This is a genomic window from Microbacterium sp. Leaf161, assembly GCF_001423645.1.
In the GTDB taxonomy this organism is placed as follows: domain Bacteria; phylum Actinomycetota; class Actinomycetes; order Actinomycetales; family Microbacteriaceae; genus Microbacterium; species Microbacterium forte.
This window is the reverse complement of the sequence record NZ_LMOW01000002.1, coordinates 392,761-449,796: the sequence shown is the minus strand read 5'-3', so window position 1 is coordinate 449,796 and position 57,036 is coordinate 392,761. Positions and strand designations below refer to the sequence as shown.

58 protein-coding genes and 1 tRNA gene (2 of these 59 cut by a window edge) are annotated in these 57,036 nt (G+C 67.3%); 42 read left to right on the top strand and 17 right to left on the bottom strand.

Annotation, left to right across the window (positions count from 1 at the left end):
• The 23 genes from pyrF to ASF87_RS14815 form a co-directional block, all read left to right on the top strand.
• Positions 1-140, top strand: the 3' portion of a protein-coding gene (pyrF, locus tag ASF87_RS14925) for an orotidine-5'-phosphate decarboxylase (protein ID WP_056376908.1). It extends 706 nt beyond the left edge of the window; 140 of the gene's 846 nt are visible here — the last part of the coding sequence; its start codon lies beyond the left edge, outside the window; the stop codon is at positions 138-140.
• The gene (gmk, locus tag ASF87_RS14920; RefSeq protein ID WP_056376906.1) at positions 133-1,041 is read left to right on the top strand and encodes a guanylate kinase; all 909 of its coding nucleotides are present in this window, start codon (positions 133-135) and stop codon (positions 1,039-1,041) included. The genes pyrF and gmk overlap by 8 nt, the downstream gene beginning before the upstream one ends.
• Positions 1,042-1,105: 64 nt before the next feature.
• Complete coding sequence (gene rpoZ / locus ASF87_RS14915; RefSeq protein ID WP_042536631.1) at positions 1,106-1,363, top strand: DNA-directed RNA polymerase subunit omega; 258 nt, start codon at positions 1,106-1,108, stop codon at positions 1,361-1,363.
• A gap of 93 nt (positions 1,364-1,456) precedes the next feature.
• Positions 1,457-2,650, top strand: coding sequence for a methionine adenosyltransferase (gene metK / locus ASF87_RS14910; RefSeq protein WP_056376904.1), 1,194 nt, complete (start codon positions 1,457-1,459; stop codon positions 2,648-2,650).
• Between the two features lie 29 nt (positions 2,651-2,679).
• Complete coding sequence (locus tag ASF87_RS14905; RefSeq protein ID WP_056376901.1) at positions 2,680-4,638, top strand: hypothetical protein; 1,959 nt, start codon at positions 2,680-2,682, stop codon at positions 4,636-4,638.
• Positions 4,639-4,707: 69 nt separating this feature from the next.
• On the top strand, positions 4,708-5,628 hold the full coding sequence (gene fmt, locus ASF87_RS14900) for a methionyl-tRNA formyltransferase (protein WP_056376898.1): 921 nt from the start codon (positions 4,708-4,710) through the stop codon (positions 5,626-5,628).
• Positions 5,625-7,166 carry an RsmB/NOP family class I SAM-dependent RNA methyltransferase gene (locus ASF87_RS14895; protein WP_082508939.1) on the top strand — a complete coding sequence of 514 codons (1,542 nt, stop codon included), beginning with the start codon at positions 5,625-5,627 and terminating at the stop codon, positions 7,164-7,166. Before fmt ends, ASF87_RS14895 begins: the two co-directional genes overlap by 4 nt.
• Before the next feature lie 4 nt (positions 7,167-7,170).
• A complete protein-coding gene (gene rpe / locus ASF87_RS14890; RefSeq protein WP_042536636.1) occupies positions 7,171-7,851 on the top strand; it encodes a ribulose-phosphate 3-epimerase in 681 nt (226 codons plus the stop codon).
• Positions 7,848-8,111: a phosphoribosyl-ATP diphosphatase gene (locus tag ASF87_RS14885; RefSeq protein WP_042536637.1), complete on the top strand. Its 264-nt coding sequence runs from the start codon at positions 7,848-7,850 to the stop codon at positions 8,109-8,111. Before rpe ends, ASF87_RS14885 begins: the two co-directional genes overlap by 4 nt.
• Before the next feature lie 38 nt (positions 8,112-8,149).
• On the top strand, positions 8,150-8,992 hold the full coding sequence (hisG, locus tag ASF87_RS14880; protein WP_056376894.1) for an ATP phosphoribosyltransferase: 843 nt from the start codon (positions 8,150-8,152) through the stop codon (positions 8,990-8,992).
• Positions 8,992-9,753 (top strand): imidazole glycerol phosphate synthase subunit HisF, encoded by a 762-nt coding sequence (gene hisF / locus ASF87_RS14875; RefSeq protein ID WP_056376891.1) that lies wholly within the window; start codon positions 8,992-8,994, stop codon positions 9,751-9,753. The genes hisG and hisF overlap by 1 nt, the downstream gene beginning before the upstream one ends.
• The gene (gene hisI, locus ASF87_RS14870; RefSeq protein WP_042536640.1) at positions 9,750-10,109 is read left to right on the top strand and encodes a phosphoribosyl-AMP cyclohydrolase; all 360 of its coding nucleotides are present in this window, start codon (positions 9,750-9,752) and stop codon (positions 10,107-10,109) included. The genes hisF and hisI overlap by 4 nt, the downstream gene beginning before the upstream one ends.
• Entirely contained in the window at positions 10,106-10,696 is a 591-nt protein-coding gene (locus ASF87_RS14865; protein WP_056376889.1) for a Trp biosynthesis-associated membrane protein, read from the top strand. Before hisI ends, ASF87_RS14865 begins: the two co-directional genes overlap by 4 nt.
• Positions 10,697-10,744: 48 nt before the next feature.
• Positions 10,745-10,990, top strand: a complete 246-nt coding sequence (locus ASF87_RS14860) for an HGxxPAAW family protein (protein ID WP_042536642.1) — start codon at positions 10,745-10,747, stop codon at positions 10,988-10,990.
• Between the two features lie 2 nt (positions 10,991-10,992).
• Positions 10,993-11,763, top strand: coding sequence for an indole-3-glycerol phosphate synthase TrpC (gene trpC / locus ASF87_RS14855; RefSeq protein ID WP_042536776.1), 771 nt, complete (start codon positions 10,993-10,995; stop codon positions 11,761-11,763).
• Entirely contained in the window at positions 11,763-13,031 is a 1,269-nt protein-coding gene (trpB, locus tag ASF87_RS14850) for a tryptophan synthase subunit beta (protein ID WP_056376886.1), read from the top strand. The genes trpC and trpB overlap by 1 nt, the downstream gene beginning before the upstream one ends.
• A complete protein-coding gene (gene trpA, locus ASF87_RS14845; RefSeq protein ID WP_056376884.1) occupies positions 13,028-13,831 on the top strand; it encodes a tryptophan synthase subunit alpha in 804 nt (267 codons plus the stop codon). Before trpB ends, trpA begins: the two co-directional genes overlap by 4 nt.
• 10 nt (positions 13,832-13,841) lie before the next feature.
• Positions 13,842-14,870: a prolipoprotein diacylglyceryl transferase gene (gene lgt / locus ASF87_RS14840; protein WP_056376882.1), complete on the top strand. Its 1,029-nt coding sequence runs from the start codon at positions 13,842-13,844 to the stop codon at positions 14,868-14,870.
• A 135-nt stretch (positions 14,871-15,005) separates the two neighbouring features.
• Positions 15,006-19,529 carry a glutamate synthase large subunit gene (gene gltB / locus ASF87_RS14835; RefSeq protein ID WP_157550125.1) on the top strand — a complete coding sequence of 1,508 codons (4,524 nt, stop codon included), beginning with the start codon at positions 15,006-15,008 and terminating at the stop codon, positions 19,527-19,529.
• Positions 19,522-20,988, top strand: a complete 1,467-nt coding sequence (locus ASF87_RS14830) for a glutamate synthase subunit beta (RefSeq protein WP_056376878.1) — start codon at positions 19,522-19,524, stop codon at positions 20,986-20,988. Before gltB ends, ASF87_RS14830 begins: the two co-directional genes overlap by 8 nt.
• A 56-nt stretch (positions 20,989-21,044) precedes the next feature.
• On the top strand, positions 21,045-22,496 hold the full coding sequence (pyk, locus tag ASF87_RS14825) for a pyruvate kinase (protein WP_056376877.1): 1,452 nt from the start codon (positions 21,045-21,047) through the stop codon (positions 22,494-22,496).
• A 185-nt stretch (positions 22,497-22,681) separates the two neighbouring features.
• Complete coding sequence (locus ASF87_RS14820; RefSeq protein ID WP_235558972.1) at positions 22,682-23,386, top strand: esterase/lipase family protein; 705 nt, start codon at positions 22,682-22,684, stop codon at positions 23,384-23,386.
• Between the two features lie 124 nt (positions 23,387-23,510).
• Positions 23,511-23,963, top strand: a complete 453-nt coding sequence (locus tag ASF87_RS14815; protein WP_056376875.1) for a hypothetical protein — start codon at positions 23,511-23,513, stop codon at positions 23,961-23,963.
• 7 nt (positions 23,964-23,970) lie between these two features.
• Here the strand turns inward: ASF87_RS14815 and ASF87_RS14810 are convergent.
• Positions 23,971-24,053, bottom strand: a tRNA-Leu gene (locus ASF87_RS14810).
• A 101-nt stretch (positions 24,054-24,154) separates the two neighbouring features.
• On the opposite strand from ASF87_RS14810, the gene ASF87_RS14805 reads away from it, so the two are divergent.
• Positions 24,155-24,775 (top strand): ANTAR domain-containing response regulator, encoded by a 621-nt coding sequence (locus ASF87_RS14805; RefSeq protein ID WP_042536652.1) that lies wholly within the window; start codon positions 24,155-24,157, stop codon positions 24,773-24,775.
• A 3-nt stretch (positions 24,776-24,778) separates the two neighbouring features.
• Positions 24,779-25,342: a GNAT family N-acetyltransferase gene (locus ASF87_RS14800; protein WP_056376872.1), complete on the top strand. Its 564-nt coding sequence runs from the start codon at positions 24,779-24,781 to the stop codon at positions 25,340-25,342.
• Here the strand turns inward: ASF87_RS14800 and ASF87_RS14795 are convergent.
• Positions 25,317-25,745, bottom strand: a complete 429-nt coding sequence (locus ASF87_RS14795; protein ID WP_056376870.1) for a hotdog fold thioesterase — start codon at positions 25,743-25,745, stop codon at positions 25,317-25,319. The genes ASF87_RS14800 and ASF87_RS14795 overlap by 26 nt on opposite strands.
• A gap of 45 nt (positions 25,746-25,790) precedes the next feature.
• Here ASF87_RS14795 and polA point away from each other — a divergent pair, with 45 nt between their 5' ends.
• From polA to ASF87_RS14765, 6 genes are all read left to right on the top strand, one after another.
• A complete protein-coding gene (gene polA, locus ASF87_RS14790) occupies positions 25,791-28,424 on the top strand; it encodes a DNA polymerase I (RefSeq protein ID WP_056376868.1) in 2,634 nt (877 codons plus the stop codon).
• A 93-nt stretch (positions 28,425-28,517) separates the two neighbouring features.
• Entirely contained in the window at positions 28,518-30,194 is a 1,677-nt protein-coding gene (locus tag ASF87_RS14785; protein WP_056376866.1) for a DUF885 domain-containing protein, read from the top strand.
• Between the two features lie 53 nt (positions 30,195-30,247).
• Positions 30,248-31,282, top strand: a complete 1,035-nt coding sequence (locus ASF87_RS14780) for an LLM class flavin-dependent oxidoreductase (protein WP_056376864.1) — start codon at positions 30,248-30,250, stop codon at positions 31,280-31,282.
• 43 nt (positions 31,283-31,325) lie between these two features.
• Complete coding sequence (locus tag ASF87_RS14775) at positions 31,326-32,678, top strand: MFS transporter (protein WP_056376863.1); 1,353 nt, start codon at positions 31,326-31,328, stop codon at positions 32,676-32,678.
• Between the two features lie 46 nt (positions 32,679-32,724).
• Positions 32,725-33,474 (top strand): SGNH/GDSL hydrolase family protein, encoded by a 750-nt coding sequence (locus ASF87_RS14770; RefSeq protein ID WP_056376860.1) that lies wholly within the window; start codon positions 32,725-32,727, stop codon positions 33,472-33,474.
• Positions 33,475-33,485: 11 nt separating this feature from the next.
• On the top strand, positions 33,486-34,226 hold the full coding sequence (locus tag ASF87_RS14765; RefSeq protein ID WP_056377080.1) for a formylglycine-generating enzyme family protein: 741 nt from the start codon (positions 33,486-33,488) through the stop codon (positions 34,224-34,226).
• A gap of 2 nt (positions 34,227-34,228) precedes the next feature.
• Here ASF87_RS14765 and ASF87_RS14760 read toward each other — a convergent pair whose 3' ends face one another.
• Positions 34,229-34,654 carry a GNAT family N-acetyltransferase gene (locus ASF87_RS14760; protein ID WP_200933763.1) on the bottom strand — a complete coding sequence of 142 codons (426 nt, stop codon included), beginning with the start codon at positions 34,652-34,654 and terminating at the stop codon, positions 34,229-34,231.
• 20 nt (positions 34,655-34,674) lie between these two features.
• Positions 34,675-36,000, bottom strand: coding sequence for an MFS transporter (locus tag ASF87_RS14755; protein WP_056376856.1), 1,326 nt, complete (start codon positions 35,998-36,000; stop codon positions 34,675-34,677).
• A 95-nt stretch (positions 36,001-36,095) separates the two neighbouring features.
• Here ASF87_RS14755 and ASF87_RS14750 point away from each other — a divergent pair, with 95 nt between their 5' ends.
• The 5 genes from ASF87_RS14750 (at position 36,096) to ASF87_RS14730 (ending at position 39,131) form a co-directional block, all read left to right on the top strand.
• Complete coding sequence (locus ASF87_RS14750; protein ID WP_056376854.1) at positions 36,096-36,464, top strand: VOC family protein; 369 nt, start codon at positions 36,096-36,098, stop codon at positions 36,462-36,464.
• A gap of 105 nt (positions 36,465-36,569) precedes the next feature.
• Positions 36,570-37,007: a GNAT family N-acetyltransferase gene (locus ASF87_RS14745; protein ID WP_056377078.1), complete on the top strand. Its 438-nt coding sequence runs from the start codon at positions 36,570-36,572 to the stop codon at positions 37,005-37,007.
• A 39-nt stretch (positions 37,008-37,046) separates the two neighbouring features.
• The gene (locus ASF87_RS14740; RefSeq protein ID WP_056376851.1) at positions 37,047-37,379 is read left to right on the top strand and encodes an ArsR/SmtB family transcription factor; all 333 of its coding nucleotides are present in this window, start codon (positions 37,047-37,049) and stop codon (positions 37,377-37,379) included.
• Positions 37,380-37,474: 95 nt separating this feature from the next.
• Entirely contained in the window at positions 37,475-38,035 is a 561-nt protein-coding gene (locus ASF87_RS14735) for a GNAT family N-acetyltransferase (RefSeq protein WP_056376849.1), read from the top strand.
• 250 nt (positions 38,036-38,285) lie between these two features.
• A complete protein-coding gene (locus ASF87_RS14730) occupies positions 38,286-39,131 on the top strand; it encodes a class I SAM-dependent methyltransferase (protein WP_056376848.1) in 846 nt (281 codons plus the stop codon).
• Between the two features lie 12 nt (positions 39,132-39,143).
• On the opposite strand, the gene ASF87_RS14725 is transcribed toward ASF87_RS14730, so the two are convergent.
• Genes ASF87_RS14725 through ASF87_RS14715 form a run of 3 tightly spaced genes read right to left on the bottom strand, consistent with a single transcriptional unit; the run spans position 39,144 to position 42,335 of the window.
• On the bottom strand, positions 39,144-41,495 hold the full coding sequence (locus ASF87_RS14725) for an ATP-binding cassette domain-containing protein (protein WP_056376845.1): 2,352 nt from the start codon (positions 41,493-41,495) through the stop codon (positions 39,144-39,146).
• Between the two features lie 25 nt (positions 41,496-41,520).
• Entirely contained in the window at positions 41,521-41,931 is a 411-nt protein-coding gene (locus tag ASF87_RS14720; protein WP_056377077.1) for a VOC family protein, read from the bottom strand.
• A 5-nt stretch (positions 41,932-41,936) separates the two neighbouring features.
• Positions 41,937-42,335 (bottom strand): helix-turn-helix transcriptional regulator, encoded by a 399-nt coding sequence (locus ASF87_RS14715; protein ID WP_056377075.1) that lies wholly within the window; start codon positions 42,333-42,335, stop codon positions 41,937-41,939.
• A gap of 181 nt (positions 42,336-42,516) precedes the next feature.
• On the opposite strand from ASF87_RS14715, the gene ASF87_RS14710 reads away from it, so the two are divergent.
• Positions 42,517-43,116 (top strand): HdeD family acid-resistance protein, encoded by a 600-nt coding sequence (locus ASF87_RS14710; RefSeq protein ID WP_056376844.1) that lies wholly within the window; start codon positions 42,517-42,519, stop codon positions 43,114-43,116.
• A gap of 64 nt (positions 43,117-43,180) precedes the next feature.
• Here ASF87_RS14710 and ASF87_RS14705 read toward each other — a convergent pair whose 3' ends face one another.
• Positions 43,181-43,945: an SDR family oxidoreductase gene (locus ASF87_RS14705; RefSeq protein ID WP_042536668.1), complete on the bottom strand. Its 765-nt coding sequence runs from the start codon at positions 43,943-43,945 to the stop codon at positions 43,181-43,183.
• A 120-nt stretch (positions 43,946-44,065) separates the two neighbouring features.
• Between ASF87_RS14705 and ASF87_RS14700 the strand changes: the two genes are divergently transcribed.
• From ASF87_RS14700 to ASF87_RS14685, 4 genes are all read left to right on the top strand, one after another.
• Complete coding sequence (locus ASF87_RS14700; RefSeq protein ID WP_056376841.1) at positions 44,066-44,539, top strand: NfeD family protein; 474 nt, start codon at positions 44,066-44,068, stop codon at positions 44,537-44,539.
• Positions 44,540-44,548: 9 nt separating this feature from the next.
• Positions 44,549-45,475, top strand: a complete 927-nt coding sequence (locus ASF87_RS14695; protein WP_056376839.1) for an SPFH domain-containing protein — start codon at positions 44,549-44,551, stop codon at positions 45,473-45,475.
• Complete coding sequence (locus ASF87_RS14690; protein ID WP_056376837.1) at positions 45,472-46,245, top strand: glycerophosphodiester phosphodiesterase family protein; 774 nt, start codon at positions 45,472-45,474, stop codon at positions 46,243-46,245. The genes ASF87_RS14695 and ASF87_RS14690 overlap by 4 nt, the downstream gene beginning before the upstream one ends.
• 125 nt (positions 46,246-46,370) lie before the next feature.
• Positions 46,371-46,754, top strand: coding sequence for an RNA polymerase-binding protein RbpA (locus tag ASF87_RS14685; RefSeq protein WP_042536672.1), 384 nt, complete (start codon positions 46,371-46,373; stop codon positions 46,752-46,754).
• Here ASF87_RS14685 and lnt read toward each other — a convergent pair.
• Genes lnt through ASF87_RS14640 form a run of 9 tightly spaced genes read right to left on the bottom strand, consistent with a single transcriptional unit; the run spans position 46,751 to position 56,433 of the window.
• Entirely contained in the window at positions 46,751-48,274 is a 1,524-nt protein-coding gene (lnt, locus tag ASF87_RS14680) for an apolipoprotein N-acyltransferase (protein ID WP_056376835.1), read from the bottom strand. The genes ASF87_RS14685 and lnt overlap by 4 nt on opposite strands.
• Before the next feature lie 11 nt (positions 48,275-48,285).
• Entirely contained in the window at positions 48,286-50,763 is a 2,478-nt protein-coding gene (locus tag ASF87_RS14675) for a DEAD/DEAH box helicase (RefSeq protein ID WP_056376833.1), read from the bottom strand.
• The gene (tatC, locus tag ASF87_RS14670) at positions 50,760-51,518 is read right to left on the bottom strand and encodes a twin-arginine translocase subunit TatC (protein WP_042536675.1); all 759 of its coding nucleotides are present in this window, start codon (positions 51,516-51,518) and stop codon (positions 50,760-50,762) included. Before tatC ends, ASF87_RS14675 begins: the two co-directional genes overlap by 4 nt.
• 54 nt (positions 51,519-51,572) lie before the next feature.
• Positions 51,573-51,830, bottom strand: a complete 258-nt coding sequence (tatA, locus tag ASF87_RS14665; protein WP_056376831.1) for a Sec-independent protein translocase subunit TatA — start codon at positions 51,828-51,830, stop codon at positions 51,573-51,575.
• A gap of 27 nt (positions 51,831-51,857) precedes the next feature.
• Complete coding sequence (locus tag ASF87_RS14660; protein ID WP_056376830.1) at positions 51,858-52,847, bottom strand: helix-turn-helix transcriptional regulator; 990 nt, start codon at positions 52,845-52,847, stop codon at positions 51,858-51,860.
• Positions 52,844-53,839: a helix-turn-helix transcriptional regulator gene (locus ASF87_RS14655; RefSeq protein WP_056376827.1), complete on the bottom strand. Its 996-nt coding sequence runs from the start codon at positions 53,837-53,839 to the stop codon at positions 52,844-52,846. Before ASF87_RS14655 ends, ASF87_RS14660 begins: the two co-directional genes overlap by 4 nt.
• On the bottom strand, positions 53,839-54,756 hold the full coding sequence (locus tag ASF87_RS14650) for a hypothetical protein (protein ID WP_056376825.1): 918 nt from the start codon (positions 54,754-54,756) through the stop codon (positions 53,839-53,841). The genes ASF87_RS14655 and ASF87_RS14650 overlap by 1 nt, the downstream gene beginning before the upstream one ends.
• 10 nt (positions 54,757-54,766) lie before the next feature.
• On the bottom strand, positions 54,767-55,786 hold the full coding sequence (locus ASF87_RS14645) for a tRNA (adenine-N1)-methyltransferase (protein WP_056376822.1): 1,020 nt from the start codon (positions 55,784-55,786) through the stop codon (positions 54,767-54,769).
• Positions 55,783-56,433, bottom strand: coding sequence for an HAD family hydrolase (locus ASF87_RS14640; RefSeq protein ID WP_056376820.1), 651 nt, complete (start codon positions 56,431-56,433; stop codon positions 55,783-55,785). The genes ASF87_RS14645 and ASF87_RS14640 overlap by 4 nt, the downstream gene beginning before the upstream one ends.
• 124 nt (positions 56,434-56,557) lie before the next feature.
• Here ASF87_RS14640 and ASF87_RS14635 point away from each other — a divergent pair, with 124 nt between their 5' ends.
• A protein-coding gene (locus tag ASF87_RS14635) for a PAC2 family protein (protein ID WP_042536682.1) crosses the window boundary here: on the top strand, positions 56,558-57,036 show its 5' portion. 370 nt of this gene lie beyond the right edge of the window; only the first 479 of its 849 coding nucleotides appear in the window; it begins with the start codon at positions 56,558-56,560; its stop codon lies beyond the right edge, outside the window.

Below are 57,036 nucleotides of genomic sequence, written 5' to 3'. Positions count from 1 at the left end.
ACCTGCACCGGCGGTTCGGCTCGATGAGCCCCGCGGTGATCGCGAGCGAGAGCCGCAGCATCCTCTCGGCCGGACCCGCTGGTCTCGCCGCCGCCATCGACGCCCGCGTCGCAGAGTACAGGGAGGCCGGCCGTGGCTGAGTCCCGTCCCGTCCCCGAGGTCGATCGTGCCGCCGCCGCACGCAAGGCGGTCGAGCGGCGCCGCGCCCGTGCGTCGCTCAAGCGCGATCTGACGACGCGTGTCGTCACCCCGCAGTCGGTGCTCGAGCGCGCCACCGCCGACCCCGACTCGGTCGAGGGATCGATGCGCATCACGGACTTCCTGCTCGCCCTCCCTGCCATCGGGGCGGGCAAGCGCGACCGGATCCTCGCGGAACTGCACATCTCGCCGGTCAAGCGACTGGGCGGTCTCGGCGTCAGGCAGCGGCTGGCGCTCACGCAGTGGCTCGACACGCGCTTCCCGCTCCTGCAGCCGCGGGGCGCACGCAGCCGTCTGCTGGTTCTCGCCGGCCCGACCGCTGTGGGGAAGGGCACGGTCGCTGCCCACATCCGCGAGCACAATCCCGAGATCCATCTGTCGGTCTCGGCGACGACCCGCGCACCGCGCCCGGGCGAGATGGACGGCGTGCACTACTACTTCGTCGACGACGCGGAGTTCGATCGGCTGATCGCCGAGGACGAGCTTCTCGAGTACGCGGTCGTGCACAACAGGTCGCGATACGGAACTCCGCGTGCCCCGATCGATGCCGCGCTGGCCGCCGGCAAGACCGTCCTGCTCGAGATCGACCTGCAGGGTGCGCGCCAGGTGCGCAAGGCCGAGCCTGCGGCGACGCTCATCTTCCTGCTGCCGCCGACCTGGGACGAACTGGTTCAGAGACTGGTCGGTCGAGGCACCGAGGGTGCCGAGGAACGCGCTCGCAGACTGCGCACCGCGAAGGTGGAGCTCGCCGCGCAGAACGAGTTCGATCACCTCATCGTGAACGAGGACGTCGCCGCCGCGGCCGCAGAGGTCGTAGAATTATCTTCAAGCTCTGCGCGCTGAGCTTCTTCGCGCGCCGCAGCACAGTCTTCGCGACGATCCCGTCGCCTGATCAGGAGGTCCCACCATGGCCGGACACCACACCAACGGAATCATCGATCCCCCCATCGACAACCTGCTCGACCGCGTCGACTCGAAGTACGAGCTCGTGATCTACGCCGCCAAGCGCGCCCGTCAGATCAACGACTACTACTCCGACCTCCACGAGGGCAACCTGTTCGACAACGTCGGTCCGCTCGTCGACTCCTCCGTCGAGGACAAGCCGCTGACCATCGCTCTGCACGAGATCAACGAGGACAAACTCCGCCTCCGTCACGCCGAGTGACGTCCGATGACCGCACCGCCGACTGATGTCGGCGGTGCGGTCCATCATGGGAGCAACCCCCTTCCTGCTGTCCGATTCCGTCCTGGAGCCCCGATGAGCGCGCTGCGTCTGTTCACGTCCGAGTCCGTCACCGAGGGGCACCCGGACAAGATCTGCGACCAGATCTCAGACAGCATCCTCGACGGACTCATCGCGAAAGACCCCGGCTCGCGGGTCGCGGTCGAGACGCTGGTGACCACCGGTCTCGTGCACGTCGCCGGTGAGATCCGCACCGAGGCCTACGTCGACATCCCGACCATCGTCCGACAGGTCGTCAATCGCATCGGCTACACGTCGAGCGACACCGGCTTCGACGGCGACTCCTGCGGTGTGAGCATCTCGGTGGGCGAGCAGTCGACAGACATCGCTCATGGCGTCGACAGCGCTCAGGAGCACCGCGACGGCTCATCCGTCGATCCGCTCGACGGACTCGGTGCCGGAGACCAGGGCATCATGTTCGGGTTCGCCACGAACGAGACGCCGCAGTTGATGCCGATGGCCGCGTGGACCGCGCACCGCATCGCGGAGCGTCTCGCCGAGGTTCGCCGCTCCGGTGCGCTGCCGTTCCTCCGCCCCGACGGCAAGACGCAGGTCACGCTCGGGTACGACGGCTTCACGCCCAAGACCGTCGATGCCGTCGTGCTGTCGACCCAGCATCACCCCGAGATCTCGCAGGACGAGCTCAAGGAACAGGTGCGGGAGCACGTGATCGACCCGATCCTCGAGACCACAGGGCTCGACCTCGACGACATCACCTACTACATCAACCCCGCCGGTCCCTTCGTGACCGGCGGTCCCAAGGGCGACGCCGGGCTCACCGGCCGCAAGATCATCATCGACACGTACGGTGGTGCGGCGCGCCACGGCGGCGGTGCCTTCAGCGGCAAGGACCCGTCCAAGGTCGACCGCTCGGGCGCCTACGCGACGCGCTGGGTCGCCAAGAACGCTGTGGCGGCGGGTCTCGCCGACCGGCTCGAAGTCCAGGTCGCGTACGCGATCGGCGTCGCGCGCCCCGTCGGCCTCTACGTCGAGACGTTCGGCACCGGCAAGGTCTCAGACGAGGTCATCACGCGGGCCATCAGCGAGGTCTTCGATCTCCGTCCGCAGGCGATCATCGAGGAGCTCGATCTGCTGCGCCCGATCTATGCGCAGACAGCCGCCTATGGGCATTTCGGTCGCGAGCTGCCGGAGTTCACCTGGGAGCGCACCGACCGCGCTGAGGAGCTGCGGCGCGCTGCAGGCCTCTGACGGAGCGCGAGCCTGATGGCGATCCGCTCATGACGGCCGAGAGCCGTCGTATCGCGCGCGTGCTGCTCGACTCGCCGCTTCCGCAGCTCGACCGGCTCTTCGACTACGCCCTGCCGGCAGAACTCGGAGACGTGCCCATCGGGGTGCGCGTGCGCGTGCCGCTCCGCACCGCCGGTCGGGTCATCGACGGGTACGTGGTCGAGATCGACACCGAGGACGACGCCGATAGGCCCCTCTCCGAGGTCGAAAGCGTCGTCTCACAGGTTCCTGTGCTCCCCGAACGCACCTACCGGCTGGCTCGTCGTGCAGCCGACCGTGCGGCGGGTTCGGCGTCGGATGTGCTGCGTCTCGTCATCCCCAAGCGGCAGGTGCGGGTCGAGAAGGCGTGGACCTCAGACGCGCCGGTGCCGGTGCCGACTGATGACGCCGTCGCCTCCGCATCTTCGCTCATCGCCGCGTACGACCACCTCGACGAGGTGCTCGAAGGCGCAGGCAGGGCCGCGGTTGAGGCCATCCCGGTGCTGCACCGAGGCGAGCCGGGCTGGACGGCTCTGCTCGCGTCGACGGCGACGCGGATGCTCGCTGCCGGACGCTCCAGCATCCTGATCGTGCCGGACCATCGCGACCTCGATCTGCTGCTCGCAGCGCTCGGTTCGCTGGTTCCGCCCGAGGCTGTCGTGCGATACGACTCACGGCAGACGAACCCCGATCGATACCGCTCGTTCCTCAGATCGCTCGAGGATGCTCCGTGCATCGTCGTCGGCAACCGCTCCGCCGTGTACGCGCCGGTGCGCGCAGGGCTCGTCGCCGTCTGGGACGACGGCGATCCACTGCTCGGCGAACCTCTCGCGCCCTACATCAACGCGCGCGATGCGGCCCTGCTCCGGCAGGAGCAGGAGGACTCCGCCCTGCTCTTCGTCGGCCACACCCGTACGACGGACGTGGAGCGCCTCGTCGCGCACGGCTACCTGCAGGACGTGCGAGCCGCGCGGCGGGTGATGCCGAGGGTGATCCTGAGCACCCCGCAGGAGATGGATGCGCCGACAGCCCAGCGGATGCCGTCGTCGGCGTTCCTGTCGGCGCGCAACGCCGCGTCCGAGGGGCCGGTGCTCGTGCAGGTCTCGCGCCCGGGATTCGCACCGTCCCTCGTATGCGCGGAGTGCCGGGCCCCCGCCCGATGCGCGCACTGCGGCGGACCGCTGGGCGCCAAGCATCGCGGCGCCGTGCCGGTGTGCGCGTGGTGCGGCCGGGGCGCGCGAGCCTGGACCTGCCCGACGTGTTCGTCGACCAAGCTGCGTCTGGCGTCGTCGGGAAGCGAGAGGACCGCCGATGAGCTGGGCAAGGCGTTCCCCGGCGTCCGCGTGATCGTGGCCGACAGCGCGCACCCGGTCGAGCACGTCGCGGACAAGCCCGCACTGGTGGTCGCGACGCGCGGCGCCGAGCCGCTTGCCGAGGGCGGTTATCGCGCAGTGGTGCTGCTCGACGGTCCGCGGATGCTCCAGGCCCCGGATCTGCGGATCGGCGAGGCCTGCCTGCGGTGGTGGTCGAACGCGGCAGCGCTCGCGGCCCCGGGGGCGCCGATCCACCTCGTCGGAGTCGACGGCACGATCGCGCGAGCGCTCGCGACGTGGAACCAATCGGGTTACGCACGCGCTGAACTCTCAGAGCGCGCGCCGCTCCACATGCCGCCGGCCGCGCGCGTCGCCGTGGTCGAGGGGTCAGCCGCGGCCGTCGGCCGTGCGCTGGCGGCGCTGCAGGAGCTCGCCCTCCCGTCCGACGCGGTCCTGGGTCCTGTGCCCATCGAGTCCGACGACTACCCGCCGCGCGTCCGCGCCCTCGTCCGGTTCGAGTACGGCGCCGGAGTCAAGGTCGCGGCGACACTGCGAGCCGCCGTCGTCGCCGAAGCCGTCAGCAATCGCCGGGGCAAGGGCAAGTCGACTCGGAGCACGCTCTCGGTTCGGCTCGATATCCTCGACCCAGAGCTCTGATCAGCCCGCACCGATCAGATCCCCCCGATCCTCCCGGATCCTCACCCCGCATCCCTCCGGAGCACCTTCATGCGTCTCGTCTTCGCCGGCACACCATCGGCAGCCGTCCCCACCCTCCTCCGCCTCGCGGACGAGCACGACATCGCGGCTGTGGTCACGCGTCCTGATGCGCCGCTGGGGCGCAAGAGGGTGCTGACACCGTCACCCGTCGCTCAGGCAGCCGCCGACCTCGGTCTGCCGATCATCAAGGCTGCGCGACTCGGTGACGAGGCGACAGAGGCCATCGCGGCCCTGCAGGTCGAGCTCGGCGTGATCGTCGCGTATGGCGGCCTCGTGCGAGAGCCGCTGCTCTCCACTCCGGCGAAGGGATGGATCAACCTCCACTTCTCGCTTCTGCCCCAGTGGCGAGGTGCTGCTCCCGTGCAGCGCGCGTTGATCGCCGGCGACGCCCAGCTAGGAGCAAGCGTCTTCCAGCTCGTGCCCGCCCTCGACGCAGGAGATGTCTTCGCGACCCGCGTCGTGGATGTGGCAGCAGGGGCGACGGCCGACGCGGCGCTCGCGACCCTTGCCGTCGACGGGGCGCAGCTGACGGCCGAGGTCGTGCAGGCCATCGCCGACGGCACTGCCCGAGCCGTGCCGCAGCACGGTGAGCCGACGCTGGCACCGAAGCTGACGCTCGACGATGGACTGCTCGATTGGAGCCAGCCCCTCGCTCAGGTGTTCGCGCGCTTCCGCGGAGTCACTCCCGAGCCCGGGGCGCACACCACCGTCGACGGGCTCCGTCTGAAGATCCTCGAGGCGGCGCCGTCGAGCGACGTCGTCACCCTGGAACCGGGAGAGATCATCGCCACGAAGTCGGCCCTCCTCATCGGCACGGGCTCGACGCCCCTCTCGGTCGCTCGTGTGCAGCCGGCGGGCAAGGGAGCCATGAACGCGGTCGACTGGTGGCGGGGCCAACGCGACACCGACGGTCTGCGAGCCGGAGCATGAGCGGCCAGGGAGACGCGAGGCGTCGCGACGGCCGTCCGGGCGGTCCGCAGAACCGGCCGCAGGGGCGATCGCACGGGCAGCGTGGCAGTCAGCAGGCCGGTGGTCAGCCACGGGGCCATCGTGGCGACGAGCCTCGCGGGCCGCAGCGCACGGTGCAGCCCGCGCGTCGGGTGGCGTACGACGTGTTGCGAGCGGTCTCCGAGTCGGATGCCTACGCCAACCTCGTCCTGCCTCCGGCCATCGCCGAGGCGGGCCTCGGCCCGCAGGATGCGGCCTTGGCCACTGAACTCGCATACGGAACGCTGCGTCGACGCGGCACCTACGACGCGATCATCGCCACCGCAGCCGATCGTCCGGCGGAGGAGATCGACCCGGCTGTGCTCGACGCGCTGCGCCTGGCGACGCACCAGCTGCTCGCCACACGGGTCGCCTCGCACGCGGCCGTCAACGAATCCGTGAATCTGGTCGCCTCGACGCAGGGGCGAGGCGCTTCGAGCTTCGCGAACGCCGTGCTGCGCCGGATCGCCCGAGAGACACCGGGGGAGTGGGAAGACCGCATCGAGAGCTCGGCACGGTCCGATGACGAGCGTCTCGCACTGCGCTCCGCGCATCCTGTATGGGTCATCAGGGCATTGCGACGTGCGCTGGCGGCCGAGGGCCGGGCAGACGAGCTCGAAGATCTCCTCGACGCCGACAACGCCTCGCCGGAGGTGACGCTGGTCGCGCTCCCCGGTCTCGCAGACCCGGGTGAGCCACGGCGTCCGTACGCGCCGACCGCTTTCGGCTCGCCCGGGGGAGACCCGCATCGCGTGATCGCCGCGACAGGCGGCACCGTCCGCGTGCAGGACGAGGGTTCGCAGCTCGTCGCTCTCGCCCTGGCGGCTGCCGCGCCTATCACGTCGGGCGAGCGCTGGCTCGACCTGTGCGCCGGCCCGGGCGGCAAGACCGCGCTGCTCGCCGCCATCGCCCGCGAGCACGACGTCGCGCTCGAGGCGAACGAGGTCATCCCGACACGCGCACGTCTCGTGCGCAACGCCCTGCGTGCGGTGCCGGGCGAGGTCGTGGTGCACGAGGAGGACGGTCGCTCGTTCGGCGCGTCCCACCCCGGCGCGTTCGATCGCATCCTCGTCGATGCGCCCTGCACGGGCCTCGGCGCACTCAGACGGCGGCCGGAAGCGCGCTGGCGCAAGACCCCCGCCGACGTGGCAGAGCTCGTGCCGCTGCAGGTCGAACTCCTCAGCTCCGCCCTCGACGCCCTCGCGCCGGGTGGGATCGTCGCGTACGTCACCTGCTCGCCGCATCTCGCCGAGACGACGGGCGTCGTCCAGGAGGTGCTCCGAGGCCGCACAGACATCACCGAGCTCGATGCGCGTGGCGTGCTCCAGGGTGTCTCTGCGTCACCGATCGACCTCGCCGGCGACGGCTCCGGTCGCGTGCAGCTGTGGCCGCACCGCCACGGCACCGATGCCATGTTCCTCGCCCTGCTCCAGCGCACCGCCACCGAGCAGGGCGACGCGAACTCCGAAGAGAGAGACTAGAGACGTGGAACTCCCCAGCGCACCGCGCATCAACCCCAGCATCCTCGCTGCCGACTTCGTGAACATGCAGCGCGATCTCGCCAAGATCGCGACCGCGGATTTCGCTCACGTCGATGTGATGGACAACCACTTCGTGCCGAACCTCACGTTCGGGCCGCAGATGGTCGAACGGATCCAGGCGACCAGCCCCATACCGCTCGACGTGCACCTGATGATCACCGAGCCCGAGCGCTGGGCACCCGCCTATGCAGAGCTGGGCGCCGCCAGCGTCACGTTCCACCTCGAAGCGGCGGCGGATCCGATCTCGCTCGCTCGCACCCTGCGCAGCATCGGGGCGAGGGCCGGCGTCGCGATCAAGCCGGACACCCCTGCTGAGGGGCTCTACAGCGTGCTCGAGGAGTTCGACCAGATCCTCGTGATGACGGTCGAACCCGGGTTCGGCGGGCAGGGGTTCATGCACGAGACCATGCCCAAGCTGCGCGCTCTCGCCGACGAGGCCAAGCGTCGCGGATCGAACGTCTGGTTGCAGGTCGACGGCGGCATCTCGGACGCGACCATCGAGGCGGCAGCCGCCGCGGGCGCCGACACATTCGTCGCCGGGTCGGCGGTCTACGGCGCCGACGACGTCGAGGCGGCCGTCACCCGGCTCAGAGACCGCGCCAGAGCCGCTAGCCTGGAATCGTGAAGACTTTCGACGAGCTGTTCGCCGAGCTCAGCGTCAAGGCCGAGACCCGTCCAGAGGGATCGGGGACGGTCGCGGAGCTCGATGGCGGCGTGCACACGATCGGCAAGAAGATCGTCGAGGAGGCCGCCGAAGTCTGGATGGCCTCCGAGTACGAATCCGATGAAGCCGCTGCGGAGGAGATCTCGCAGCTGCTCTACCACGTCCAGGTGATGATGATCGCGAAGGGCCTGAGCCTTCAGGACGTCTACCGACATCTGTGAAGCGCTCCGCCCCACTCGCTTCGATCTGAAGGCTTCCCATGCTGCGCATTGCTGTTCCCAACAAGGGCTCTCTCTCCGAGACGGCCGCCGACATGCTCGCGGAGGCCGGCTACGCCGGCCGTCGTGACCCCAAGACGCTTCACGTCGTCGATGCCGACAACGACGTCGAGTTCTTCTATCTCCGCCCGAAGGACATCGCGACCTACGTCGGGTCCGGCGCCATCGACGTCGGCATCACAGGACGCGATCTGCTCCTCGACGCCCGCATGCCGGGCGCGCGCGAGATCGAGGCGCTCGGCTTCGCCGGGTCGACGTTCCGCTTCGCCGCGCCATCGGGGCGCTACACCGACGTCTCAGAGCTCGACGGGCTGCGCATCGCGACGTCGTACCCCGGCCTCGTCGACGCGTTCCTCGACGAGCGGGGCATCGCCGTCGACCTCGTGCCGCTCGACGGCGCGGTGGAGTCCGCCGTGCGCCTCGGAGTCGCCGACGCCGTCGCCGATGTCGTCGAGACCGGAACGACGCTGCGTCAGGCGGGGCTCGACGTCTTCGGCCCTGTGATCCTGCAGTCCGAGGCCGTGCTGATCGCCGGCCCGCATGATGCCGAGGGGGCCGAGACGCTTCTTCGCCGCCTGCGCGGCGTCATGGTCGCTCGGCGGTTCGTGATGATCGATTACGACCTGCCGCTGGCTCTGCTCGACGACGCCGTCAAGATCGCGGGTGGCATCGAGTCGCCCACGGTCTCACCGCTCCGCGATCCCGAGTGGGTCGCCGTCCGCGTCATGGTGGCGCGTGCGCGGGTCAACCCCGTGATGGACGCGCTGTACGCGCTCGGCGCTCGCGCGATCCTCGTCACGGCGATCCACAACGCGAGGCTCTGATGGCGCTCGCGAGTCGCGTCATCCCGTGCCTCGACGTCGCCGCGGGTCGCGTCGTCAAAGGCGTCAACTTCGAGAACCTGCGCGATATGGGCGACCCCGTCGAGCTCGCGCGCCACTACGCGGCGCAGGGCGCAGACGAGATCACGTTCCTCGACGTCACGGCGACCGTCGATGCTCGCGCGACGACGTACGACGTGGTGCAGCGCACGGCTGAGCAGGTGTTCGTGCCGCTGACGGTCGGCGGGGGAGTGCGCAGCGTCGACGACGTGGCGCGGCTCCTCTCGGTCGGCGCCGACAAGGTCGGGGTCAACTCGGCGGCCATCGCTCGCCCTGAACTGATCGGCGAGATCGCGGACCGCTTCGGCGCACAGGTGCTGGTGCTGTCGCTCGACGTCAAGCGGGCACCCGGCACTCCCTCGGGTTTCGTTGTCACCACCCATGGCGGACGCACCCAGACGACGCTCGATGCGCTCGACTGGGCGCGTGAGGCGGCGGAGCGCGGGGCAGGCGAGTTGCTGGTCAACTCGATCGACGCCGACGGCACGCGAGACGGCTTCGACCTCGAACTGGTGAAGCTCATGCGTGAGGCCGCCTCAGTGCCGGTGATCGCCTCAGGTGGCGCAGGCAAGGCATCCGACTTCGCTCCCGCGATCAAGGCCGGAGCGGATGCGGTGCTGGCAGCCAGCGTGTTCCACACGGGCGCGCTCACGGTCGGCGACGTCAAGGACGCGCTGCGCGCGGAGGGAGTGCTCGTCCGATGAACGATATCGAGGAACGCATCGCTCAGGTCGCCTTCAACGACGACGGCCTCGCGCCGGTGATCGTCCAGCAGTGGGACACGGCAGAGGTCCTCATGCTCGCGTGGGTCGATGCCGAGGCCCTGCGCCGCACCCTCACCACCGGCCGCGCGGTGTACTGGTCGCGCTCGCGTCAGGAGTACTGGCGCAAGGGAGACACCTCCGGGCACATCCAGGTGGTGCACGAGGCGAGACTCGACTGCGACGGCGACGCCATCCTGCTGCGGGTCGACCAGACCGGCCCCGCCTGTCACACCGGCACCCGCACCTGCTTCGACACGACGGACCTGCACGCCGTCGAGGGGAGTTCGGCCGAGTGACTCTCGCGCGCAGAGGTCGCTCGATCGCCGTCTCCGGCTTCCTCCTTGCGGGAGCGGTCGGGATCATCTCGTCGACCCAGACGTGGCTCACCGTCGAACGCGCGGATGCCGGGGAGGCCATCCTCGTGCCCGGCGCGTCCGCGCTGCCGCTGCTCGCTCCTCTGAGCCTCGCGGTCCTGGCGCTCGGCATCGCCCTTTCGATCGTCGGCCCGGTGATGCGACTCGTGTTCGGCGTTCTCGCCACCGCAGCAGCACTGTTCCTCGGCTGGACCACCCTGCAGCTGCTGCTGACCGAGCCGCTGAGCGCTGTCGGTCCCACCGTCACCGAGACGACCGGGCTCGCAGGCAGCACGGCGATCGCCGACGTCGTCGCCGGCATCGAACTGTCGGCCTGGCCCGTGATGACGCTCGTCGGCTGGGTGATCCTGCTGGCGGCATCCCTCGTCGTGCTCCTCACGTGGCGGCGATGGAAGCGCGGAGGACGCCGCTACCGCACCGATGCCGCACATGTCGACTCGACCGCCGGGCCCGTGGACGCGATCGATTCGTGGGACGACCTCTCGCGCGGAACCGACCCGACACGATGACCCCGATAGACTTGATCCGAACCAGCACGTCGTCCCCCGGAGGAGACCATGACCAACCCGATCGCTGACCCCGGCCACGGACACTCGCCTGCCGCTTGGACGGGCGTCATCATCATGCTCGCCGGCTTCACGATCGGCACGCTGGCGTTCTGCCTCGCCGAGTTCAGCCCCGTCTGGGTCGCCCTGATCTGGGTGGGTGCCGCGATCATCCCGATCGGTGCGCTCGTGGGCTGGCTGCTGTCGAGGGCCGGGTACGGCGTGAAGGGCCCCAAGTACTCGCCGAAGGCGCACTAATGGTGCTCGCCGACCTCACGGCCGGCGCAGTCGCAGACGCTGAACGTCGTGCTCTGACCCGGCCTCTGGCCGACGTCGAGCGCGACGCTCTCGCACGCCCCGCCGCCAAGGACGCGCTCGCGTTCCTCGCTCCCGCCGAGCGCGTGAAGATCATCGCCGAGGTGAAGCGCGCGAGTCCGTCGCGGGGTGCTCTCGCCGAGATCCCCGACCCGGCACTGCAGGCTTCTCTGTATGAGACGGGCGGTGCGTCAGCGATCAGCGTCCTGACCGAGGAGCGTCGATTCGGCGGCAGTCTCGCCGATCTCGAGGCCGTCACGGCCCGTGTGTCGCTGCCTGTGCTGCGCAAGGACTTCATCGCGAACCGATATCAGGTGCTCGAAGCCCGAGCAGCCGGTGCCGACCTCGTGCTGCTCATCGTCGCCGGACTCGATCCCCACGTGCTCCGTGATCTGTTCGGCTTCATCACGGAGCTCGGCATGACTCCGCTCGTCGAGACCCATTCGGCCGACGAGCTCGAGGTGGCGATCGATCTCGGAGCTCCGCTGATCGGTGTCAACGCTCGCGATCTGACGACGCTCGAGCTCGACCGCGACCTCTTCGGCCGACTCGTAGACCGCATCCCGGATTCCGCCGTCAAGATCGCCGAGTCCGCGGTCCTCACACCTGCAGACGTCACGCACTACCGCTCCGCGGGTGCTGACGTCGTCCTGATCGGGGAGGCGCTCGTCACGGGCGACCCGGTCGCCACACTCAAGAGCTTCCTGGAGGCGTGATGAGCCTGCGAGATCAGCATGGTCCCCTGTTCGGCGTATACGGCGGGCGATACATGCCCGAGTCGCTGATCGCCGCGATCGACGAGCTCTCAGCGGCGTACGCCGATGCGATCGTCGACCCGGCGTTCCGCGCCGAGCTGGCGTCTCTGCTCAGCTCGTACGCCGGCCGTCCGTCTCCGCTGACCGAGGTCGCCCGGTTCGCCGAACACGCCGGTGGTGCGCGCGTCTTCCTCAAGCGCGAGGATCTCAACCACACCGGCTCGCACAAGATCAACAACGTGCTCGGTCAGGCGCTGCTGACGAAACGTCTCGGCAAGAAGCGCGTGATCGCCGAGACGGGCGCGGGTCAGCACGGCGTCGCCACGGCGACGGCTGCCGCCCTCTTCGGTCTCGAGTGCACGATCTACATGGGTGAGGTCGACACGGAGCGCCAGGCGCTGAACGTCGCTCGGATGCGACTGCTCGGCGCAGAGGTCGTCGCCGTCACCTCGGGTTCGCGCACCCTGAAGGATGCGATCAACGACGCCTACCGCGACTGGGTCGCGTCGGTCGAGACCACCAACTACATCTTCGGCACCGCTGCAGGCCCGCATCCTTTCCCCGCGATGGTCCGGGACTTCCAGAAGATCATCGGCGAGGAGGCGCGACAGCAGCTCCTCGACGAGGTCGGACGTCTGCCCGACGCGGTCATCGCCTGCGTCGGAGGCGGCTCGAACGCGATCGGCATGTTCGATGCCTTCCTCGACGACGAGGGCGTGAAGCTCTACGGCGTCGAGGCCGCCGGAGACGGCGTCGACACTCCGCGGCATGCCGCATCGATCGAGCGTGGTCGCCCCGGCATCCTGCACGGCGCCAAGACCTATGTGCTGCAGGACGAAGACGGCCAGACGGTCGAGTCCCACTCGATCTCCGCCGGCCTCGACTACCCGGGCGTCGGTCCTGAGCACTCCTGGCTCGCCGACATCGGCCGCGCCGAGTACATCCCTGCGACTGACGACGAGGCCATGCAGGCACTGCGCCTGCTGAGCCGCACCGAGGGCATCATCCCGGCGATCGAGTCGGCGCACGCCCTTGCGGGGGCTCTGCGCCTGGGCCGTGAGCTGGGACCTGACGCCGTGCTCGCCATCTGCCTCTCCGGCCGCGGCGACAAGGACATGGACACGGCTGCTCGGTACTTCGACCTCTACGACGCCGAGGCGCTCGCGCACGACGTCGAGGACGAGAGCGACGCCGAGGCAGCCGCGTCGAAGGGGGAGCCGGAACTGTGAGCCGCGTGGAACAGGCGATAGCCGCAGCACACGAGGCCGGCCGCAGCGCGTTCGTCGGATACCTCCCGGTCGGGTTCCCCGACCTCGAGACCAGCATCCAGGCGGCCATCGCACTCGCTGAGAACGGTGTCGACATCATCGAGCTCGGCCCGCCCTACAGCGACCCGGTGATGGACGGCGCGGTGATCCAGGAGGCGACCACCGCGGCGCTCGCGAACGGGTTCAAGATGAAGGACCTCTTCACCGCTGTGCGCGCGATCACCGCCGCGACAGACGTGCCGGTGCTGGTCATGACGTACTGGAACCCCGTGTTCCAGTACGGCGTCGATCGGTACGCTGACGACCTGCTCGCAGCCGGCGGCGCCGGGCTCATCACCCCCGACATCACCCCGGAGGTCGCGGGGGAGTGGATAGCAGCGAGTGAGCGCACCGGTCTCGACCGTGTCTTCCTCGCAGCTCCCACCTCGTCGGACGAACGCCTCGGGCTGGTCGTGAAGTCCTCGACCGGCTTCGTCTACACCGTCTCGACCATGGGCATCACCGGTGAGCGCACCGAGCTCGACCGGGCGGCGCGCACCCTGGTCGGTCGCCTGCGCGAGCACGGCGATGTCCGCGCCTGCGTCGGCATCGGCATCTCGACCGCCGAGCAGATCGCGGGGGTCTCCGAATACGCGGACGGCGCGATCGTCGGCACCGCGCTGGTCCGCGCTCTCCGCGACGGCGGAATCCCCGCGCTCGCAGAGGTCACCCGAAACCTGGCAGTCGGCACGTCGTCGGCACGCCCCGCACACGAGAACTAGAATCGCACTCATGTCCCTCGCGCTTCACAGCACCTTCGGCGGCGTGCTCGCCAGCATCCCGAGCCCCCCGGTCTCCTACATCGACCTCGGGCCGCTACGGATCCACTTCTACGCGCTCTGCATCATCGCCGGCATCATCGCCGCGGTGCTGCTGACCAACCACCGCCTCACGAGGCGCGGGGCAGAGCCGTGGGTCGTGATCGACATCTCGATCCTCGCCGTTCCGCTGGCGATCATTGGCGCGCGCATCTTCCACGTGCTCACCCACCCGAACTTCTACTTCGGCGAGGGCAGGAACACCTGGAACCCGTTCGAGCCCGGCTCCGTCTGGGCGATCTGGGAGGGTGGCATCGCCATCTTCGGCGCCCTCATCGGTGGAGCCGTCGGTGCATACCTCGGCTGCCGCTGGACCGGCATCCGCTTCTGGACCTTCGCCGACGCGCTGGCGCCCGGGCTCCTGCTCGCGCAGGCAATGGGCCGCTTCGGCAACTGGTTCAACAAGGAGCTCTATGGACTCCCCACCGACCTGCCGTGGGGTCTCGAGATCCCCGCTGACAACTCCGCATTCCCTCCTGGGCTTCCCGAGGGGACGCTCTTCCACCCGACCTTCCTCTACGAGGTGCTCTGGAACGGTCTCGGCGTCATCGTTCTGCTGTGGCTGAGCCGCAAGGCGACCGCGTTCCAGTGGGGCAGGCTCTTCGCGATCTACCTCATCTGGTACAGCGCCGGCCGTGTGGTCTGGGAGTCGATCCGCATCGATCCGAGCGAGATCATCCTGGGCCTGCGCAGCAACGTCTGGGCTGCGATCATCGGCATCGTCGTCGGTCTTGCGATCCTCATCGTGCAGTCCCGCCGTCACCCCGGACTCGAGCCATCGCCGTACCAGCCCGGTCGCGGCCGGACCGACCTGGACGCTGATGTAGAATCGCAGAACAATCCCTCCGACTTCGTGGACCTGAGTGAGCCTCCGTCCGAAGAAGTCGCCGCAGGAGCCAGCGCCACAAGCACCGCTCCCACGGACGCCGAAGGCGCTCGATAGCCGACCGGTCCGTGCGGACCCCATCACATCCACCCGGCCAATGACGTCCCCGGGTCAGCTGCAGATCTGAGGACGGTACTGGTGTATTTTCAGCCTCCCTACGGCGCTTCCGGCGCTTACCCCCCGAAGCAGGGCATGTACAACCCGGCGTTCGAGAAGGACGCCTGCGGCCTCGCCATGGTCGCGACCCTGCGTGGCGAAGCCGGCCACGACATCATCGCGCTGGCGCTCGAGGCGCTGCGCAACCTCGAGCACCGCGGTGCGATCGGCTCGGATGCCGGCACCGGTGACGGTGCGGGCATCCTGACCCAGATGCCGGACGCGTTCCTGCGCGCGGTCACAGATTTCGAGCTGCCCCCGGTCGGCGAGTACGCCGCGGGTCTGGCGTTCCTCCCGCGCGATTCCAGCGAGCGCCGTCAGCAGAAGGCCGGTATCGAGAAGATCGCCCGCGCCGAGGGCCTGCGCGTCCTCGGCTGGCGTGAGGTGCCGACGGTCAACGACAACCTCGGCAAGCTCGCAGACGAAGCCCGACCCGCCTTCGAGCAGCTCTTCGTGAGCGCCGGGGGAGCGACCCACTCCGACGCGCCGCTCACCGGGATCGCGCTCGACCGCGTCGCCTACCGCCTGCGCAAGCGCGCCGGCCACGAGCTGGGGGCGTACTTCGTCTCGCTGTCCGCGCGCACGCTCGGCTACAAGGGCATGGTCACGACGCTCCAGCTCGAGCCCTTCTACCCCGACCTGCAGGACGAGCGCTTCATGTCGGAGCTCGCCGTCGTGCACTCGCGCTACTCGACAAACACGTTCCCGTCCTGGCCGCTGGCTCAACCGCTGCGCATGCTCGCGCACAACGGTGAGATCAACACGGTCGGCGGCAACCGCAACTGGATGCGTGCGCGTCAGTCGCAGCTCGAGTCCGAGCTGCTCGGAGACATGGCACCTCTGCTGCCGATCTGCACCGACGGCGCCAGCGACTCCGCGTCGTTCGACGAAGTGCTCGAGCTGCTCACGCTCACGGGGCGCAGCCTGCCGCACGCCATCATGATGATGGTGCCGGAGGCCTACGAGAAGCAGTCGGACATCTCACCCGAGCTGCGCTCGTTCTACGAGTACCACTCGAACCAGATGGAGCCGTGGGACGGCCCGGCCGCCCTCATCTTCACCGACGGCACCGTGGTCGGAGCGACCCTCGACCGCAACGGTCTGCGCCCAGGGCGCTGGACCGAGACGACCGACGGCCTGATCGTCATCGGTTCGGAGACCGGCGTGCTCACCTTCGAGCCCGAGCGGATCAAGCGTCGAGGACGCCTGCAGCCGGGCAAGATGTTCCTCGTCGACACCTCGCAGCAGCGCATCATCGAGGACGAGGAGATCAAGCGCGACCTCGCGACCCTGCACCCGTGGCAGGAATGGCTGGATGCCGGATCCGTCCGTCTCGCCGACCTTCCCGAGCGTGAGCACATCGTGCACCCGCCGGCGTCCATCACCCGGCGTCAGCGCACCTTCGGCTACACCGAAGAGGAGGTGCGTCTGCTGCTGACCCCGATGGGTCAGACCGGCGTCGAGCCCCTCGGTGCCATGGGATCGGATACTCCGATCGCGGTGCTCAGCAAGCGCCCGCGTCTGCTCTTCGACTACTTCACGCAGCAGTTCGCGCAGGTCACCAACCCGCCGCTCGACTCGATCCGCGAAGAGGTCGTGACGAGCCTCAAGCTGGGTCTCGGCCCCGAGAGCAACCTGCTCACGTGGGGCCCGGACCACACGCGCACCGTGTCGCTCGACTTCCCCGTCATCGACAACGACGAGCTCGCGAAGATCCGCCACATCGACAAGGCGCTTCCGGATCGCTCGAGCGTGACGATCAAGGGTCTCTACCACTTCGACGCCGGGTCGAACACGCTCGAGAAGCGTCTCACCGAGATGTGCGACGAGGTCGACGAGGCCATCGAACAGGGTGCCGAGTTCGTCATCCTGTCGGACCGCGACTCGAACAAGGATCTGACCCCGATCCCGTCGCTGCTCATGGTCTCGGCGATCCATCACCACCTGATCCGCCGCGAGAACCGCATGAAGGTCGGACTGATCGTCGAAGCGGGCGATGTGCGCGAGGTGCACCACGTCGCGACTCTGATCGGCTACGGCGCCTCGGCGGTCAACCCGTATCTCGCGATGGAGACGGTCGAGCATCTCGTGCGCACCGGCTACATCACGGGCATCAGCCCCGAGAAGGCCGTCCGCAACCTGATCTACGCGCTCGGCAAGGGAGTCCTGAAGATCATGTCGAAGATGGGCATCTCGACTGTGTCGTCGTACGCCGGGGCCCAGGTCTTCGAGGCCGTAGGCCTGAGCGAGGAGTTCATCGACAAGTACTTCACGCGCACCGAGTCGAAGCTCGGCGGAATCGGCATCCAAGAGATCTTCATCGAGAATCAGGCTCGCCACGACTACGCCTATCCCGAGGACGAAGCTGCTCGTGCGCACGAGCGACTGTGGACCGGTGGTGAATACCAGTGGCGCCGCGACGGCTCACCGCATCTCTTCAACCCCGAGACTGTGTTCAAGCTGCAGCACGCGACGCGCGAGCGCCGCTACGACATCTTCCGCGAGTACACGAAGATGGTCGACGACCAGGCGGCGGAGCTCAAGACGCTCCGCGGGATGTTCACGCTGCGCACCGGCACCCGCAAGCCTGTGCCGCTCGATGAGGTCGAGCCGGTCTCCGCGATCGTGAAGCGTTTCTCGACGGGCGCCATGAGCTACGGCTCGATCTCGAAAGAGGCGCACGAGACGCTCGCGATCGCGATGAACCGGCTCGGCGGCAAGTCGAACACCGGCGAGGGTGGCGAGGACACCGACCGTCTGCTCGACCCCGAACGCCGCAGCGCGATCAAGCAGGTCGCGTCCGGACGCTTCGGAGTCACGAGCCTGTACCTCACCGAAGCCGACGACATCCAGATCAAGCTCGCCCAGGGCGCCAAGCCCGGCGAGGGCGGTCAACTGCCTCCGCAGAAGGTCTACCCCTGGGTCGCGCGCACACGCGGCGGCACGCCCGGCGTCGGCCTCATCTCGCCGCCGCCGCATCACGACATCTACTCGATCGAAGATCTGAAGCAGCTCATCTTCGACCTGAAGCGGGCCAACCCCGAGGCGCGGATCCACACGAAACTGGTCAGCCAGTCGGGTATCGGCGCAGTGTCCGCGGGTGTCGCGAAGGCGCTCAGCGACGTCATCCTGGTGTCCGGCCATGACGGCGGCACGGGCGCTAGCCCGATGAACTCCCTCAAGCACGCGGGAACGCCTTGGGAACTCGGCCTCGCCGAGACGCAGCAGACGCTCATGCTGAACGGCATGCGCGACCGCGTGGTGGTGCAGGTCGACGGCCAGCTGAAGACCGGACGCGATGTCATCATCGGCGCCCTGCTCGGCGCAGAGGAGTTCGGCTTCGCCACCGCCCCGCTGGTCGTCAGCGGGTGCATCATGATGCGAGTCTGCCACCTGGACACCTGCCCGGTGGGCGTCGCGACGCAGAACCCGGTGCTGCGCGAGCGCTTCACGGGCAAGCCGGAGTTCGTCGTGAACTTCATGGAGTTCATCGCCGAGGAGGTCCGCGAGATCCTGGCGGAGCTCGGGTTCCGCTCGATCGACGAGATCGTGGGGCGTGCAGAGCTCATCGAGGCGAACGCGGCCCTGCAGCACTGGAAGGCGGAGGGTCTCGACCTGAGCCCTGTGCTCGAGGGCCCCGCGTTCCCCGCGAGCGAGCCGCGTCGCAGCCGCCGCACCCAGGATCACGAGCTCGAGAAGCACTTCGACGTGCAACTCATCGACATCGCGAAGCCCGCTCTCCTCAACGGAGAGCCGGTCGTGGTCGAGCTGCCCATCGCCAACACCGAGCGGGCCGTCGGCACGATGCTGGGTCACCAGGTCACGTCGCGTCACGGTGCTGCGGGGCTTCCCAGCGGCACCATCGACGTCACGTTGCACGGCACCGCCGGTCAGTCGCTGGGAGCGTTCCTTCCCTCGGGCATCGTGCTGCGCCTCGAAGGCGACGCGAACGACTACGTCGGCAAGGGGCTCTCGGGCGGCGACATCTCGATCCGTCCGGCGCGTGGTTCCACCATCAAGCCTCACGAGAACGTGATCGCCGGCAACGTCATCGGTTACGGTGCGACGGCGGGAACGATGTTCCTGTCCGGCGTCGTGGGCGAGAGATTCCTCGTCCGCAACTCCGGGGCGACCGCGGTCGTCGAGGGAGTGGGCGACCACGCGCTCGAGTACATGACCGGTGGGGTCGCGGTGATCCTCGGCTCGACGGGTCGCAACCTCGGCGCCGGAATGTCCGGGGGAGTGGCCTACATCCACTCGCTCGACAGCGGCAAGATCAACGCCCAGTCGCTCGGCAGCGGAGAGCTCAGGCTCGAACCGCTCGACCGTGCCGACCTCGAAGTGCTGCGCAGCCTGATCGTCGCACACGTGGAGCGCACGGCCTCGCCGCTCGGCTCCGACATCCTGGCGCGGTTCGATGAGACCGCCGGCCAGTTCACGAAGGTGCTTCCGCGGGACTACGCCGCAGTGCGCAGCATGCGCGAAGAAGCAGTCGCCGAGGGCATCGACCCCGACGGCGACATCGTCTGGAACCGCATCCTGGAGGTGACCGGTGGCTGATCCCAAAGGTTTTCTGAAGGTCACTGAGCGTGAGCTTCCGAAGCGTCGTCCTGTGCCGGTGCGCATCATGGACTGGAAAGAGGTCTACGAGGCCGGCGATCAGGCGGTCCTGAAGCGTCAGGCCGGGCGCTGCATGGATTGCGGTGTGCCGTTCTGCCATCAGGGCTGCCCGCTGGGAAACCTGATCCCCGAGTGGAACGACCTGACCTGGCGCGGAGAAGGGCGTGCGGCGATCGATCGCCTGCATGCGACCAACAACTTCCCGGAGTTCACGGGTCGTCTGTGCCCGGCCCCGTGCGAGAGCTCGTGCGTGCTCGGCATCAACCAGCCCGCGGTCACGATAAAGCAGATCGAGGTCTCGATCATCGACGAGGCCTTCGCCAAGGGCTGGGTCGAGCCGCAGCCTCCCGCTCGTCTGACCGGCAAGACGGTCGCGGTCGTGGGGTCCGGCCCAGCTGGGCTCGCCGCCGCGCAGCAGCTCACCCGTGCGGGTCACACCGTCGCGGTCTTCGAGCGCGACGACCGCATCGGCGGCCTGCTGCGCTACGGCATCCCCGACTTCAAGATGGAGAAGGGGCAGCTCGAGTCGCGCCTTCGCCAGATGCAGGAGGAGGGCACCAGGTTCCGTGCCGGAGTGGAGATCGGCAAGGACATCTCGTGGTCCGACCTCCGCGCCCGCTACGACGCCGTCGTGATCGCCACCGGATCCACGATTCCCCGCGACCTCTCTATCCCCGGTCGTGACCTCGACGGAGTGCACTTCGCGATGGAGTACCTCGTCGAATCCAACCACGCGGTCGCCGGAGACAAGGTTCCTGAGCAGATCACCGCCGAGGGCAAGCACGTCATCGTCATCGGCGGCGGCGACACCGGTGCGGACTGCATCGGAACCGCGCACCGTCAGGGCGCGCTCAGCGTCACGAACCTCGCGATCGGCAAGCAGCCGGGCACCGAGCGTCCGGGACACCAGCCGTGGCCGATGATGCCGACGCTCTTCGAGGTCTCCTCCGCTCATGAAGAGGGCGGTGAGCGCGTCTTTCTCGCCTCCACCGTCGAGTTCCTCTCCAACGACGTCGGCGAGGTTCGCGCTCTGCGCGTTGCCGAGACCGAGTACATCGACGGCCGCCGCGTGCCCAAGAGCGGCACCGAGCGCGAGATCCCCGCAGACCTCGTGCTGATCGCCATGGGCTTCACCGGCCCGGAGCAGGACGGCTACACCGAGGACACACTTCCGCAGGTCACCGACCGCGGTGCCTTCCGGCGCGATGACAGCTACGAGTCGACCGTCCCCGGTGTGTTCGTCGCCGGCGATGCCGGGCGGGGGCAGTCCCTCATCGTGTGGGCGATCGCGGAGGGCCGTGCAGCCGCGGCCAACGTCGATCGCTTCCTCATGGGGACGACCGTTCTGCCCGAGCCTGTGCGACCGCATGAAGTCGCTATCGGTCTCCAGCCCGCGTAGGCTGAGCCGCGGCACCGTCGCCTGATTTCCATCCCCCACTACCCTGGAGCAATCTGTTGAGACGCGCGAAAATCGTCGCCACCCTGGGCCCCGCCACCTCCACCTATGAAACCGTGCGTGCACTGATCGACGCCGGCGTGGACGTCGCGCGCCTGAACCTCAGCCACGGTGACTACTCCGTGCACGAGAACAACTACGCCAACGTCCGCAAGGCCGCCGAGGACGCTGGTCGTGCCGTCGCCATCCTCGTCGACCTGCAGGGACCGAAGATCCGCCTCGGCAAGTTCGAGAACGGCCCCTACGAGCTCGCCAAGGGCGACATCTTCAAGATCACGACCGAAGACATCATCGGCAACAAGGAGATCTCGGGTACGACGTTCAAGGGCCTGCCCAACGACGTCAAGCCGGGGGACTTCCTGCTCATCGACGATGGCAAGGTCCGCGTCGAGGTCGTCGAGACCGACGGCGTCACCGTCACGACCCGCGTGATCGTCGCTGGAGCCGTGTCGAATAACAAGGGCATCAACCTGCCCGGCGTCGCAGTCAACGTCCCCGCTCTGAGCGAGAAGGACGAGGAAGACCTCCGCTGGGGCCTGCGCATCGGCGCCGACCTCATCGCCCTGTCGTTCGTCCGCAACGCGGAGGACATCAGCCGCGTGCACGAGATCATGGCCGAAGAGGGCGTCAAGGTGCCCGTCATCGCCAAGGTCGAGAAGCCGCAGGCCGTCGATGCGCTCGAAGAGATCGTCGACGCGTTCGACGCGATCATGGTCGCCCGTGGTGACCTCGGCGTCGAGCTTCCGCTCGAGGCCGTGCCGATCGTGCAGAAGCGCGCCGTCGAACTGGCGCGCCGCATGGCGAAGCCGGTCATCGTCGCGACGCAGATGCTCGAGTCGATGATCAACAGCCCGGTGCCCACGCGCGCCGAGACCTCGGACGTCGCGAACGCCGTGCTCGACGGAGCCGACGCCGTGATGCTCTCGGGCGAGACCAGCGTAGGTGACTACCCGGTCGTCGTCGTCGAGACGATGGCTCGCATCATCGAGTCGACCGAGGAGCACGGTCTCGAGCGCATCGCACCGCTCACGACCAAGCCGCGTACCCAGGGTGGAGCGATCACCCTCGCCGCTCTCGAGGTCGCCGAGTTCGTCGAGGCGAAGTACCTCTGCGTCTTCACCCAGTCGGGTGACTCGGCACGCCGTCTGTCGCGTCTGCGCTCGCGCATCCCGATGATCGCCTTCACCCCCGAGCCCGGAATCCGCCGTCGCATGGCGCTGACCTGGGGCATCCAGTCGAAGCTCGTCGATATGGTGCAGCACACCGACCTGATGTACCTGCAGGTCGACGACTACCTGCTCAGCAGCGGTCTCGCCGTCGAAGGCGACAAGGTCGTCGTGATCTCCGGTTCCCCTCCTGGAATCGTGGGTTCGACCAACGACATCCGCGTCCACAAGGTCGGGGACGCCGTCAACGGCGCCGCTCCGATCTACAAGGAAGCGACGATCTGATCAAGGTCGCACAGCGAAGGGGCGGAACGATTGTTCCGCCCCTTCGTCGTCCACTCGGCGATGTCCCGCCTGGCCCTGTCAAGCGGCTGGCGCGAGAGTGCGCGCCGCACCTACCGTGATCGGATGACTCTTCTCCCTCGGCGCACCGTCGTGGCGAGCCGCAACGGCCGTCATCTCTCGGCTCTGTGGGCAGTCACGCAAGCGAGCGAGAGGCGGACGCCATCCGCACACTGAGACGAGCCGGTTGGTGGATCGCCGATTACGCCTACGCCGTGTACTGGCAGTTGCGTGCCGCTTTCGATCGGAGCGACGCGGGATCCTTCGCGACCGGCTCCGCGGCTCCGATCGTGATCCTTCCCGGCGTGTACGAGACATGGCGGTTCATGCAGCCTCTCATCGCGGCGCTGCACGCCCGGGGCCACCCCGTGCATGTCCTCGATTCGCTCCGGCACAACCGGCGGCCCGTCGTCGAATCGGCTCAGCTCATGACCGAGTTCCTCGAGGCGGCACAGCTCACCGATGCGCTCATCGTTGCACACAGCAAAGGCGGCCTCGCAGGCAAGATGGCGATGGCGGGCCCCTCAGGCTTCCGCGTGCGCGCCATGGTGGCAGTGGCCACGCCCTTCGGCGGTTCCCGCTATGCGCGGATGCTGCCGGTCCGGTCCCTCCGAGCGTTCTCGCCTTCGGATCCGTCGATCATGCAGCTCGCGCTCCACCGGGATGTCAACGAGCGGATCGTGTCGATCTACGGGGAGTTCGACCCGCACATCCCCGAGGGGAGTGAGCTCAGCGGGGCGATGAAGAACGTGCGTCTCGAGACCGGAGGCCACTTTCGGGTTCTCGCGAACCCCCGGGTCCTCGCAGAGGTCGCCGCGCTGTCCGAGCGGTGAGCGACGGGTCGAAGGTCACGCCCGACGGACGCCGTGTCACGGCGGCGCAGCTTCTCAGGTGCTGGCCTGTACTCTGGTCCAGGCGCAGGCCTGCCGCACGTCGAAGGGCCCCGCACCCACACCCATGGATGACCTGACCATCGACCCCGCCGTGGCCGAGCGACGTGACCGCTCCCGCCCGCTGCTCGGCGCGCCGCCGGACGCCGATGACGCGCCGCTCCTGTCCAGGAAGCCCGGAAGCATCGGCGTCAGGTACCGCCTCAAGCGTCGCTTCCGCACCTACGAGGCCATCGCTTGTGTTCCGGTCTATCTGGCACAGACGAGAGCGCGCGACACGGTCCTGAGCCCGCACGGCCACCGGATGCACGGCGGACAGGCGTACCAACCGGTGCTGGTCGGCGGAGTGAGCGTCGAGGCGACGGACGAGAACCTCGACGCGATCATCCGCGCCACAGTCCCTCGAACCGTCATCACCGCCGACCATCCTGCGGTCGCAGAGCGGATGATCCTCGAGTCGATGCGTCCCGCCCTCGACCGGTATCTGCTGATCGACGGTCAGGTATGGATCAGCATCTGAACTGATGTGCCGGCGGTGGGACTCGAACCCACACGCCCTTTCGGACAAAGCATTTTGAGTGCTCCGCGTCTGCCATTCCGCCACGCCGGCTCGTGTGTAGCGTCTTCGACTTTAGCGCAGGCGATCCGTGCTCACCGTCACCCGCCACACCATCGGGGGACCTCAGAGGTGGTCTCCACTAGGATGGGTCTGTGACCGAGCAAGAACAGGCAGCAGAACAGCCCACGTCATCCGCACCCAGACGCGTCGTCGTCGCCGAGGACGAGTCGCTGATCCGTCTCGACATCGTCGAGATCCTCCGCGACAACGGCTTCGATGTCGTCGGTGAGGCAGGTGACGGCGAGACGGCCGTGGCACTCGCGACCGAGCTCCGCCCCGACCTCGTCATCATGGACGTCAAGATGCCGCAGCTCGATGGCATCAGCGCAGCCGAGAAGCTGCACAAGGGCAACATCGCACCCGTCGTCCTTCTCACGGCGTTCAGCCAGAAGGAGCTCGTCGAGCGCGCGAGCGAAGCCGGAGCACTGGCCTACGTCGTCAAGCCCTTCACCCCGAACGACCTGCTGCCCGCGATCGAGATCGCCCTCGCCCGCCACGAGCAGATCATCACGCTCGAGGCCGAGGTCGCCGACATGGTCGAGCGCTTCGAGACCCGCAAGCTCGTCGATCGGGCCAAGGGCCTGCTGAACGAGAAGATGGGCCTGTCCGAGCCCGAGGCGTTCCGCTGGATCCAGAAGGCATCGATGGACCGCCGCCTCACGATGCAGGATGTCGCCAAGGCGATCATCGAGCAGCTCGCTCCGAAGAAGTAGTCTTTGCTGCGGCTCGACGCGGAGCACCTGCTGCGTCCTGTGCAGATCGGCGACGGCGCTGCGCTGGCGAGAGCGTATTCAGCGAACCGAGAGCATCTCGCACCGTGGGAGCCACTCAGGTCTCCGGACTTCTTCACCCCGGAGTGGCAGGAGTTCCACGCCGAGCAGTGCGTGTTGGAAGCGTCCGCCGGACGGAACATCCGCTTCGTGATCGAGTCGACCGATGGAGAGATCCGCGGACGGATCAATCTCAACAACATCGTCCGAGGTGCGTTCTGGAACGCAGATCTGGGCTACTGGATCGATAGGACTCGTCTCCGTCGCGGTCTCGCATCCCGCGGGGTGCACCATGTCGCCGCGTACGCGCGGGACGAGGTGCGATTGCACCGCCTGCAGGCAGCCACCCTGCTGCACAACTCCGGTTCACAGCGTGTCCTCGCAGACAACGGCTTCGAGCGCATCGGCATCGCTCCGCAATATCTCCGGATCGCGGGCGAGTGGCAGGACCACCTGCTGTTCCAACTGCTGCTGGACGAGCCGCTCAGCGAGCCTCGGGAACGTCCTTGATCATGTTGGTGATCCGGATCGTCGAGCACCGGCGGCCCTGATCGTCGGAGACGACGATCTCGTGCACCGTGATGCTGCGTCCGAGGTGCACGGGCGTGCACACACCGGTCACCACGCCGGACGTCGCCGACCGGGTGTGCGTCGCGTTGATGTCGACACCGACAGCCAGTCGCCCGGGGCCCGCGTGCAGGTTGGCGGCCATGGATCCCAGCGACTCGCCGAGAACCACATAGGCGCCGCCGTGCATGAGACCGACGGGCTGCGTGTTGCCCTCCACCGGAAGCGTGGCGACGCACCGCTCGGTGGTGAACTCGAGGAACTCCATGCCCATCTTCTGAGCGAGCGCGCCCATTCCACGGGCTGTCGCCCAGTCGAGTCCTGCACTGGTCGCGGTGTCGCTCATGGTTCCTCCTCAGCGGGTGTCTGTCGTCCTCGTTAGGCTGACAGGGTGACGGACTCCGCAAAGCCTACCCTCATGGTCGTCGACGGCCATTCGCTCGCCTATCGTGCCTTCTTCGCCCTCCCGGTCGAGAACTTCACGACCAAAGACAATCAGCACACGAACGCCATCTACGGCTTCCTGTCCATGCTGGTGAATCTCATCAAGGCCGAGCAGCCGACGCACATGGCAATCGCATTCGACACCTCGCGTCATTCGTTCCGCACCGACCAGTACCCCGAGTACAAGGCGACGCGCTCAGAGTCGCCTCAGGAGTTCCGCGGCCAGATCCCGCTGCTGCAGGAGTGCCTGGCCGCGATGTCGATCCCGGTCCTCACGAAAGAGGGGTTCGAAGCCGACGACATCCTCGCCACCCTGTCGACCCAGGGGGCCGAGCAGGGATACGACGTCCTCGTCGTCTCCGGCGACCGCGACACGATCCAGCTCGTCACCGATGATGTGACGCTGCTCTATCCCTCGGTGCAGGGCGTCTCACAGCTCAAGAGGTACGACCCCACGACCGTGCAGGAGCGCTACGGAGTGCGCCCCGAGCAGTACCCCGACATCGCCGCCCTCGTGGGCGAGACCAGCGACAACCTGCCCGGTGTGCCCAAGGTCGGCGAGAAGACCGCCGTCAAGTGGCTCACGCAGTTCGGGTCCCTCGATGATCTGCTCGAGCGAGCCGAGGAGATCAAGGGCGTGGTGGGAGGAAACCTCCGCGACCACATCGAGGACGTGCGGCGCAACCGCAGACTCAATCGCCTGCTGACCGACGTCGAGCTGCCGGTCGCTCCCGACGACCTCGCGGTCGCACCGATCGATGCTCAGGCCGTGCGCGACATCTTCGCTCGCCTCGAGTTCCGCACCCTTCTGCCTCGGGTGTTCGAGGCCGTCGGAGCGGGCGAGGTCGCCGACGACCCGACGACGACGGTGGTGCTGCCCGAGCCGACCCAGGTCAGTGCGGCGGAGTTCGTCAGCTGGGCCGAAGCGCAGAAAGACGACATCGCTGTGCGGCTCGTCGTGCAGGGTGGGGCTCCGACGAGGCTCGGTGCCGCGTCCGGGGACGAGCTCCGTGAACTCGACTGGAACGACGAGGTCGTCGAAGCCCTGCGGCCGTGGCTCGAGTCCGCGAGCCCCAAGGTGCTCCATGACGCGAAGCCCCAGGTGAAGGCTCTGCTCCGCCTGGGGGTGCGAATGAACGGCCTGGCCTATGACACGAGTCTGGCGGGATGGCTGCTGCGTCCGAGCTTCCCCGACAAGACGCTCGGCGACCTCGTCGAGCGCTACCTCGGCGAGAAGCTGCCGGAGGCAGACCCGACGCAGCTCGTTCCGGAGACCGAGGGCGCAACTCCCTCGCAGGAGGCCTGGTTCGCGCTCCGTGTCGCCGCCGCGCTGCGTGAGGACATTCCCGAATCCGTCGCCACCGTGCTCACCGACATCGAGCTGCCGACGCTGCTGACCCTGGCCGACATGGAGGTCGCCGGTGTCGCGGTGTCGCACGACGTGCTGTCGACCTTCTCCGGCGAGCTGGCGACGCGCGCCGAGGGTCTCGCTCAGGAGGCGTTCGGCATCGTCGGTCGCGAGTTCAATCTCGGCTCTCCGAAGCAGCTCCAGGAGGTGCTGTTCGACGACCTGCAGCTGCCCAAGACCCGCAAGACGAAGACCGGGTATTCCACGGATGCCGCAGTGCTCGCCGACCTGCAGGAGTCCCACCCGCATCCGTTCCTCGGCCTGCTGCTGCAGCACCGCGAGGCGACGAAGCTGCGCCAGATCATCGAGTCGCTCGACACCGCCATCCAGGACGATCACCGCGTGCACACGACGTACGTGCAGACCGGCAGCCAGACCGGACGCCTGTCGAGCACCGACCCGAACCTCCAGAACATCCCGGTGCGCACCGAGGAATCACGTCGCATCCGCAGCGCCTTCCAGGTGGGAGAGGGCTACGAGTCTCTGCTCACCGCCGACTACTCCCAGATCGAGATGCGGATCATGGCACATCTCTCGGGCGACGAAGGTCTCATCGAGGCGTTCAACAGCGGTGAGGACCTGCATCGGTTCGTCGGTGCGCGGGTGTTCGGTGTCGAGCCGAGCGAAGTGACCTCGGCGATGCGCACGAAGGTGAAGGCGATGTCGTACGGGCTCGTCTACGGCCTCTCGGCGTTCGGGCTGTCGAAGCAGCTCCGCATCGAGCAGTCCGAGGCGAAGCAGCTGATGGTCGAGTACTTCGCTCGGTTCGGAGCGGTTCGCGACTACCTGCGGGCATCCGTCATGAAGGCCAAAGAGGTCGGCTACACCGAGACCATCTTCGGCCGCCGCCGCCCGTTCCCCGACCTTGCGAGCCCGAACCGCGTGCTTCGCGAGAACGCCGAGCGTGCAGCGCTCAACGCCCCGATCCAGGGAAGCGCGGCGGACATCATGAAGATCGCACTCCTGCACATCCACGAGGACCTGAGGTCAGAAGGTCTCAGCTCGCGCGCACTGCTGCAGATCCACGACGAACTCGTCGTCGAAGTGGCACCGGGGGAGTGGGATGCGGCGGAGCGGATCGTGCGGACCCGCATGGGCGACGCAGCGGACCTCACCGTGCCTCTCGACGTTCAGGTCGGCCGCGGACACGACTGGAACGAGGCCGCGCACTGAGGCTGGCCGACGCGTCGTGACGGCTGCGACGCAGAGCTCGGCCACGCGGCACATCGATATCCTGCGCCGGGGGTGCGGGGCTACGCTGGAGGGATGACTTCAGCTCCCCGCACTCCGTCTGCCATCGACAAAGTCGCCGATGAGTGGGTCGACACCATCGCGGTGCTCGCCCCGACGCTCGGCACCTACATCGGCAGAGACGAGGTCAACGACCGTTTCGGCGATCTGAGCCCCGAGGGGCACGAGCAGATCGCATCTGCAACGCGAGCGACGCTCGCGAAGCTGCAGGCACTCGACCCGGTCGACGCGATCGACGAAGTCACGAAGACCGATCTCTCGGCAGAGCTCAGCCTGGATCTCGAGCTGCACGACGCGAAGTGGCACCTGCGAGACCTGAACGTCATCGCTTCAGCGCCGCAGGACGTGCGGTCGGCCTTCGATCTGATGCCGACGGCCACAGCCGACGACTGGAGTGTCATCGCGACGCGTCTCGCTGCGGTGCCCGACGCGCTCCGCGGATACACCGAGACGCTCCGCGCGGGCATCGCCGCCGGAGTCACCCCCGCTCGGCGCCAGGTGGTGGAGGTCGCCACGCAGATCGACCGCTACACGGCCGACGACGGGTTCTTCGCCGCATTCGTGGCCGAAGCGACTCCTCAGGAGGGCAACCTCCCCGCATCCCTCGCTCGCACTCTGGCCGACAACTCCGCTGCGGCGCGGGTCGCGTACGACGAACTTCGCAGCTTCCTGGCCGAGGAGCTCGCTCCCGTCGCGACGGAGGTCGATGCCGTCGGACGAGAGCTCTATGCGCTGAACTCCCGTCGCTTCCTCGGTGCCACGATCGACCTCGATGAGACCTACGAATGGGGCCGCGAGGAACTGGCCCGCATGGTCGCCGAGCAGACCGCGATCGCGAACGAGATCCTCCCCGGCGCCTCGGTCGAAGAAGCCGTCGCCCACCTCGAGGCCGATCCCGCTCGCAAGCTCGTCGGAACAGACGCTCTCCAGAAGTGGATGCAGGAGACGAGCGACCGCGCCGTCGCAGAGCTCGGCGCCACGCACTTCGACATCCCCGAGGCGATTCGCACTCTCGAATGCATGATCGCGCCGACGCAAGAGGGCGGCATCTACTACACCGGTCCGACCGACGACTTCTCGCGTCCGGGCCGCATGTGGTGGTCGGTTCCCGAGGGCGTCACCGAGTTCGACACATGGCGCGAACTGACGACGGTCTATCACGAGGGCGTCCCGGGGCATCACCTGCAGATCGCGCAGGCCGTCTACAACCGCACCGAGCTCAACTCGTGGCGGCGACTGCTTGCCAGCACCTCGGGCCATGCAGAGGGTTGGGCGCTGTACGCCGAGCGTCTGATGCAGCAACTCGGCTACCTCGACGATCCGGCCGACCGATTGGGCATGCTCGACGGCCAGCGGATGCGCGCGGCCCGTGTCGTGCTCGACATCGGAGTGCACCTCGGCGAGCCGCGTCTCGATGGCGACGGCACCTGGGACGCCGACTACGCACTCGACTTCATGCGCAAGAACGTGAACATGTCCGATCAGTTCGTGCAGTTCGAGGTCAACCGCTATCTCGGCTGGCCGGGCCAGGCGCCCTCCTACAAGGTGGGTCAGCGCATCTGGGAGCAGGTGCGAGACGCGTATCAGGCAGAGCGGGGCGCGGACTTCGATGTGAAGGACTTCCACAAGCGTGCTCTCGACATGGGCGGGGTCGGACTCGACACACTCCGAACCGCGCTTCTGTCGCGCTGAGGGAATGCGCCGACCGGATCCGCTGTTCATTCAGCTGAATAGAAAGGGCTGACATGAGCATCGAGTTCGGGCTGGACACCTTCGGCGACATCACGAGAGGCGACGACGGCGAGCTGCTCACCGGCGCGCAGACGATTCGCAACATCGTCGAGCAGGCGGAGCGCGCCGACAGCGTCGGTGTCGACTTCTTCGGCGTGGGGGAGCACCACCGCACGGAGTTCGCCGTGTCGGCACCGGAGATGGTGCTCGCCACCATCGCGGGTCGCACGAAGAGCATCCGTCTCGGAACCGCCGTCACCGTGCTGTCCTCGGATGACCCTGTTCGCGTGTTCGAACGCTTCTCCACCCTCGATGCCCTCTCGAACGGACGAGCCGAGGTCGTGCTCGGCCGGGGCTCTTTCATCGAGTCTTTCCCGCTCTTCGGCTACGATCTCCGCGACTACGACGCCCTCTTCGAGCAGAAGCTGGAACTCTTCGTCGAACTCCTCAAAGAGCAACCGGTGACCTGGTCGGGATCGATGCGTGCCTCGCTCGAGAACGCGAACGTCTTCCCGAAGACGGAGAACGGTCTGCGCACCTGGGTCGGGGTGGGCGGCAGCCCTGAGTCCGTCGTGAGGGTGGCACGTCACGGTCTCGGCCTCATGCTCGCGATCATCGGAGGCCCTGCCGGTCGCTTCCGTCAGTTCGTGGATCTCTACCACCGTTCGGTGGCATCCTTCGGCACGACCTCGCACCCGATCGCCGTGCACTCGCCGGGCCACATCGCGGACACCGATGAGGAGGCATGGGAGGCCGCATACTCCGGGGTCGAGGCGATGAACAACACCATCGGTCGCGAGCGCGGATGGCCCCCGTACAGCCGGGCACGCTTCCAGAACGACGTGGGACCTGCGGGAGCTCTGTATGTCGGGTCACCCGATCGGGTCGCGGCCAAGATCGCCGACACCGTCACGACGCTCGGCCTCGGCCGCTTCGACATGAAGTACGCCACCGGCACGCTGTCACACGACGCGATGATGCGCAGCATCGAGCTCTACGGCTCAGAGGTGATCCCGCGGGTGCGTCGGCTGCTCGCCGACCGCGACTGACGCACGTGCTCGGCAGTGCGCACGTCACATCTACGATGTAGCCATGGCCAACACCGCGCTGCCGAGCCGGGCGTCGATCGCCGGGCGTCTCGATGAGCTCCCGTTCACGCGTCGTCACCTGCGTCTTCTCACCGGCTCAGGGGTCGGCTGGGCTCTGGACGCGATGGACGTCGGACTCATCTCGTTCATCCTCGCGGCTCTCACCCAGCAGTGGGGTCTGACGAAGACGGATGCCGGATGGATCGCATCGGTCGGCTTCATCGGAATGGCGATCGGCGCGACTCTCGGCGGCCTCCTCGCCGACAGGCTCGGGCGGCGCCAGGTCTTCGCATTGACGCTGCTGATCTACGGCGTCGCCACGGGCGCGAGCGCACTCGTGAGCGGTCTCGCCGCGCTCCTCGTGCTGCGATTCCTCGTCGGACTGGGTCTCGGCGCCGAGCTTCCCGTCGCTTCCACGTATGTGAGCGAGTTCGCGCCCGCTCGCATCCGGGGCCGGCTCATCGTCATCCTCGAGGCCTTCTGGGCGCTGGGGTGGACGGCGGCCGCCCTGATCGGATTCTTCGTGATCCCCGCATCCGACGACGGCTGGCGCTGGGCTTTCGCACTCGGCGCGATCCCCGCCGTCTACGCCCTGATCGTCCGGTGGGGGCTTCCGGAGTCGCCGCGGTGGCTTGCCTCGCGCGGCCGCATCGCCGAGGCCGATCGGATCGTGGCGACCTTCGAGGCTGACGCGGGTGTCGAACCGGCGCCTGCGATCAGGAGAGAGCCGGCGTCGCGCGCGATCGCCGTCACCACCCGCGCGCGATTGACCACGCTGTGGAACGCGGAGTTCCGGGTTCGCACCATGTGCCTCTGGCTCGTCTGGCTCTGCGTGAACTTCGCGTACTACGGCGCGTTCATCTGGATCCCGAGCATCCTGGTCGATGCGGGATTCGATCTCGTGCGGTCCTTCGGGTTCACTCTCATCATCACCCTCGCTCAGCTGCCGGGCTATGCGGTCGCCGCGTGGCTGATCGAGGTGTGGGGCAGGCGCACGACGCTCTCGGTCTTCCTCGTCGGATCGGCCGTGTCGGCCGTCTTCTTCGGGACATCGACGACCGAGGCAGCCATCATCGCCTCGGGCATGGCCCTGTCGTTCTTCAATCTCGGCGCCTGGGGCGCGCTGTACGCCGTGACTCCCGAGATCTACCCGACCTCGTTGCGGGGCACAGGAGCGGGCTGGGCGGCGGGAGTGGGACGCATCGCGTCGATCGTCGCCCCGCTCGCCGTGCCGGTCGTGCTCGTCGCCGGGGGAGCACCGGTGCTGTTCGCGGCGTTCGGCGCGTGCTTCGTCGTTGCGGCAGGAGCGGCATGGGGCTTGGTCGATCGCGGGGGAATGGCTCTCGACGACCGGTGATCGCCTCAGTGTCCGCGCGCGGCAATAGGCTGTCGAGGTGACAGAAGTGCGTTATGTGGCCATCGGAGATTCCTTCACCGAGGGAGTGGGTGATCTTCTGCCCGACGGCCGTGAACGAGGGTGGGCCGACCTCGTGGCCCAGGGCTGGGCCGATGCCGCCGGTCACCCGATCAGCTACGCGAATCTCGCGATCCGCGGCAAGCTGGCCTGGCCGATCGTCGAGCAGCAGCTCGAACCCGCGCTCGCGCTGCGTCCGACGCATCTGTCGTTCAACGGCGGCGGCAACGACATGCTCCGACCGAGGACCGACCTCGAGCACATCGCCGACGCATTCAGTCGAGTACTGCGCCGGTGCGATGAAGAGGGCGTCACACTGATCCTTCTCTCCGGTGCGAATCCGAGTGGGCAGCTTCCGATGGGGTCGCTCGTGCAACGTCGCGGCGACCTGCTCTCCGATGCAGTGCTGCGCCGGGTCGAGGGTCGCGACGACGTCGTGCGCGCACTCAACTGGCCCGATCGAGAGCTCGCCGATGCGAAGTACTGGTCCGAGGATCGGCTCCACATGAACGCCGCCGGTCACCACCGTGTCGCCGCGCGGGTGCTCCACGGCCTGGGTTTCGAGCCTCCGTCGACGTGGTGGTCTCCGACCGCTCTCACGGCCGGCGGGCCGGTCGGCCTCGCCTACTACCGAGAATTCGTGGGCCCCTGGGTCAGACGGCGCGTCACCCGCACCTCGTCCGGTGACGGACGCGAGGCGAAGTACCCCGACTGGGTCGAGAGAGTTCCGCAGGCGTGACCGACATCGAGATGCGCCGCATCACAGGCGGCTCGGTCACCCTGCACGACGCGCGTCGCAAGGTCGAGCGCACCGTCGCCGTCGAGGACTTCGAGATCGGAGTGTTCCCGATCACCGAAGAGCAGCTTGCGGAGATCCTCCCCATCGCGTCACGGCATCCGCGGCGACCCGCAGTCGATGTGAGCTGGTTGCGCGCGATCCATTTCTGCAATGCCGCCTCCGAGTGGGAGGGGCTCGACCCGGTCTATCGGTTCGACGGCGAAGACGTCAGCTGGGATGCGACGGGCGACGGCTATCGACTGCCCACCGAGGCCGAGTGGGAGTACGCCTGCAGGGCGGGTTCGGTCGGTCCCCACTACGCGCCTCTCGCCGATGCCGCCTGGACGAGCGGCGATGCGGTCTCCACCCCGCAGGATGTCGGTGGCAAGCTGCCGAACCTGCACGGCCTCTTCGATACGCTCGGCAACGCGTGGGAGTGGTGCTGGGATCTTCTGGACCCGGCCCGCTATGGCGACTACCGCGTGTTCCGTGGTGGCGGATTCGCCGACGATACGTGGAGCGTCCGAGCGTCCGTGCGGCGAGGGGGAGCGCCCCGGATGCATCATGAGGATGTCGGCCTGCGGGTCGCCCGAGGAGCCTTCGACACACCCGATGAGGCGCAGGGCTGGTCAGCGCGAGCCGATCGCGAGCGGGCGGTCGTCGACGGTCCCGTGCCCTTCGGCTGGACGCCGTTGAGGCGACCCGGCCGCTGACGTCATCCTCGGTCGATCAGCTTCACCATGTAGTGGTTCGGATCGGCAGACGGCGCGAAGCCGTACTGCGCGTAGAGGCCGCTCGCGGTGCTTGTGGCGAGCATGATGCGCTTGACGGTCGATGATTCGCGAAGGTCCTCCAGCACACCCTCGACGAGCATCTTTCCGACTCTGTGCCCTCTGGCCTCCTGGTCGACGAACACGTCGCACAGCCACGCGAAGGTCACGCCGTCGGTCACGACGCGGGCATACCCCACCTGCCGATCGCGGTCGTCGCGGATCGAGTAGTTGCGCGACGCGTCGATCGCGGTATCCTGGGTCGCGCGGCTACGGCCCTTCGCCCAGTATGACTCCTCGCTCAGCCAGCGGTGCACCAGGCCACGGTCGATCAGGGCAGGGTCATTCGAGAAGGTGAAGCTCGTGGGCATGAGCTTCATCCTAGAAGCAGTCAGCGACGCCTCTCGGGATCCAGGCCCATCCTGATGCGCGTGCGCTTGCGCTCGATCAGGATGAAGGTGACGCCGAGGATCCAGAGCGGGATGGGCATGAGGAACGCGACACGGAAAGCCTCCAGCGAGTACGTCTCCGGCGTGCCCGCACCCTGCAGGTCGAGGGCGAGGCCGATGAGGAAGATCGCGATCAGAGCGGCGATGAACCCGCCCGCGTTGGTCACTCCGGTCGCGGTGCTCAGGCGGTGCGACGGATTGTGTGTGCGGGCGTGGTCGAAAGCGATCATGCTGGCCGGGCCACCCGTCGCGAGAGCGACGGCCAACACGTAGAGCAGCCAGAGTGGAGCCGGTCCGGGCAGAGCGATGACGGCCATCCACGCGACGAACTGCACCCCGACGGCAGGCAGGACGAGTGCGAGCGAACGCTGATTGGGCAGACGGCGCGAGAGGTCGCCGATGATGGGACCGAGCGCCATTCCGGCGACCACGTACACCGAGATGATGCCCGCCGCGTGCGCAGTGTCGAGGCCCTGGGCCGCGGTGAGGAACGGCATTCCCCAGAGCAGGATGAAGGCGGTGCCGGCGAACGGCGTGGTGAAGTGCGACCAGAAGGCGAGTCGGGTGCCGGGGTGCGCCCATGCGGCTCGGATACCCACGCCTGTATCGATCGCCGAGGTGACCACACGGATCACGCCGGTGTCGGTGTTGACAGTCACATCCGCACCACGCTCAGCAGGGTGATTGCGGATGACGAGCGCGACGAGGATCGTGAACAGGACGCCGAGCCCCGCGACGCTGCCGAAGGTGATCGTCCACGTGGTCGCATGCAGAAGCGCTGCGAGCGGGACGAGCGCGATCAGCTGACCCGCCTGACCGATGATGCCGGTGAACTGCACCATGATCGGTCCTCGCTGCGCGGGGAACCAGGTCGCCACCAATCTCAGCACGGCGGGGAAGATCGCCGCGTCACCTGCGCCGAGAAGGATGCGGGCGAAGATCGCGATCCCGATGCCGGGGGAGAGGGCCATCGTGAGCTGGCCCGCTGCCATGAGCAGCATACCGATCGTCATGATGGGGCGGGAACCGAAGCGGTCGAGCAGGATTCCGATGGGGATCTGCATCCCGCCGTAGACGGCGAGCTGCACGACGGCGAACAGGGCCAGAGTCGACGCATCCGCCTCGAATCGATCGGCGGCCTCTATTCCGACGGCGCCGAGCGACGTGCGGTTGGTGATGGCGAGAACGTAGGCGGCGACACCCACGCCCCAGATGAGCCAGGCTCTCCATCCCGGGCTGGTCACGGGGGAGCGGGGAACCTGTTGCACTCCTCCCACGGTACTCCTCGTGGGAGAACCTCCCGACGCACGGACGGCTCGAGCATGGGGTGCCGGATGTCCGATGCTCTCGATACCGTGGCCGCATGACACCTGTACCCGTGCACCACTCCATCAACTACGTCGAGCTCGTCGTCAATGATCTCGAGACAGCCAAGCGCTTCTATCGAGATGCGTTCGGGTGGGTCTTCGTGGACTACGGTCCCGCCTACGCGGGTATCGCCTCACTGACCGGAGACGGCTCGGAGGTCGGCGGTCTGCTGCTCTCCGACCAGGGGCGTCCGCCAGGTGGGCCGCTCGTGCTGCTGTACTCCGACGATCTCGACGCCACGCAGAGGTCGATCACCGACGCGGGCGGCGCAGTGGTCCAGGGGCCGTACGAGTTTCCCGGTGGGCGGCGACTGCACTTCATCGACCCGAGTGGCAACGAGCTCGGGGTCTGGGCTGCGCGGTGACGACAGAATGAGTGTGTGACGTCTCGTCCTCATCCTCCGTATGACGAGCTCCGTCGGTCGCTACGCGTCCGTGCATCGACGTGGGATGACGCGGACACGACCGCGGTGAGTGAACTCGTCCGCACGTATCTGCTGCAGACCGAGGCGGAGAAGGTCGAGTATGCCGAGGCATCGCCTGCAGGGCTGCCAGCGTTGCCGCCGAGTTACGAGGCCGAGGTGGCCGATCCGGTGGTCGCCTACGGGGACTGCACCACCCTGCTCGCAGTGACCGAGCAGGGGCCCGTCGGTGTGGTGATCGTAAGGGTCGATGGGGGAGAGGCCGAGATCAAGCGACTATGGGCAGATCCGAACCTCCGTGGACGTGGTCTCGGATCCGCGTTGCTGGATGCTGCACTGGCGCTGACAACAGGACGCGTCCGGCTGTCCGTCTGGGAGTGGCGGGCGCCAGCGATCAGGCTCTACGAATCTCGCGGTTTCGAACGCGTCGCGTCGTGGGACGACCGAGAGGGGCTCATCTGCATGGAGAGACCCGCAGAAACTTAGACCTTGCGCTAACTATTTGCGTGATCAATACTTATCTTCATGGCTAACGATCAGGACGAGAACGCGGTTTTCCTTGCTCTCGCGGATCCGACGCGTCGCGCGGTCATCCGAGCCCTCGGCCCCGGCCCGGCGAGCGTGGGCGAGCTCGCGCAGCCCTTCGCGATGACGCTTCCGTCGTTCATGAAGCACATCCACGCGTTGGAGGACAGCGGACTCATCCGCACATCCAAGAGCGGTCGCGTGCGCACCTGCACACTCGACCGCGACCGCCTCACGGTCGTGGGGCACTGGCTCGACGAGCAACGGCGAGTCTGGGAAGACCGCACTGACCGCCTCGAATCCCTGATGGCCTATCTGGAGGAGAACCGATGACCCGCACCGCACTCGACCCGCGACTCGACCTGACTCTCGAGACGGCGCTGGCTGCGATCCCCACCGCCGTCGATCCGACGCACGGGGGAACCTGAATGACTTACCAGGTCGCCATCGTCGAGCATGATGCCCTGTCCGAATCGCAATCGGCGGCACTGAGAGAACTCTTCGATCGCGAGTACCGAGCGGAGTACGGAGAGTGGAACCCCGATGGCCCGTACGGGTATTCGCCCGCGGATGTGCACACGATCGTGTTCCGTGGCTCCATCGCTGTCGCGCACGTCGGGTTTCAACGGCGCCTCATACGCGTCGGCGCACGCGAGGTCGCGGTCGCCGGAACCGGGGGAGTCCTCGTCCATCCGGACTGGCGCTCCGACGGAGTCGGCCGCCTTGTGATGTCGCACGCCCAGCAGGCGATGCGCGACGACGATCGTGTGAGTTTCGGCTACCTCGGGTGCCGAGAGGAGGTCGTGCCGTTCTACGAGCGCACCGGCTGGTCACGGGTGAACGCCATGGAACGCCATGTGTCGATGATCGACTCGAACGAGACGGTGACATCTTCGGCGGGGCCGATACTCGTCTTCTCGGCCGACTCGGGCGCTGACGCAGATCCATGGCCGGAGGGTGACATCGACCTGCGAGGCACTCCGTGGTGACCCTCGCGATGCGGACACGTGTTCCACAGCCAGATGCAGCCCGCAGACACCCGACTCCGCTGCGGGGCGCGCTCGGAGGCGCCTTCACCGCTGCGGGCGCGGGTTGGTCGTGACAGCTATGGGATTATGACTGGCTTCGACACCGCGGTGCCATAAGCGGAGGGGAGGCCGATTCTGGCTTGTACTGACATAATGTGCATTATCGGCGTTACTACGTCGCCGCGATCGGAGCGGTCGATAGGCTCGTGTCGTGAACGGAAGCAATGTCGAGATCGACTGGGAAGCGGCGCGAAACGCCAACCGACAGAACTGGGATGATCGCGTCCCGTTGCACGAAGCGGCATACGGTCTGGACGCGTACGACGAGCCGACTCACATCAGCGACGTCGTGAGCGAAGACCTGCCGGTGCTCAACCGCTTCGTGCGCGGCGGAACGCTCGCGGAATTGGACGTGTGTCACCTCCAGTGCCACATCGGCACGGATACGATCTCGTTGGCGCGTGCCGGGGCGATCGTGACCGGCGTTGATTTCTCGGAGCCGGCGCTGCAAGCCGCAGAGGCACTCGCGAACCGCGTCGGGGTCTCGGCCACATGGGTCCAGACCGACGTCCTCGATGCGAGCAACGTGGTGTCAGGCGACTTCGACATCGTCTACACGAGTATCGGGACGATCTGCTGGCTCGAGGATCTCGACCGATGGGCGGCCCAGATCGTCGCTCTGCTGCGTCCGGGTGGGACGTTCTTCATCCGCGACGGCCATCCTGCGCTGCTGGCTCTCGACGAGGGCGCGCAAGAACTCACGACCCGCTACCCGTACTTCGGCGACGGCCGTGCGCAGCAATGGGATGACGAGTCAACCTACGCCGGAGACGGCAAGGTCGCTCACCCGCGCACCTACGAGTGGCCGCACCCCCTCTCCGAGATCCTCGGATCGCTGTTGAGAGCCGGTCTCCGCCTCCTGCACTTCGATGAGGGACGAACACTCCCCTGGCAGTTCAGCCCGCGGATGGTCGAGGTGTCAGGCGGCTACGGGTGGCCCGAGGCGGAACGGAACCTCATCCCCTGCACCTTCACGATCGTCGCCCGCAAGGACTGAGCGCCCCTCCCGCTACGCGCCGATGTATTCCGCCAGGTGCTCCCCCGTGACCGTCGACTTGGCCGCGACGAGATCCGCCGGGCTTCCCTCGAAGACGACCCGACCTCCGTCATGGCCCGCGCCCGGTCCGATGTCGATGATCCAGTCGGCGTGAGCCATCACCGCCTGGTGATGCTCGATCACGATGACGGTCTTGCCGGATTCGACGAGTCGATCGAGAAGGCCGAGGATGTTCTGGACGTCCGCGAGGTGCAGGCCCGTGGTCGGTTCGTCGAGCACGTACGTGTCGCCCTTCTCCCCCATCTGGATGGCCAGCTTGATGCGCTGACGCTCGCCGCCCGACAGCGTCGACAACGGCTGCCCGAGGGAGAGATAGCCCAGGCCGACATCTTCGAGGCGACCGAGGATCGTGGCGGCGGCGGGCAGCTTCGCTTCCCCTTCGGAGAAGAACACCCTCGCCTCGGCGACAGGCAGATCCAGCACCTCGGTGATGTCCTTGCCTGCGAGCTTGTACTCGAGGACGGCAGCCTGGAACCGCTTGCCGCCGCAGTCCTCGCACGGCGTCTCGATCGTGTCCATGAACCCGAGCTCGGTGATGATCACCCCGGCGCCCTTGCATGTCGGGCACGCTCCTTCGGAGTTCGCACTGAACAACGCGGGCTTGACTCCGTTGGCTTTTGCGAACGCCTTGCGAATGGGCTCGAGCATGCCGGTGTACGTGGCGGGGTTGCTCCGTCGCGAGCCCTTGATCGCCCCCTGGTCGATCGCGACGACGCCCTCGAGCTTCGACACCGATCCGTGGATCAGCGAGCTCTTGCCCGAACCGGCGACCCCGGTGACCACAGTGAGAATGCCGGTGGGGATGTCAACGTCGACGTCCTGCAGGTTGTTGGCGTTGGCACCGCGGATCTCGATCGCACCGGTGCTGCTGCGCACCGATTCCTTGAGCGCTGCTCGATCGTCGAGATGATCACCCGTGCGCGTGCCACTGGCCTTCAAGCCTTCTACGGTTCCCTCGAAGCAGATCTCGCCTCCCGCGCTTCCCGCGCCGGGGCCGAGGTCGACCACATGATCACCGATCACGATGGTCTCGGGCTTGTGCTCCACGACCAGCACCGTGTTGCCCTTGTCTCGCAGGCGCAGAAGCAGCGTGTTCATGCGCTGGATGTCATGCGGATGAAGGCCGATGGTCGGCTCGTCGAACACATAGGTGACGTCGGTGAGAGACGACCCCAGATGGCGCAGCATCTTGATGCGCTGCGCCTCTCCGCCGGACAACGTACCGGAGGGCCGTTCGAGGCTCAGGTACCCCAGGCCGAGCGTGACGAATGCGTCGAGGTTGGCACGCAGTGCCTCGAGCAGCGGAGCTGCGCCAGGGAGTTCCAGTCCGCGCACCCATTCGGCCAGATCCGTGACCTGCATGCGGCACGCATCCGCGATGCTGATGCCGTCGATCTTCGACGACCGAGCACCTTCGGTGAGACGGGTGCCGTCGCACTCCGGGCAGGTCGCGAACGTCGCCACGCGCTCGACGAAGGCGCGGATGTGCGGCTGCAGGGCGTCGAGATCCTTCGACAGCATCGACTTCGTGATCTTGGGGATGAGCCCCTCGTAGGTCATGTTGATGCCCGAGATCTTGACCTTGGTGACCTCACCGTAGAGGAAGAGCTGGCGCTGCTTCTCGGTGAACTCGGCGACCGGCTTGTCGGCCGGATAGAAGCCCGACGCGGAGAAGCCCTTCACCATCCAGCCGTCCGCGGTGTACCCCGGGACCATGATGGCCCCCTCATCGAGGGACTTCGACTCGTCGACGATCTGAGTGAGGTCGAGATCGGACACCGCTCCCCTGCCCTCGCACCGAGGGCACATGCCCCCGAGGTAGATCGCGTCCTTCACGATCTTCTTCTCGCCCCCCGGTCCGGTCATCATCCCGCTGGCCCTCTGGGTGGGGATGTTGAAGGAGAAGGCTGTGGGGCCTCCGATATAGGGCTGGCCCAGCTTGCTGAAGAGGATTCGCAGCATCGCGTTCGCATCGGTGACCGTGCCGACCGTCGACCGTGGATTCGCCCCGAGGCGCTCCTGATCGACGATGATCGAGGTCGTGAGTCCCTCGAGCACATCGACGTCAGGACGAGGCACCGACGGCATGAATCCCTGCACGAACGCACTGTAGGTCTCATCGATCATGCGCCGGGACTCGGCGGCGATCGTGTCGAAGACCAGTGAGCTCTTGCCCGACCCCGAGACGCCGGTGAACACCGTGAGACGACGCTTGGGGATGTCGACGCTCACTTCTTTCAGATTGTTCTCGCGCGCACCCTGCACGCGGATGATGTCGTGGCCGTCAGCGGGGTGCGTCGTCATGAGGATCCTCGAGTAGGGACCGGGGTCAGCCGGCCTGGTTGATACGGAGAAGATTTCCCGCAGGGTCGCGGAATGCGCAGTCGCGCACGCCGTACGGCTGGTCCATCGGCTCCTGGACCACGTCCGCGCCGCTGTCGACGAGCCGCTCGAACACGGCGTCGAGATCGTCGCTCGCAAGCGTCAGCGCACCGTAGCTGCCTTTGGCGATGAGTTCGAGGATCGTCTGCCGCTCGGCGTCTGTGATCCCGGGGTCTGTCGCCGGCGGGTGCAGCACGATCGACGTCTCTGGTTGTCCCTGCGGACCGACCGTGAGCCATCGGAGACCGTCGTAGCCGACGTCGTTGCGCACCTCGAAACCGAGGGCGTCTCGATAGAAGCCGAGGGCCGCATCGGCGTCGGTGTGCGGAAGGAATGCGTAATGGATGCTGATGTTCATGGGGTTCACGTTAGGTGCGCGCCCGTGCGCGGCGCTTCTTGATTCCTGATCGGTCTGATCACGTGCTTCGCCTGGAAGGTGGGGATGCCGTCGACATCCGCTGCGCCCTCACGATACACGCGGGGTGAGACACCGACGAGCTCGGTGAATCGTGTGCTGAAGGTGCCGAGCGATGAGCACCCCACTTCGAAGCACACCTCGGTGACGCTGAGGTCGCCGCGGCGCAGCAATGCCATGGCCCGCTCTATCCGCCGCGTCATCAGATAGGAGTACGGCGATTCGCCATAGGTCTCCTTGAACTGCCTGCTCAGATGCCCCGCCGACATGTGCGCGCCGCGCGCCAGAGCCTCGACATCGAGAGGCGTCGCATACTCGCGATCGATGCGATCCCGCACCCTGCGCATCACGACGAGCTCGCGGAGCCGCGCGTCATCGTCCGGGGTCACCCCCTGATTTTCGCATGACCTCCCGTAACAGAGTGTGAACGTCCGCGACATATCGATATCGGCCTCCCCCAATCTCGCCCCAGACAGCGCTACTCTGTGACCATCCCTCACAGGGTTTTCTCAGAAAGGGTCCCCAACCATGTCTGATTCACTCGCAACCGAAGCGAAGTCACTGTTCAAGTCCATTCGCGTGGTGCTAGCGGTCTCGGGCGCCATCGCCCTCATCGCCGGTATCGTCCTGCTCGTCTGGCCCGTCAAGTCCGCCGTGATCGTCACCGGCATCTTCGCCACTTATCTCGTGATCGCAGGTCTCGTCTACATCGGCCTGGGCATCTTCTCGAAGGTCAAGGGCGGATGGGCTCGAGTCGGCCACATCGTGCTGGGCCTCGTCTACATCGTCGCCGGCGTGATCGCCTTCGCGAACCTCGGAGTCGCCGCGGCGACCCTCGCGCTCGTCGTGGTCATCTTCATCGGCATCAGCTGGATCGTCGACGGAGTCGTGGCACTGTCGCTCCTCGGACAGGACGGCTCGCGCGTCTGGACTCTGCTCTACGCACTGCTCAGCATCATCGCCGGTATCGTCGTGCTCTTCTCCCCGCTGTACGCGGCCGCAGTGCTCTGGCTGGTGCTCGGCATCTCGCTCGTCGTTCTCGGAATCGTGCAGATCGTCCGCGCGATCACCCTCGGCAAGGACGCGAAGGAGTTCGTGGCCTCGGCGAAGGCCGACTCCGCGATCTGACTCGCCTCCAAACGCAGAGAGCCCCGTCCATCCGGACGGGGCTCTCTCTGTTGGTCTCAGAGACTCACTCGGCCTCGAAGGCGCTGACGTCGCCGACCAACCGGGTGTTGTCGGCAGGAACGGCGTCGACTGCCGCGCGTGCGATCTCCGCCGCGAACTCCGACACGTTGTAGAGCTTGCCAGCGGACTCGCGGCGCTCGGCGATCGCGCCGGGGTTGGCGCGCTCGAGCAGCGTCGCCGTGATGGTGCCCTCGATCATGTCGCCGGAGACGACGGTGAACCCGATGCCCTTCTCGGCGAGACCGGGGATGCGCTCGCGGAGCGCATCCTCACCTGCACGCTTCGACAGCGCGACCGGCTCGTACTCCGGCATCGTCGGCGTGGTGCGGATGAAGTGGGCCTGGTGGCTCGTCACGAAGACGACCCGCGACCCATCGCCGAGCAGAGGGGCAGCGGCGTCGAGGACGTTCAGCTGCGCGTCGCGGTTGAGCGTCAGCGCGTAGTCCTCAGCCATCCCGGATTCCATGCCCCCTGATGCGTTCAGCACGAGCACATCGAGGCGACCGAACTCGGCCTTCACCGCATCGAACATCTCGCCGACCGACGAGGGGTCGGTGAGGTCGGCGCCGACGACGAGCACGCGTCGCCCCAGTTCGCGCAGCTGCGCGGCGAGCTTCTCGGCGCGCGGCGCCTTGTTGCGGAAGTTGATGACCACGTCGGCCCCCGCCTCGGCGAGGTAGCGCACGGTGTCCGCCCCGATTCCTCGAGACGAGCCGGTGACGAGGGCGACCTTGCCCTCGAGAGAACCTGCGGGAAGAACGTCGGTCACGGTGACTCCTCTGATGCGTGAATCGCCGTGATGACACGGCGCTTTCAGACTATCAAGCCGGCCCCTTCGAACCGGGAACCACCTCGTGCCGCGTGATAGGTTGACCGCAAAGGAGGCCGCATGGACAACTTCGCGACATTCGTACAGTTCATCGACCAATGGGCATGGATCGGGTGGCTGATCCTGATCGCCATCTTCCTCGTGATCGAGATGCTCACTCTCGACTTCACCTTCCTGATGCTGAGCTTCGGCAGCGCAGTCGGCCTCGTCACCGATTTCCTCGGCATCCCGGTGTGGGTTCAGGTGCTGATCGCCGCGGCGGCGGCCGCACTGTTCATCCTCTTCCTGCGTCCGCCGCTGATCAAGCGTCTGCATCGCGGCGAAGACCCGACCAAGTCCAACGTCGAAGCCCTGCTGAACCTGCGAGGCACGGCCCTGCAGGACATCACCCAGATCTCCGGACAGGTGAAGCTGAGCAACGGCGACACCTGGACCGCCCGCACCGCAGGTGCCGTGCCGATCCCCCAGGGCTCACCGATCGCAGTGATCGCGATCAACGGCGCGACCGCGACCGTCCGTCCCGTCAACGACTAGGAGAACCTCTTGGACGATGCATCGTTCATCCCCGCCGCGATCGGGTGGATACTCGTCATCGCGATCATCATCTTCGTGGTGGTCACGCTGGCTCGCTCCATCCGCATCATCCCGCAGGCCACAGCCGGCGTGGTGGAGCGCCTGGGCCGCTATCACAAGACGTTGATGCCCGGACTCAACATCCTGGTGCCCTTCATCGATCGCCTCCGGCCCCTCATCGACATGCGCGAACAGGTGGTCTCGTTCCCGCCGCAGCCTGTGATCACCGAGGACAACCTCGTGGTCTCGATCGACACCGTCGTCTACTTCCAGGTGACCGACGCTCGCGCCGCGACATACGAGATCGCGAACTACCTCGGTGCGGTCGAGCAGCTCACGACGACGACCCTCCGAAACGTGGTCGGTGGCCTCAACCTCGAAGAGGCTCTGACGAGCCGCGACAACATCAACGGCCAGCTCCGCGTCGTTCTCGACGAGGCGACCGGCAAATGGGGCATCCGCGTCGGGCGAGTGGAGCTGAAGGCGATCGACCCGCCCGTCTCCATCCAGGATTCGATGGAGAAGCAGATGCGCGCCGAGCGTGACCGCCGTGCGGCCATCCTCACGGCCGAGGGAACCAAGCAGTCCGCGATCCTCGAGGCGGAGGGCGCACGGCAGGCGGAGATTCTCCGCGCAGAGGGTGACAAGCAGGCGGCTGTGCTGCGCGCCCAGGGCGAGGCCGAGGCGATCCAGAATGTCTTCACCGCCATCCACCAGGGCGAGCCGGATGACAAGCTGCTGGCCTACCAGTACCTGCAGATGCTGCCGAAGATCAGCGAGGGACAGTCGAACAAGCTCTGGATCATCCCGAGCGAGCTGACCGAGGCGCTCAAGGGCATCGGCAGCGCGTTCACGCCGAAGCCCGGACAGCCTCCGACGAACCACCCGGGCGCGTGACGCACCCCTACTTCGAGAAGGCAGCCCACCCCCGAGTCCTCGCTCACCGCGGTCTGATCACCACGGCGGGCGAGGACTCCGGCGTCTGGGAGAACTCGGCAGCGGCCTTCGCCGCGGCTCACGCCGCCGGCGCCGAGTACATCGAGACGGACTGCCGGATGACGGCCGACGGTGACGTCGTTCTCTTCCACGATGCGACGCTGCAGCGCCTTGTCGGCGACCCCCGACCCGTGCGGGATGTACGCACCCGTGAGCTCGCCGCGATCTTCGCCGATCACGGCGGTCTCCTCACCGTCGCCGAGGCCCTGTCGGCATTCCCGACGACGCGTTTCAACATCGATGTGAAGACCACCGAGGCCGCCGAGCCCCTCGGCCCGATTCTCGAAGATCACACGCACCGTGTGCTCGTCACCAGCTTCTCGGATTCCGACCGTCGCGCCACGATCGCATCGGTGCTCCGTGCCGGTGCCGCTCTCAGACCGGCCACATCGGGTGGCAGTCGCACCATCGCCGCAGTTCGCGCCCTCTCGGCCGTCCGCGTCTCCCCTGGCCGCGCGCTGCGCGACATCGACGTCCTCCAGATCCCCGAGCGTCACCGCGGTGTGAAGGTTCTCACTCCCCCTCTGATCAGCGCCGCGCACCGACGCGGCGTCGAGGTCCACGTGTGGACGGTGAACGACGCCGACTCCATGCGACGGCTGGTCGATGCAGGTGTCGACGGGATCGTCACGGACCGCGCGGACCTCGCGCTGGCGACGATCGGCCGCTGATCGCGCCACGCCGCCTCTACGCTGTGGCGCTGGGATTCCGCTGTGAATCGCGCCGAGATTCCGCCCGCGTGGATGAAGCGCACAGGCTGGAGCGTTATACCTGACAGCGACGAGAGGACCACACAATGGCAGATCGCAGCCTACGCGGCATCCGACTCGGCGCCCAGAGCCTACAGAGCGAAGAGGGCGTCGTTTTCATGGAGCGCCGTGAAACCACCTACATCTGTGACACCTGCGGCCATGTCACGAACCTGATGTTCTCGGCGGACGCAGAACCGCCCCAGACCTGGGAATGCCGTGCCTGCGGAGCGGACGCCCGCCTGAACGTCGACGGCCAGGCCGTCACGCTCGACGCGACCGACGAGAAGGCAGCCCGGACGCACTGGGACATGCTTCTCGAGCGTCGTACACGCGCAGAACTCGAAGAGCTGCTCGAAGAGCGACTCGCCTTCATCCGCGCGCGCCGCGGTGCAGGTGAAGACCCGACCCGCGAGAAGATCGGCGCCTAGCGCCGACGGGCGCGCAACCACCCGAAGGCCAGCGCGCCCAGCCCGCCCCACAGCAGCAGCATCTGGATCCAGGGGCCGGTGACGACACCGGCTGTCAGGCCGGAGCGAAGCTCGACATCCTCGAGCAGCGCTCCGGCCTTTCCTGCGTCAAGGCTCGATACGGTGGACCCATCCGGGCGGATGATCTGGCTCGTGCCCACCGTCGAGATGTTCACGACGCTGCGGCCGGTCTCGATCGCCCGCATCCTCGCGAATGCCAGCTGCTGCAGATTCTCGTTGGTACCTCGGAAGTCGGCGTTGTTGGTCTGGAAGACGAGAACCTCGGCCCCTTCGGCCATTCCCTCGCTGATCACGTCGTCGTAGATGACGTCGAAGCAGATCGCCAATCCGACCCTCACGCCGTCGACATCGATGACCGGCGGGTTCGTTCCCGGGGTGTATTCGCGTTGGATGAGTCCGATCAGATCGGGCGCGAGTGCATTGAAGAAGGCACGGTCGGGCACGTATTCGCCGAAGGGAACCGGGTGCCGCTTGTCGTGCACTTGCCCGTCTCCGCCGTCTTCCGTCCACAGCAGTGAGGTGTTGTAGAACAGGCCCTCTCGTTCCGTCGCGGCGTTGGCAAGCAGCGGCGCGCCGATTCGCGAGGTGATCGCGCTCATCCTCCGCGCCAACGAATCCGACTGGAACGGGTCGAAGTCGAGCGATCCCTCGGGCCAGACCAGCAGATCGACGTCTTCGCCGTAGAGCGGTTCGGTCGCGTCCGTCTGAGCGTCGATGAGCGAGTAGGGCTGGCGCTCGTCGAAGTACCCGCTCGGCCCGTTCCCCTGCACCGCGGCGATGCGCATCGACCCGGTGACGGTCGTGGGGAACAGCGGCGTGATGAGCAGGGCCACCGTCACGATGACCGGTGCGATCAGCGCGGTCGGGCGTCGCCAGGCACGTTCGCGAATCACCTGGATGAGGAGGGCGACGAGGAACACCATCAGGAAGCTGAGACCGCTGACGCCGATCCACGAGGTGACCGGGGCCAGCGGGCTCTCGGCCTGGCTCATGCCCAGACGGGCCCACGGGAAGCCTCCGTACGGCCAGGAGCCGACGAACACCTCGCGCCCGACCCACAGCGCAGCCACTACGGCCGGAAGAAGCAGGAGGCGCGCCCAGGCGCCAGGGAAGGCTGTGGGGATCCATCGATAGGCGAGCGTGATCAGGATCAGCGCCGCTGCCGTGAGGACGCCTTCGAGGACGCTCAGTGCGGCCCACGGCAGCGGGCCGAGGTAGCGCGAGGTGAACGACACGAGCAGTCCGAAGAAGATCACCCCGTAGACCAGCCCCACCGCGAGCGCGCCTCCGACCCGACGGCCGATGAGCGCGACGAGCAGCAGCGCGGTGGCCGGGAAGGCCAGTGCCCACACCGCGGCATCCGGGTAGGAGAGATTCATCAGGAGCGCAGCCAGGGCCGCAACGGGAAGCGCGAGCGAAAGCGGCAGAAGAGGGCGCTGTCGCGCTGGGGAATCAGGCATCGGTCCCGTTCTCACATCGAGGAGTAGGCGACGATGCCGCGGCGCACGCCGTCGAGAGCGACGCGGGCATTGCGCGCCAGGGCGCCGTCCTCCGCGACGATCGAGAGCTGGTCGAGCAGGTCGATCGTCTGCTTGGCCCACCGGACGAAGTCGCCCGCGGCCATGTCGGCGTCGATCAGGACGCGATCGAGCATCCCGCCCCGGGCCCACGAGTGCATTGCGCCCGCGAGACCGGCAGCCAAGGGCTCGGACCCCGGAAGATGGTGATCCTTCTCGAGGTCGTCGAGCTCGGCCCAGAGAGTCGTGGTCTTCTCGTAGGCTGCGCGGAAAGCCCCTCTCGGCAGATCGCGCTCGCCCGCGTTCGCCTCGTCGCGACGCGGCTCGTAGACGAGGCAGCAGGCCATGGCGGCGAGCGACGGAGCGTCCAGGCCGCTCCAGAGACCCTGCCTCAGAGATTCTGCCACCAGGAGATCACGCTCTCCGTAGATGCGACGCATCGTCCGACCGGCCTCGGTGAGAGTGGTCTCGTCGTTCTCGTCTCGGTGGAGGTAGTCGAGCGTCTCGAGCACCTCGACGACACGATCGAAGACGCGAGCCACCGTTCCGGTCCTCGTCTCGATCTGACGACGGATGCGGTCGTTCTGCCTCTTGAGCTTCCAGTACCGCTCCGCCCAGCGGGCGTGAGCCTCGCGATCGGGGCAGCGGTGGCAGCCGTGCCGCTGCATCCGGGTGCGCAGGCTCTGGATCTGCTTCATGCGCTTATCGCGCGATGCCCGCGGAGCGTTCGAGTCCTGACGGTTCTTCTTCTCGAGGTCGCTGAGCTCTCGGCGGATCGAGGCATAGTCCAAGAAGTCGCCGTGGTCGCAGACCATCGCCGCCTTGTAGCCGTCGAGGGATTCCTCGGCCTCACGCACCTGCCTGGCGAGTCCGACCACCGCGCGATCGGCCTGGAACTGAGCGAAGGACGACTCGAGCACCTCGCGTGCCCGTTGTTTGCCGAACAGGTCGATCAGGTTGACCGCCATGTTGTACGTCGGACGGAAACTGGAGTTGAGCGGGTAGGTGCGACGTGAGGCGAGTGCGGCGACCGCCTGCGGATCCATCCCCTCGGTCCACTGCACCACGGCGTGGCCTTCGACGTCGATGCCCCGTCGCCCGGCTCGCCCGGTGAGCTGGGTGTACTCCCCCGAGGTGATCGCCACCCGGGCCTCACCGTTGAACTTCTCCATCTTCTCGAGCACCACGGTGCGTGCGGGCATGTTGATGCCGAGCGCCAGGGTCTCGGTCGCGAACACGACCTTCACGAGCTTGCGCTTGTAGAGCTCCTCGACGACCTCTTTGAAGGCGGGCAGGAGCCCGGCGTGGTGGGCGGCCACGCCGCGTTCGAGGTTCTCCAGCCAATCCCAGTATCCGAGCACACCGAGATCCTCGTCCTGCAAGGTCCGCGTCCTGTCTTCGACGATCGCGCGGATCTCGGCCCGCTCCTCGGTCGAGGTCAGACGGACACCCGATCTGCGGACCTGCTGCACCGCAGCGTCGCAGCCGACCCTGCTGAAGATGAAGAAGATCGCGGGCAGGAGGTTGGCCGCCTCGAGCAGCCGCACCACGTCGGGGCGGTCCATGCGCTCGATCCGCTGCACGTTCGCCGAGCGGACCGCACGGCGTCCTCCGCGCGGCGGACGCTGCGCCTGCCGTCCCGCATGACGGTTGCTGCGGTAGGACTGCGCCTCACGGTTGTTGTCGTAGTTCGAACCGGTGGACGAGCGGATTCGCATCAGCTCCTGATTCACCAGAGCCGTCGCGATGCCCGCGCGGTCGTCGAAGAGCGGGAGCAGATCATCACGCACCAGCACGTGCTGCTCGAGCGGCACCGGTCGGATCTCCGAGACGATCACCTCGGTGTTTCCGCGCACCGTGTCGAGCCAATCGCCGAACTCCTCGGCGTTCGACACCGTGGCGCTCAGCGACACCAGCCGCACCCGCTGCGGGAGGTGGATGATCACCTCTTCCCACACCGCCCCGCGGAATCGGTCGGCGAGGTAGTGCACCTCGTCCATCACCACATACCGAAGGTCGCGCAGCGCTGCGGAATCGGCGTAGATCATGTTGCGCAGCACCTCTGTCGTCATGACGACGATCCGAGCGTTGCCGTTGATATTGGTGTCACCCGTGAGCAGACCCACGTCATCGGCGCCGTAGACGTCGACCAGCTCGCGGAACTTCTGATTGGAGAGGGCCTTCATCGGCGTCGTGTAGAACGCCTTGTCGCGCGGCGTCTGCATCGCGAGATGGATCGCGAACTCTCCGACTATGGTCTTTCCCGCCCCGGTGGGAGCGGCGACCAGCACGCTGCTCCCGTCTTCGAGCGCGTGGCACCCTTCGATCTGAAACGGGTCGAGTTCGAACTTCTGGTTCGCAGCGAAGGCGACCGTCGCCGGGTGCCCTGCGGCTTCGCGAGCCGCGGCGTATCGCTCTGCCGGCGAGCTCATGCGCTCACGGGTTCGATGCCCGCGGCCGCATCAGCCTTGCGCTTGCGCCGATCGAAGAGCATCGAGATCAGTGTGGCCGCAAAGTACAGCACGATCATGGAACCCATCAGCAGCAGCATCGAGAAGACATCGGCGGGCGGTGTGGTGACGGCCGCGAAGATCGTGCAGACGAGGATGGCGACGCGCCATCCCTTGAGGATCTCCTTGCCCGAGACGACCCCCGCGAGGTTGAGCGCGACGAGGAAGACCGGGAGCACGAAGGCGATGCCGAGCACAAGCAGGAACTTGAAGACGAAGTCGTAATAGGTCGCGTAGTCGAAGAACTGCGCCATTCCCGTCGGCACGAAGCCTGCCATGATCTCGATCACGTGCGGGAGGACGAAGAATGCGACAGTGCATCCGCCGAAGAACAGCGGGATGGCAGCTCCCAGGAAACCCCAGGTGTACTGAGTCTCCTTCTTCGTGAGCCCAGGCATCACGAACGCCCAGACCTGCCAGAGCCAGACAGGGGCTGAGATCAGCAGACCGATGGCGAACGCGATGCGCATGCGGAGATCGAACCCGCTTGTGACCGTCGTGAAGTTGAGGCCGACGTACTCGCGACCTTCTTCTTCGGCGATCGCAGCGATCGGAATCGACAGGAGATCGATCACCGGTCCGGTGATGATGAACGCGATGATCATGCCGACCACGAGCGCGCCGGCCGCGATGAAAAGTCGCCGACGCAGCTCGATCAGATGCGCGCCGAGAGACATCCGCCTGTCGCGGCCCGGCGTCCCCGGATCGGCGGATTCGAGAGCGGACACGAACTATGCAGATCGAGGAGGCTGACCCGGATCCGTGTCGCGAGCCTTCACCGTGGTGTCCGCGATGGTGGCCGCGGGAGTCGGGGATGCCGGATCCGCGGCGTCAGTCGCGTCCTCGTTCTTCATCGCCTTCATCTCGCCCTTGAAAACCCGGGCGGACTGCCCGAGGCTCTTCGCGAGTGCCGGCAGCTTCGCCGCACCGAAGAGCAGCAGGATGACGGCAAGGATGATCAGCAGATGTGGCCAACCGAAAGCGCCCATGATTCTCCTTCGTCGATTAGTAGCAGTCTAACCGGCGTTGTCGCCGTCTGGTCGGCGATACAGCGCGAGTCCTGCGGCGGCCCACTCGCGCGCAGCCGTTCGGGCGACGCCAGGATCCACGACTTCGAGGGCTCCGCCGAACTTCGCCGCCAGCCGTTTCACACCCCGAGGGTCGGCAAGGTGCAGCCGCACGGTGATGATCCCGTCGCTGACGTCGGCGTTGTCTGCGGTGAGGAAGTCACCGAGCAGAGGCGCCATCCTCTCGGGCACGCGCACTCGGACCTCGCCCTCGTCCTCGACGGCGGTGAAGGCCTCCGGGACGTGGTCACCGGCGTGTGTGATCGGAATATCCGTCAGACGCGCATCGCTCACCCGATCGAGGTGGAACGTCCGCATCGCCTGTCGCATGTGGCACCACCCCTGCAGATACCACTGTGCGTTGGTGATCAGCACCTGCACAGGATCCACGGTTCGCGTGGTGGGTGCGGCATCGGGCGCCTGGTACGTGAACGACACGGCGACACCGTTCTGCACACCGCGCGACACGACCTGGCGAACCTCGTCGACAGCGCTCGGCGCGACGACGACCTCTGCCGGGGCGTCTGCCGCACCGCGCGACAGCTTCGAGATGAGACCGCTGACGAGTCCGGAGTCGGAGACCGCCGGCACGGCGGCGACCATCTGCAGACCGGCGAGCAGCGCTGCGGCCTCACGGGCGGTGAAGCGCGGAACCCGCCGTAGGGCGACATCGTTGGTGATCTCGATGACGTCCTCTTCGTCGAGGAGATCCCAGTTGATGTCGAACATCTCCTGCGGCTGCTGCCAAAAGCCGGAATCACCGGGCAGGCCGATGACGGTCAGCTTCTCTACCATCTGTCGCATCTCTGCCGGAGTCACCCCGAACTCCGCAGCCGCCTCAGCGAGCGAGACCTGGCCGTGCTCGAGAAGGTAAGGCACGAGCGTCAGGTAGACGCGGACGCGGTCGGCGGCGAGCAGCGGCTTCGTCTGAGCGCTCATCGTGACTCCCCTGCGTCCGAGTTGGTCGCGACGACCGCGCTCAGGCGATCGACGACTGCGGTGCGCAGCGCGACGGGCTCGACCACCCGCACCTCGGGGCCGTACGAGGCGAGTTCGTCAGCGAAGATATGCAGGTCGACGAACGGCACGAGGATTCCCTGGGTCGCCGCGGGCGTCGCGCGGCGGCCCAGACGCAGCGAGGCCTCGGTGCCAGGGGTGACCTCGAGCAGCGCCGAGTTCTGAGAGGCGACGCGCTCGAGACCGCTCAGTGCACGCTCCCCCGCTCCTTCGCGCAGGGCGGAGTCGAAGGCCCTCGTCGTGATCTTCACATCCCCGACGATCCTGCTGAGCAGGAACATGCGGTCCTCCTCGATGTCCACGTCGACGCCGAAGACATGCCATCTCGCCTCGTAGTCGACGAGAGCCAGCGGACGGATGCTGCGGCGGCGCGGCGCGTCCTCCCCCGGCTTGAGGTAGTCGAAGACGACGACGCGGCTCTTCTCGATCGCGTCCTGCAGCTGCGGGAACGCCGCATCGCGAGCGGTGATCCGTGGCGCGAAACCGATGATCGGCTCGTCGCCGTCGATCCCGAGTGCCCGGATCTTGCGCACGCCGGCCTTGGCGTCGCCCGACGCGGATTCCGCGCTCCAGACGCTGCCGGCCAGTTGCAGCACAGCGAGCTCAGCAGCGGTGAATTCGATGTCGCTGGGCAGGTCGTATTCCGCCTGCGGAATGCGATAGCGGGCTTCACGGAGGTCATTGGGATCAGCCTGGTCGCCGATCGTCTCGACCGGGACGCCGAGAGTGCGCAGCTCGTCCTTGTCGCGCTCGAACATCTTCTCGAGCGCGTCCGACCGCACGCCCGCATCGGCACGCTGACGGTAGCCCGACACGTTGTCGAGGATCTGCTGCTTGGTGAGCCCGATCTCCGTGGCCATGAGCGCCACGACGAGGTTCGTCAGACGCTCTTCCGCGGGAATACGGGCGGCCATCACTGCTCCGGAACGGGAACGATGCCCAGGATGTCGACCACGATGGCGGTCGCCGGGTTTCCGTCGGCTTCGGGCACGACGACGAGCAGCTGCGACCCGACGGTCGCGCCGACGAGCTCCTCCGCTGCCGGACCGATGTTGGGCTCCGCACCCCAGCTGCTCGATGTGACGGTCTTGTCGTCCCAGCCCAGGGCCATGATGTTGGTCACGATAGTCGAATCCTTCTCGACCTTCGCACCGTCGCCCTTGATGAGCGTCTGAGTGACAGCCTCCGTGGGAGCGTCGCTGTCGGGGATGATCACGCCCGGGGTCCCGTCAGGAGCTCGCACCACGGTCGGGAGGCCGCGGGCGTCGTTGAACTGGGATGCGCCTTCGGCGTGAGCCAGGTAGACATCCTGCAGGTCGACGACCGCGACGACGTTCTCGTCCTTCGCGAGTCCGAATGCCTCGACATTGGCTTCACCGAAGTCCTCGGGGGTCAGCACGGCGACGATCCGGCTACCGCCGGTGGCGCACTCGAGCACCGTCTCGAGTCCCTCGGACCGCTCGGCCCAGTACGAGATGCTGTGCACGCGGCTCGGGTCGCCGTTGAACTCGGACTCGTAGAGCTTCTCGCCGCTCTCCCCGCCGTAGAAGGCGATGTCGAGCACCATGGGCTGAGAAGTGGAGGTGAGAGTGTTCCCCTCACCGATGATCACGTCGGCGAAGGAGGTCTCGTCCGCCTTCACGGGGCTGTAGACGGTGACGTCGGGCGCCTCACCCAGATCGCCCTCCACGGACACCGAATCCTTGACGGATGGGGTAGACGCGCCCGCACGATCGCAGACATCACCGGCGAACGACGGCGCCGAAGCGCATCCTGTCAGAGTGAGGACGGCGAGGCTGAGGGTGGCCAGAACGGCGGACGTTTTACGCACGCGCTCCAGTCTATTCCGTCGGTGGCTCGGATTCGCGCGAACCCGACGCGAGACGCGCCCCTTCGGCAGCCTTCGCGGCCTCCCTGGCACGCTTGCGGAGGTTCTTGTCGTTGATCTCCCGATCGCCTACGGCGCCGGGCGTCCACGCGTCGACATCCGCATCGCCATAGCTGCTCTTCGAGGCCCTGCGCTTCACCTGCGGCGCCGCGGCACCCGGTGCGAGCCGACGCGCCGTGAGGAGGAATCCGGTATGCGCCACCATGCGGTGATCGGGCCTGACGGCGAGGCCTTCGACATGCCACCCTCGCACCATCGTCTCGGACGCCTCGGGGTCGGTGAACAGCCCGGTGCCGCGGATGTACTCGGCGACCCGTGAGAGCTGGGTGGCTGTCGCGACGTAGCAGAGCACGACGCCGCCGGGAGTGAGTGCGTCGGCGACGACGTCCATGCATTCCCATGGTGCGAGCATGTCGAGTACGACGCGATCGACCGTGCCGGCCGGGAACTCGGCTGGAAGCGCATCGGCGAGATCCCCGACGACCACGTTCCAGGTGTCCGGCGTCTCGCCGAAGAATGTCTCGACGTTCCCGCGGGCGACCTGGGCGAAGTCCTCACGACGTTCGAACGACACCAGTCGACCGACCGGACCGATGGCGCGGAGCAGCGAGAGCGAGAGGGCCCCCGAACCGACGCCCGCCTCGACGACGACCGCGCCGGGGAAGATGTCGGCCTGCATCACGATCTGCGCCGCATCCTTCGGGTAGACGATCGCCGCGCCGCGCGGCATCGACATCGCGAAGTCGCGCAGCAGCGGCCGCAGCGCGAGGTACTCGTGCCCCGAGCTGTTCGCGGCGACCGAACCGTCGGGAAGACCGATGAGGTCACGATGCCGCAGCACTCCCTGATGGGTGTGCAGCTCGCCGTCCTCGCGGAGGGTCACGGTATGCAGACGACCCTTGGGGCCGGTCAGCTGCACCCGATCGCCCTCCCGGAACGGCCCGCTCGGCCGCGGTGAGGTGATGTCGGTCATCGGGTGGCTCCCGTCATGGAGGTCTTGCGGTCGAAGAGTTCGATCAGGTCTGCGGCAGTGCGGCCCTCGAGGGTCGGCCAGAGCTCGTGAGCCCCGACGTCGTCGAGCGAGACGATGTGCGGCACGCCGAGAGCGACGGCGCCGGATGCGATGCCCGCACGGAGTCCGGTCGGCGAGTCCTCGATGACCACGGCCTCGGCGATGTCGATCTCGAGCAGCGATGCCGCGTGCAGGTACGGCTCTGGGTGAGGCTTGGGGCGGGCCACGTCATCGCCGGCGACGACGATGTCGAAGGCCTCGAACTCGATCAGGTCGACGACGCTCAACGCCATGCGGCGCAGCGACATCGTGACGAGGCCGGTGGGGATCCCCGCCGACTTCAGATCCTGCAGCAGCTCGCGGGCACCGGGGCGGAAAGGCACTCCCTGTGTGCGCAGCGCCTCCTGCACTCCATCGGTGAGGAGCGAGATGATCGCCTCCGCGTCCATATCCACCCCCGCGTTCTGGAGGATGATCGCGCTGTCGATGAGACCGTTGCCGACGAGTTGAAGGGCGTCCTCGTGGGTCCACGTCCCGCCGAAGGATTCGACCAGCGCCGTCTCGGCTGCCATCCAATATGGCTCGGTGTCGACGAGGGTTCCGTCCATGTCCCAGAGGATCGCGCGGGGCTGTCTGCTCACCGAACCATGTTACCCGTGGCTCCGCCCGGTCCCCGCGCGGTCGGACTAGCCTGGAGGGATACCGATCCGGAAATGGCGAAGGGAGCCCACGATGGATGTCCTCGGTTCACGCATCGTCATCGTCGCCTTCGATGGCTGGAACGACGCGGGTGAGGCCGCGAGCGGCGCGATCGCCGCGCTGCGTTCCGCGAACGACTACGACCTCGTGCACTCCATCGACCCGGAGCTGTACTTCGACTATCAGTACACCCGCCCGGCCACGAAGACGGACGCCGAAGGCCGCCGTCAGCTCACGTGGCCCGAGGCCGGTCTGTGGCGCCCGCGCGACCCGGGGCCCGGTCCCGAGTTCTGGGTGCTGACCGGAGTCGAGCCCGCGCGCACCTGGCAGTCGTTCGCCGCGGAGTTCATCGACGTCGCCCTCCGCGACGACATCACCGGGTTCGTGACCCTCGGCGCGATGCTCTCGGATGTGCCCCACACGCGACCGATCTCGATCTTCGCCTCGAGCCAGAACGAGCAGGTCCGCGCAGCGCATGGCCTCGAGCGGTCTCTCTATGAGGGCCCCGTCGG

What these genes read in the sequence shown, in the direction of transcription:
- rpoZ (WP_042536631.1), top strand. Translation starts at nt 1,106, where the DNA reads ATGGCCGGACACCACACCAACGGAATCATCGATCCCCCCATCGACAAC.
- metK (WP_056376904.1), top strand. Translation starts at nt 1,457, where the DNA reads ATGAGCGCGCTGCGTCTGTTCACGTCCGAGTCCGTCACCGAGGGGCAC.
- ASF87_RS14905 (WP_056376901.1), top strand. Translation starts at nt 2,680, where the DNA reads ATGACGGCCGAGAGCCGTCGTATCGCGCGCGTGCTGCTCGACTCGCCG.
- fmt (WP_056376898.1), top strand. Translation starts at nt 4,708, where the DNA reads ATGCGTCTCGTCTTCGCCGGCACACCATCGGCAGCCGTCCCCACCCTC.
- ASF87_RS14895 (WP_082508939.1), top strand. Translation starts at nt 5,625, where the DNA reads ATGAGCGGCCAGGGAGACGCGAGGCGTCGCGACGGCCGTCCGGGCGGT.
- hisG (WP_056376894.1), top strand. Translation starts at nt 8,150, where the DNA reads ATGCTGCGCATTGCTGTTCCCAACAAGGGCTCTCTCTCCGAGACGGCC.
- hisF (WP_056376891.1), top strand. Translation starts at nt 8,992, where the DNA reads ATGGCGCTCGCGAGTCGCGTCATCCCGTGCCTCGACGTCGCCGCGGGT.
- hisI (WP_042536640.1), top strand. Translation starts at nt 9,750, where the DNA reads ATGAACGATATCGAGGAACGCATCGCTCAGGTCGCCTTCAACGACGAC.
- ASF87_RS14860 (WP_042536642.1), top strand. Translation starts at nt 10,745, where the DNA reads ATGACCAACCCGATCGCTGACCCCGGCCACGGACACTCGCCTGCCGCT.
- trpB (WP_056376886.1), top strand. Translation starts at nt 11,763, where the DNA reads ATGAGCCTGCGAGATCAGCATGGTCCCCTGTTCGGCGTATACGGCGGG.
- lgt (WP_056376882.1), top strand. Translation starts at nt 13,842, where the DNA reads ATGTCCCTCGCGCTTCACAGCACCTTCGGCGGCGTGCTCGCCAGCATC.
- gltB (WP_157550125.1), top strand. Translation starts at nt 15,006, where the DNA reads ATGTACAACCCGGCGTTCGAGAAGGACGCCTGCGGCCTCGCCATGGTC.
- ASF87_RS14815 (WP_056376875.1), top strand. Translation starts at nt 23,511, where the DNA reads ATGGATGACCTGACCATCGACCCCGCCGTGGCCGAGCGACGTGACCGC.
- ASF87_RS14795 (WP_056376870.1), bottom strand. Translation starts at nt 25,745, where the DNA reads ATGAGCGACACCGCGACCAGTGCAGGACTCGACTGGGCGACAGCCCGT.
- ASF87_RS14785 (WP_056376866.1), top strand. Translation starts at nt 28,518, where the DNA reads ATGACTTCAGCTCCCCGCACTCCGTCTGCCATCGACAAAGTCGCCGAT.
- ASF87_RS14780 (WP_056376864.1), top strand. Translation starts at nt 30,248, where the DNA reads ATGAGCATCGAGTTCGGGCTGGACACCTTCGGCGACATCACGAGAGGC.
- ASF87_RS14775 (WP_056376863.1), top strand. Translation starts at nt 31,326, where the DNA reads ATGGCCAACACCGCGCTGCCGAGCCGGGCGTCGATCGCCGGGCGTCTC.
- ASF87_RS14765 (WP_056377080.1), top strand. Translation starts at nt 33,486, where the DNA reads ATGCGCCGCATCACAGGCGGCTCGGTCACCCTGCACGACGCGCGTCGC.
- ASF87_RS14760 (WP_200933763.1), bottom strand. Translation starts at nt 34,654, where the DNA reads ATGCCCACGAGCTTCACCTTCTCGAATGACCCTGCCCTGATCGACCGT.
- ASF87_RS14750 (WP_056376854.1), top strand. Translation starts at nt 36,096, where the DNA reads ATGACACCTGTACCCGTGCACCACTCCATCAACTACGTCGAGCTCGTC.
- ASF87_RS14740 (WP_056376851.1), top strand. Translation starts at nt 37,047, where the DNA reads ATGGCTAACGATCAGGACGAGAACGCGGTTTTCCTTGCTCTCGCGGAT.
- ASF87_RS14735 (WP_056376849.1), top strand. Translation starts at nt 37,475, where the DNA reads ATGACTTACCAGGTCGCCATCGTCGAGCATGATGCCCTGTCCGAATCG.
- ASF87_RS14725 (WP_056376845.1), bottom strand. Translation starts at nt 41,495, where the DNA reads ATGACGACGCACCCCGCTGACGGCCACGACATCATCCGCGTGCAGGGT.
- ASF87_RS14720 (WP_056377077.1), bottom strand. Translation starts at nt 41,931, where the DNA reads ATGAACATCAGCATCCATTACGCATTCCTTCCGCACACCGACGCCGAT.
- ASF87_RS14715 (WP_056377075.1), bottom strand. Translation starts at nt 42,335, where the DNA reads ATGCGCAGGGTGCGGGATCGCATCGATCGCGAGTATGCGACGCCTCTC.
- ASF87_RS14710 (WP_056376844.1), top strand. Translation starts at nt 42,517, where the DNA reads ATGTCTGATTCACTCGCAACCGAAGCGAAGTCACTGTTCAAGTCCATT.
- ASF87_RS14700 (WP_056376841.1), top strand. Translation starts at nt 44,066, where the DNA reads ATGGACAACTTCGCGACATTCGTACAGTTCATCGACCAATGGGCATGG.
- ASF87_RS14685 (WP_042536672.1), top strand. Translation starts at nt 46,371, where the DNA reads ATGGCAGATCGCAGCCTACGCGGCATCCGACTCGGCGCCCAGAGCCTA.
- lnt (WP_056376835.1), bottom strand. Translation starts at nt 48,274, where the DNA reads ATGCCTGATTCCCCAGCGCGACAGCGCCCTCTTCTGCCGCTTTCGCTC.
- ASF87_RS14675 (WP_056376833.1), bottom strand. Translation starts at nt 50,763, where the DNA reads ATGAGCTCGCCGGCAGAGCGATACGCCGCGGCTCGCGAAGCCGCAGGG.
- tatC (WP_042536675.1), bottom strand. Translation starts at nt 51,518, where the DNA reads ATGTCTCTCGGCGCGCATCTGATCGAGCTGCGTCGGCGACTTTTCATC.
- tatA (WP_056376831.1), bottom strand. Translation starts at nt 51,830, where the DNA reads ATGGGCGCTTTCGGTTGGCCACATCTGCTGATCATCCTTGCCGTCATC.
- ASF87_RS14660 (WP_056376830.1), bottom strand. Translation starts at nt 52,847, where the DNA reads ATGAGCGCTCAGACGAAGCCGCTGCTCGCCGCCGACCGCGTCCGCGTC.
- ASF87_RS14655 (WP_056376827.1), bottom strand. Translation starts at nt 53,839, where the DNA reads ATGGCCGCCCGTATTCCCGCGGAAGAGCGTCTGACGAACCTCGTCGTG.
- ASF87_RS14645 (WP_056376822.1), bottom strand. Translation starts at nt 55,786, where the DNA reads ATGACCGACATCACCTCACCGCGGCCGAGCGGGCCGTTCCGGGAGGGC.
- ASF87_RS14640 (WP_056376820.1), bottom strand. Translation starts at nt 56,433, where the DNA reads ATGGACGGAACCCTCGTCGACACCGAGCCATATTGGATGGCAGCCGAG.